The organism is Vibrio sp. V38_P2S17PM301 (genome assembly GCF_009904845.1).
In the GTDB taxonomy this organism is placed as follows: Bacteria; Pseudomonadota; Gammaproteobacteria; order Enterobacterales; family Vibrionaceae; genus Vibrio; species Vibrio proteolyticus.
On sequence record NZ_WXWO01000060.1, the window covers coordinates 1 to 57,671 of the forward strand.

55 protein-coding genes (1 of these 55 running past the window's edge) are annotated in these 57,671 nt (G+C 51.0%); 40 read left to right on the plus strand and 15 right to left on the minus strand.

What is annotated here, in order from left to right; all coding sequences use genetic code 11:
* Positions 1-229 precede the first annotated feature (229 nt).
* The 3 genes from CAG64_RS13995 to CAG64_RS14005 form a co-directional block, all read right to left on the minus strand.
* On the minus strand, positions 230-604 hold the full coding sequence (locus CAG64_RS13995; protein WP_161454772.1) for a VOC family protein: 375 nt from the start codon (positions 602-604) through the stop codon (positions 230-232).
* A 143-nt stretch (positions 605-747) separates the two neighbouring features.
* Positions 748-2,850, minus strand: a complete 2,103-nt coding sequence (locus tag CAG64_RS14000; protein WP_272924792.1) for a TonB-dependent receptor — start codon at positions 2,848-2,850, stop codon at positions 748-750.
* A 321-nt stretch (positions 2,851-3,171) separates the two neighbouring features.
* The gene (locus CAG64_RS14005) at positions 3,172-3,555 is read right to left on the minus strand and encodes an STAS/SEC14 domain-containing protein (RefSeq protein WP_021706160.1); all 384 of its coding nucleotides are present in this window, start codon (positions 3,553-3,555) and stop codon (positions 3,172-3,174) included.
* 264 nt (positions 3,556-3,819) lie between these two features.
* On the opposite strand from CAG64_RS14005, the gene CAG64_RS14010 reads away from it, so the two are divergent.
* The 3 genes from CAG64_RS14010 to CAG64_RS14020 are packed head-to-tail and all read left to right on the plus strand — an operon-like array spanning position 3,820 to position 6,796.
* Positions 3,820-4,770 carry an HlyD family secretion protein gene (locus CAG64_RS14010; protein WP_161447616.1) on the plus strand — a complete coding sequence of 317 codons (951 nt, stop codon included), beginning with the start codon at positions 3,820-3,822 and terminating at the stop codon, positions 4,768-4,770.
* Between the two features lie 2 nt (positions 4,771-4,772).
* Positions 4,773-5,699, plus strand: a complete 927-nt coding sequence (locus CAG64_RS14015) for an ABC transporter ATP-binding protein (RefSeq protein WP_161447615.1) — start codon at positions 4,773-4,775, stop codon at positions 5,697-5,699.
* On the plus strand, positions 5,696-6,796 hold the full coding sequence (locus tag CAG64_RS14020; protein WP_161447614.1) for an ABC transporter permease: 1,101 nt from the start codon (positions 5,696-5,698) through the stop codon (positions 6,794-6,796). Before CAG64_RS14015 ends, CAG64_RS14020 begins: the two co-directional genes overlap by 4 nt.
* Positions 6,797-6,843: 47 nt before the next feature.
* On the opposite strand, the gene CAG64_RS14025 is transcribed toward CAG64_RS14020, so the two are convergent.
* Positions 6,844-7,572: a hypothetical protein gene (locus CAG64_RS14025; RefSeq protein ID WP_161447613.1), complete on the minus strand. Its 729-nt coding sequence runs from the start codon at positions 7,570-7,572 to the stop codon at positions 6,844-6,846.
* 345 nt (positions 7,573-7,917) lie between these two features.
* Here CAG64_RS14025 and ribA point away from each other — a divergent pair, with 345 nt between their 5' ends.
* Entirely contained in the window at positions 7,918-8,970 is a 1,053-nt protein-coding gene (ribA, locus tag CAG64_RS14030; protein ID WP_161447612.1) for a GTP cyclohydrolase II, read from the plus strand.
* Positions 8,971-9,009: 39 nt separating this feature from the next.
* Here the strand turns inward: ribA and CAG64_RS14035 are convergent, their stop codons facing one another.
* Positions 9,010-9,768 (minus strand): substrate-binding periplasmic protein, encoded by a 759-nt coding sequence (locus tag CAG64_RS14035; RefSeq protein ID WP_021706154.1) that lies wholly within the window; start codon positions 9,766-9,768, stop codon positions 9,010-9,012.
* Between the two features lie 103 nt (positions 9,769-9,871).
* Between CAG64_RS14035 and CAG64_RS14040 the strand changes: the two genes are divergently transcribed.
* On the plus strand, positions 9,872-11,821 hold the full coding sequence (locus CAG64_RS14040; RefSeq protein ID WP_161457252.1) for an ATP-binding protein: 1,950 nt from the start codon (positions 9,872-9,874) through the stop codon (positions 11,819-11,821).
* Between the two features lie 57 nt (positions 11,822-11,878).
* Here the strand turns inward: CAG64_RS14040 and CAG64_RS14045 are convergent, their stop codons facing one another.
* The 4 genes from CAG64_RS14045 to CAG64_RS14060 all read right to left on the minus strand — a co-directional run bounded on the left by CAG64_RS14045 (position 11,879) and on the right by CAG64_RS14060 (position 14,566).
* Positions 11,879-12,538, minus strand: coding sequence for a hypothetical protein (locus CAG64_RS14045; RefSeq protein WP_161457253.1), 660 nt, complete (start codon positions 12,536-12,538; stop codon positions 11,879-11,881).
* Between the two features lie 135 nt (positions 12,539-12,673).
* Entirely contained in the window at positions 12,674-13,357 is a 684-nt protein-coding gene (locus CAG64_RS14050) for a ParA family protein (RefSeq protein ID WP_237668122.1), read from the minus strand.
* Positions 13,358-13,448: 91 nt separating this feature from the next.
* Complete coding sequence (locus CAG64_RS14055) at positions 13,449-13,790, minus strand: DUF6559 family protein (protein WP_237668123.1); 342 nt, start codon at positions 13,788-13,790, stop codon at positions 13,449-13,451.
* A gap of 59 nt (positions 13,791-13,849) precedes the next feature.
* Positions 13,850-14,566 carry a UTRA domain-containing protein gene (locus CAG64_RS14060; RefSeq protein WP_021706149.1) on the minus strand — a complete coding sequence of 239 codons (717 nt, stop codon included), beginning with the start codon at positions 14,564-14,566 and terminating at the stop codon, positions 13,850-13,852.
* A gap of 210 nt (positions 14,567-14,776) precedes the next feature.
* Between CAG64_RS14060 and CAG64_RS14065 the strand changes: the two genes are divergently transcribed.
* Genes CAG64_RS14065 through CAG64_RS14090 form a run of 6 tightly spaced genes read left to right on the plus strand, consistent with a single transcriptional unit; the run spans position 14,777 to position 20,028 of the window.
* Positions 14,777-15,844 (plus strand): ABC transporter substrate-binding protein, encoded by a 1,068-nt coding sequence (locus CAG64_RS14065; RefSeq protein ID WP_161453872.1) that lies wholly within the window; start codon positions 14,777-14,779, stop codon positions 15,842-15,844.
* Positions 15,845-15,853: 9 nt separating this feature from the next.
* Positions 15,854-16,660: an alkaline phosphatase family protein gene (locus CAG64_RS14070; protein ID WP_161453874.1), complete on the plus strand. Its 807-nt coding sequence runs from the start codon at positions 15,854-15,856 to the stop codon at positions 16,658-16,660.
* Positions 16,657-17,547: an ABC transporter permease gene (locus CAG64_RS14075; protein WP_161457254.1), complete on the plus strand. Its 891-nt coding sequence runs from the start codon at positions 16,657-16,659 to the stop codon at positions 17,545-17,547. The genes CAG64_RS14070 and CAG64_RS14075 overlap by 4 nt, the downstream gene beginning before the upstream one ends.
* Positions 17,547-18,332 carry an ABC transporter permease gene (locus CAG64_RS14080; RefSeq protein WP_161457255.1) on the plus strand — a complete coding sequence of 262 codons (786 nt, stop codon included), beginning with the start codon at positions 17,547-17,549 and terminating at the stop codon, positions 18,330-18,332. Before CAG64_RS14075 ends, CAG64_RS14080 begins: the two co-directional genes overlap by 1 nt.
* Before the next feature lie 14 nt (positions 18,333-18,346).
* Positions 18,347-19,366, plus strand: a complete 1,020-nt coding sequence (locus CAG64_RS14085; RefSeq protein ID WP_161453880.1) for an ABC transporter ATP-binding protein — start codon at positions 18,347-18,349, stop codon at positions 19,364-19,366.
* Between the two features lie 2 nt (positions 19,367-19,368).
* Complete coding sequence (locus tag CAG64_RS14090) at positions 19,369-20,028, plus strand: HAD family hydrolase (protein WP_161457256.1); 660 nt, start codon at positions 19,369-19,371, stop codon at positions 20,026-20,028.
* A gap of 557 nt (positions 20,029-20,585) precedes the next feature.
* Here CAG64_RS14090 and CAG64_RS14095 read toward each other — a convergent pair.
* The gene (locus CAG64_RS14095; protein ID WP_161457257.1) at positions 20,586-21,203 is read right to left on the minus strand and encodes an NUDIX hydrolase; all 618 of its coding nucleotides are present in this window, start codon (positions 21,201-21,203) and stop codon (positions 20,586-20,588) included.
* A gap of 152 nt (positions 21,204-21,355) precedes the next feature.
* Here CAG64_RS14095 and dmeF point away from each other — a divergent pair, with 152 nt between their 5' ends.
* Complete coding sequence (dmeF, locus tag CAG64_RS14100; RefSeq protein ID WP_237668124.1) at positions 21,356-22,270, plus strand: CDF family Co(II)/Ni(II) efflux transporter DmeF; 915 nt, start codon at positions 21,356-21,358, stop codon at positions 22,268-22,270.
* A 1-nt stretch (position 22,271) separates the two neighbouring features.
* The gene (locus CAG64_RS14105) at positions 22,272-22,688 is read left to right on the plus strand and encodes a MarR family winged helix-turn-helix transcriptional regulator (RefSeq protein WP_161454117.1); all 417 of its coding nucleotides are present in this window, start codon (positions 22,272-22,274) and stop codon (positions 22,686-22,688) included.
* Here the strand turns inward: CAG64_RS14105 and CAG64_RS14110 are convergent.
* Positions 22,672-24,273, minus strand: coding sequence for an ABC-F family ATP-binding cassette domain-containing protein (locus tag CAG64_RS14110; RefSeq protein ID WP_161457258.1), 1,602 nt, complete (start codon positions 24,271-24,273; stop codon positions 22,672-22,674). The two genes, CAG64_RS14105 and CAG64_RS14110, sit on opposite strands and share 17 nt — an antisense overlap.
* A 309-nt stretch (positions 24,274-24,582) precedes the next feature.
* Here CAG64_RS14110 and CAG64_RS14115 point away from each other — a divergent pair, with 309 nt between their 5' ends.
* From CAG64_RS14115 to CAG64_RS14130, 4 genes are all read left to right on the plus strand, one after another.
* Entirely contained in the window at positions 24,583-25,455 is an 873-nt protein-coding gene (locus CAG64_RS14115; RefSeq protein WP_161457259.1) for a LysR family transcriptional regulator, read from the plus strand.
* 93 nt (positions 25,456-25,548) lie between these two features.
* On the plus strand, positions 25,549-26,565 hold the full coding sequence (dgcN, locus tag CAG64_RS14120) for an N-acetyltransferase DgcN (RefSeq protein ID WP_161457260.1): 1,017 nt from the start codon (positions 25,549-25,551) through the stop codon (positions 26,563-26,565).
* Positions 26,566-26,572: 7 nt separating this feature from the next.
* Positions 26,573-27,538 (plus strand): L-Ala-D/L-Glu epimerase, encoded by a 966-nt coding sequence (gene ycjG, locus CAG64_RS14125; RefSeq protein WP_161457266.1) that lies wholly within the window; start codon positions 26,573-26,575, stop codon positions 27,536-27,538.
* A gap of 338 nt (positions 27,539-27,876) precedes the next feature.
* Complete coding sequence (locus CAG64_RS14130; protein WP_052035761.1) at positions 27,877-29,631, plus strand: hypothetical protein; 1,755 nt, start codon at positions 27,877-27,879, stop codon at positions 29,629-29,631.
* A 40-nt stretch (positions 29,632-29,671) separates the two neighbouring features.
* On the opposite strand, the gene CAG64_RS14135 is transcribed toward CAG64_RS14130, so the two are convergent.
* Positions 29,672-31,483 carry a cytotoxic necrotizing factor Rho-activating domain-containing protein gene (locus tag CAG64_RS14135; RefSeq protein WP_161457261.1) on the minus strand — a complete coding sequence of 604 codons (1,812 nt, stop codon included), beginning with the start codon at positions 31,481-31,483 and terminating at the stop codon, positions 29,672-29,674.
* A gap of 300 nt (positions 31,484-31,783) precedes the next feature.
* Between CAG64_RS14135 and CAG64_RS14140 the strand changes: the two genes are divergently transcribed.
* The 17 genes from CAG64_RS14140 (at position 31,784) to CAG64_RS14215 (ending at position 50,830) form a co-directional block, all read left to right on the plus strand.
* Positions 31,784-32,398 carry a thermostable hemolysin gene (locus CAG64_RS14140; protein WP_021706133.1) on the plus strand — a complete coding sequence of 205 codons (615 nt, stop codon included), beginning with the start codon at positions 31,784-31,786 and terminating at the stop codon, positions 32,396-32,398.
* 1 nt (position 32,399) lies between these two features.
* Positions 32,400-33,881 carry an AMP-binding protein gene (locus tag CAG64_RS14145; protein ID WP_161457262.1) on the plus strand — a complete coding sequence of 494 codons (1,482 nt, stop codon included), beginning with the start codon at positions 32,400-32,402 and terminating at the stop codon, positions 33,879-33,881.
* A complete protein-coding gene (locus tag CAG64_RS14150) occupies positions 33,878-34,561 on the plus strand; it encodes a TenA family transcriptional regulator (RefSeq protein WP_161489325.1) in 684 nt (227 codons plus the stop codon). The genes CAG64_RS14145 and CAG64_RS14150 overlap by 4 nt, the downstream gene beginning before the upstream one ends.
* 10 nt (positions 34,562-34,571) lie before the next feature.
* On the plus strand, positions 34,572-35,381 hold the full coding sequence (locus tag CAG64_RS14155) for an SDR family oxidoreductase (RefSeq protein ID WP_161457263.1): 810 nt from the start codon (positions 34,572-34,574) through the stop codon (positions 35,379-35,381).
* A gap of 9 nt (positions 35,382-35,390) precedes the next feature.
* Positions 35,391-36,023: a tetratricopeptide repeat protein gene (locus CAG64_RS14160; protein ID WP_021706129.1), complete on the plus strand. Its 633-nt coding sequence runs from the start codon at positions 35,391-35,393 to the stop codon at positions 36,021-36,023.
* Positions 36,024-36,025: 2 nt separating this feature from the next.
* On the plus strand, positions 36,026-36,682 hold the full coding sequence (locus CAG64_RS14165; protein ID WP_161452662.1) for a response regulator: 657 nt from the start codon (positions 36,026-36,028) through the stop codon (positions 36,680-36,682).
* Complete coding sequence (locus CAG64_RS14170; protein ID WP_161452664.1) at positions 36,672-38,072, plus strand: ATP-binding protein; 1,401 nt, start codon at positions 36,672-36,674, stop codon at positions 38,070-38,072. Before CAG64_RS14165 ends, CAG64_RS14170 begins: the two co-directional genes overlap by 11 nt.
* 157 nt (positions 38,073-38,229) lie before the next feature.
* Positions 38,230-39,426: an MFS transporter gene (locus CAG64_RS14175; protein WP_161448704.1), complete on the plus strand. Its 1,197-nt coding sequence runs from the start codon at positions 38,230-38,232 to the stop codon at positions 39,424-39,426.
* Positions 39,427-39,680: 254 nt separating this feature from the next.
* Complete coding sequence (locus CAG64_RS14180) at positions 39,681-41,339, plus strand: ABC transporter substrate-binding protein (RefSeq protein ID WP_161448700.1); 1,659 nt, start codon at positions 39,681-39,683, stop codon at positions 41,337-41,339.
* 271 nt (positions 41,340-41,610) lie between these two features.
* A complete protein-coding gene (ectA, locus tag CAG64_RS14185; protein ID WP_021706124.1) occupies positions 41,611-42,162 on the plus strand; it encodes a diaminobutyrate acetyltransferase in 552 nt (183 codons plus the stop codon).
* Between the two features lie 28 nt (positions 42,163-42,190).
* Positions 42,191-43,456: a diaminobutyrate--2-oxoglutarate transaminase gene (gene ectB, locus CAG64_RS14190; protein WP_161452666.1), complete on the plus strand. Its 1,266-nt coding sequence runs from the start codon at positions 42,191-42,193 to the stop codon at positions 43,454-43,456.
* A gap of 10 nt (positions 43,457-43,466) precedes the next feature.
* Positions 43,467-43,853, plus strand: coding sequence for an ectoine synthase (locus CAG64_RS14195; protein WP_161488547.1), 387 nt, complete (start codon positions 43,467-43,469; stop codon positions 43,851-43,853).
* A gap of 66 nt (positions 43,854-43,919) precedes the next feature.
* On the plus strand, positions 43,920-45,338 hold the full coding sequence (locus CAG64_RS14200; RefSeq protein WP_021706121.1) for an aspartate kinase: 1,419 nt from the start codon (positions 43,920-43,922) through the stop codon (positions 45,336-45,338).
* A 259-nt stretch (positions 45,339-45,597) separates the two neighbouring features.
* Positions 45,598-47,067, plus strand: coding sequence for a multiheme c-type cytochrome (locus CAG64_RS14205; protein ID WP_161488546.1), 1,470 nt, complete (start codon positions 45,598-45,600; stop codon positions 47,065-47,067).
* 47 nt (positions 47,068-47,114) lie between these two features.
* Positions 47,115-47,693 (plus strand): NapC/NirT family cytochrome c, encoded by a 579-nt coding sequence (locus tag CAG64_RS14210; protein WP_161488545.1) that lies wholly within the window; start codon positions 47,115-47,117, stop codon positions 47,691-47,693.
* A 210-nt stretch (positions 47,694-47,903) separates the two neighbouring features.
* Positions 47,904-49,289, plus strand: a complete 1,386-nt coding sequence (locus CAG64_RS23645; RefSeq protein ID WP_202600943.1) for a hypothetical protein — start codon at positions 47,904-47,906, stop codon at positions 49,287-49,289.
* Between the two features lie 62 nt (positions 49,290-49,351).
* Positions 49,352-50,830, plus strand: a complete 1,479-nt coding sequence (locus CAG64_RS14215; protein ID WP_161488544.1) for a hypothetical protein — start codon at positions 49,352-49,354, stop codon at positions 50,828-50,830.
* Positions 50,831-50,904: 74 nt separating this feature from the next.
* Here CAG64_RS14215 and CAG64_RS14220 read toward each other — a convergent pair whose 3' ends face one another.
* Positions 50,905-51,261, minus strand: coding sequence for a hypothetical protein (locus tag CAG64_RS14220; protein WP_021706116.1), 357 nt, complete (start codon positions 51,259-51,261; stop codon positions 50,905-50,907).
* Between the two features lie 251 nt (positions 51,262-51,512).
* On the opposite strand from CAG64_RS14220, the gene CAG64_RS14225 reads away from it, so the two are divergent.
* Both CAG64_RS14225 and CAG64_RS14230 read left to right on the plus strand, forming a co-directional pair.
* Entirely contained in the window at positions 51,513-52,406 is an 894-nt protein-coding gene (locus CAG64_RS14225) for a DMT family transporter (protein WP_161488543.1), read from the plus strand.
* 101 nt (positions 52,407-52,507) lie between these two features.
* Positions 52,508-53,026, plus strand: coding sequence for a DUF2799 domain-containing protein (locus CAG64_RS14230; RefSeq protein WP_161452677.1), 519 nt, complete (start codon positions 52,508-52,510; stop codon positions 53,024-53,026).
* Here the strand turns inward: CAG64_RS14230 and CAG64_RS14235 are convergent.
* Positions 53,023-53,763, minus strand: a complete 741-nt coding sequence (locus CAG64_RS14235; protein ID WP_161488542.1) for a DeoR family transcriptional regulator — start codon at positions 53,761-53,763, stop codon at positions 53,023-53,025. The genes CAG64_RS14230 and CAG64_RS14235 overlap by 4 nt on opposite strands.
* Before the next feature lie 178 nt (positions 53,764-53,941).
* Between CAG64_RS14235 and CAG64_RS14240 the strand changes: the two genes are divergently transcribed.
* Genes CAG64_RS14240 through CAG64_RS14250 form a run of 3 tightly spaced genes read left to right on the plus strand, consistent with a single transcriptional unit; the run spans position 53,942 to position 56,761 of the window.
* Positions 53,942-54,910 (plus strand): hypothetical protein, encoded by a 969-nt coding sequence (locus CAG64_RS14240; RefSeq protein WP_161488541.1) that lies wholly within the window; start codon positions 53,942-53,944, stop codon positions 54,908-54,910.
* Positions 54,911-54,921: 11 nt separating this feature from the next.
* Complete coding sequence (locus CAG64_RS14245) at positions 54,922-55,251, plus strand: hypothetical protein (RefSeq protein WP_161488540.1); 330 nt, start codon at positions 54,922-54,924, stop codon at positions 55,249-55,251.
* Positions 55,252-55,279: 28 nt separating this feature from the next.
* The gene (locus tag CAG64_RS14250; protein ID WP_161488539.1) at positions 55,280-56,761 is read left to right on the plus strand and encodes an alkaline phosphatase D family protein; all 1,482 of its coding nucleotides are present in this window, start codon (positions 55,280-55,282) and stop codon (positions 56,759-56,761) included.
* A gap of 46 nt (positions 56,762-56,807) precedes the next feature.
* On the opposite strand, the gene CAG64_RS14255 is transcribed toward CAG64_RS14250, so the two are convergent.
* On the minus strand, positions 56,808-57,290 hold the full coding sequence (locus CAG64_RS14255; protein WP_021706109.1) for a MarR family winged helix-turn-helix transcriptional regulator: 483 nt from the start codon (positions 57,288-57,290) through the stop codon (positions 56,808-56,810).
* 130 nt (positions 57,291-57,420) lie between these two features.
* Here CAG64_RS14255 and CAG64_RS14260 point away from each other — a divergent pair, with 130 nt between their 5' ends.
* Positions 57,421-57,671, plus strand: the start of a protein-coding gene (locus CAG64_RS14260; protein WP_161448948.1) for an EamA family transporter. The gene runs 655 nt beyond the window's last position; the window shows 251 of its 906 coding nt (coding positions 1-251); it begins with the start codon at positions 57,421-57,423; its stop codon lies off the right edge, out of view.

Here is a 57,671-nt window from a genome sequence, read left to right on the forward strand (position 1 = left end):
ACATGATATTTACAATTCCATCGCGTGTGCGCTAAGCTCTTTTCGTCCCCCATTGGGACCCCCTTTCAATTCTTAATTAACTCTTGCAGTTGCCAGACCACAAGACGTTTTTATCAAATTGAAAGGGGTTATATAACTAACTTATAGCTGTAAGCTTTACGGAACCCCCAGCCTAGCTGGGGGTTTTCTCTATACAAAAAAGAGGCCCGCAAAGCGGGCCTCTCATGATTTAAACGGTACGGATGTGCTCGGCAATGCGCCACAGCACACCACTTGGATCCGTCATGCAAAATTCAAGCATGCCCCATGGCTGCTGCTGTAATTCGGTCAACGTGGTACCGAATTCCGTCTCCACACCGGATTGCGCCACGTGCTGATGCCAACTGCGTGCGTCTTCAACCAACAGATGCATCATGTAGTTTTCGCAATGCACCGGTTCGTAAAAATCCTGCAGCAAAAACGCACATTCGCCTTTGCTCAGGTAAGCGACTTCACCAAACACGGAACCTACCGCAAACCCCAGTGACTGGTAAAAGCTGATCGACAACTCAAAGTCTCTGGCGGGTACGAAGGCTTTAATTTCGCGGGTTGCCAGATTCGCCATACGTTCTTCACCTCTGTTAATCCGGGCGCGCCAAGGTCGACACCCGGATACTCTGTTCCTTTATGAAAAGGCCGCCCCAGGACGGGACGGCACTGCTGTGTAAACGGGGGTTTTTCTGCCCGTTGTAACCTTATGAATGGCTATCAGAATCTTACTTGATAGTTTAGCGTATAAGTGCGGCCTCGGCCCTTATAATCATACGCACCCGGTGCATAATGAGTTGAATAGAGAATCTGCGCTCGCTGACCCCAAAGCGTAGTGTAGTCGTTATTCAGCAGGTTTTGGATACCAAAGCCCAAGGTTCCGACTGGCAGTTGATAATTCCCAACCAGATCAAACAGAGTAAAGCCGTCGAGTTTATTGTCTTGATCATCGGAATAATGAAACATAGTCTGGCTTTGCAGCTTCAGTGTCAGTTCATCATCATACCAAACCGCCCAAGCGCTGGCTTTAGAGGCACTGGCTTCGCCCGCCGACATCTTATTCCAGTCGCCATCTTGTTTCACTTCCGACATCACCAAGTGACCGGATGCCCCGAATTGAAGCTGCGTGTTAAACCAATACGTCAACTGCGCTTCTGTTCCGTATACGCGTCGTTTGTCGTCAACACTTTCGATCAGCATGGTCTGTTTATTGTAGCTGACCGATTTGTCCGATTGAGAATAGTAGGTGGCCGCCTGCACACTCAGATCGGCGTTATCGAAGCGATACCCCACTTCAACACTGTTGGTTTTGATGCCCGACATGCGTGAGCCATCAACGTTGATACTGTTTAGCAGGGCGTAGTGACCGTTCGCGTCCATATCAGCGTACTCACCCTGGCCGTAATACTTGGCCGGATCCGCCAGATCAAAGCCCTGGGAGAAGTTAGCCCAGAGCTGCGATGCCGGCGTCAGTGAGTAGATGGTTCCGAGGTTGAATAAACCAACATGATAGTCAGTTTCACCACCCGGCACCGCATCGGCTGACACCCCGTTCCCCGCCGCAATCTTCTTCTGGATGCTATATGCTACAAAATCATCTATTTCATTGTTCAAGTACTGATAGCGAGCGCCGCCCTGAATATGCCATTTCGGCGTCAGGGCATAGTCGGCTTGCACAAAGGCGGCAACAGAGCTGACTTTAGTCCCCGGATACCGGCCCACTCGCGCATAAGTGTCATTATTTAGGTTACCAGACGCCGTCGCAACAGCCGGGTCAAACAGTGCCTGATTGCTGTCAAAGCTGTCGCGGTATGCATCCACGCCATACACTAAGTTGAGACGAGAGAACTGCTTGGCCAGAGCGGTTTTTAGCGCGAATACATCAGTTTTCTGCTCCGACGCACTCTGATAATAGGGTGAGAATGTCTGCTGCTCTGAGCGATAGGAAGCCTCGGCGATCAGTTGATGGCCTAAAAACGCGCTGTCGCTGTACCTCATACCTAGCATCACGCGCTCGGTACCATGCTGACGGTCAGATTCAAACCCTTTACGTACGTCAACGAACTCACCGTTCACTATGTAAAGACCGTAAGGTGAGTCCTGCTGACTGTCGTAATACTGCGCGAGCAAATCCAGTTGCTTGGTTTCGGACAACTCAATGCCGACCGTACTGAGCACATCCAGTGTTTTGTTGTATTGCAGCGATCCCTGAGAGATATCCGGTGTGACGATGTCACCATCAGCATCATAAAAGCCTTGCGTTTCGGTGTAGACCGCGGCTAACCGTGCACTTACTTTGTCACTGCCACCAGCAATGGACTGACCCAGTTTGTAATCCGCATCATCACTGGTTTGAAAGCCACTTGATCCCCCCAGGTAACTCTCAAACTGAAGTGCGTCATCGTTGGCTTTTTTGGTCACAATGTTGATCACGCCGCCCGTCGCACCAGCGCCGTATACTGATGTAGCGCCAGACAACACTTCAATTCGGGCAATATTAAACGGGTCAATCGAGTCCAGCGCACGGCTGATAGGACGCGACGACTGCAACGACACCCCATCAATCATGACCAGCATTTTACGCCCGCGCAGGTTTTGGCCGTAATTGGTCCGTGCGCCACTGCCAACGTCCAGCGACGGAATCGTAGCCGCCAGAATGTCACCCAGTGTTTTGCCACCACGATACTCCAGCGCGATTTGCTCTTCATCGATAAACCAGACCGTGCCTGGAATATCACTGATGGCTTTTGGTGTGCGGCTCGAGACCACCACCATTTTGTCCTGTTTCTCCGTTACGGCCAGAGCAGGTGCGCTGAATGCCATTCCTACGCTCGCCACTGCGATTGCCACCACCGTCACGTGGCCGGGTCCATGTCTCATTCTAATTCTCTTATTATTTCTGTTAATACAATTTATAAAAAAGAGAATGATATTGATTGTTATTTGCATAATCAATAAGAACAGATTATTCAGTCTGCATTTCCAGTGGATTCGCGGTACGGGGAAGTAAAGAAAATCGGGTCTGCGCAAGGATTCGCGCATGGGTTAATAGAATCCAATCTCTCGCAGCAAGGTCTGCGAGATTGGCCTTACACCTGGCTTGGAATACCGGCGTGATGCATCACGCCGGTTGAGGAGTAGTGTTTAGTTTTGCTGTAGCCAGTCAAGTGCCTCAGTACGGTTGTCAAAAAACGCCACCTCGCCAGACAGAAACCAGCTGCCCACTTTAGCTGCCATCTCCTGCCAGCCTGGCTTGCCATACAAAGCAACTTTGTCGAACTCTGCACCGTGTTTCAGCCCCAGCTTAAAGTCATCCCAGGCCGCCCGCAACTCCCAGCCTTCCAACTCTGTCGCATCGACGAGCGCTTTTACTCTCGGCCCCTGAACTTTGGCCAGCGCGCCATCGAGGATCGGAGTGATGAATGCGTAGTCTTCATGGGTCAGTTTGCCTACCGCAGTGATCGCCAGATAAAACTCGCTGCCAACGCGATCAATGCCCACAGAGATTCCGTGTCTTTCGCTGAACATATTGCCTCCCTAATTTGTTATCCCGCTCATAGATTATGCAACTTTAAGGTTATCTCCTTTTTGCAATGCTGCACAATATTCGGCCAACAACCGGACACAGATCGAATCATCAGTGACCCATTAATTCATCAGTTGATGAATTAGCGGGTAATTAATCGCCTTTTCCTATAGTTAGATAAAAATAATACTTATCGTATCAATGTGATTCTATCTGTTCAGTGTTAGCGCCTCCGACCGTTCAGACTGACCTTACGAGGAAACCTCATGAAGCCATATTTGTTCAGCACTCTGCTTATCACTTTGCTGACAGCCTGTAGCCCAGGCGATTCTCAACAGGCACTCGGGACGCTTGAACGTGACCGGGTGACCTTTACCGCTACCGCCAACGAAATCATCCGTGCCTTGCCCGTCATCGAAGGCAGCCCGGTTAAAGAAGGTCAGGTACTGGTTCAACTCGACAGCAAAAATCAGGAAGCCGTTCTGGCAAATGCGGTTGCCAATGAAGCCAAGGCCGCCGCCTATCTGCTCAAGCTGACCAACGGAGAACGGCCGGAAGACATCGCTTCAGCCCAGGCCAGAGTAGCTCGCGCCGAAGCCCAGTTGGTTGAAGCGCAGAAGACCTATCGCCGCAAAGCTGAGTTGGTGGCCAAACGGCTGGTCAGCCAGTCGGAGAAAGACACCGCTCTGGCCGCACGCGACTCCGCACGAGCTGAGCTGGATTCAGCGACCGAAGAGTTCAGCAAATTGACAGCAGGGGCTCGGGTCGAAGATATCGAGCAGGCCAAAGCGGAACTGGCCGCCAGCAAAGCGCAAGTCGCGCTGCAAAAGCAAAAACTGGCAGAACTGACCATCGTTGCAACCCGTGATGGTATTCTGGACACCCTTCCCTATAACCTCGGCGAGCGAGTTCCGGTGAATGGCGTAGTCGCCGTCATTCAGGCCAGTCGCATCCCGTATGCACGTGTGTACGTACCAGCGGATCATCGGGTGAGTTTTGTTCCCGGCAAAGAAGTGACGGTTCATGTAGACGGGGTAACGCAAGGTCTGAGCGGGACAGTGCGCTGGGTCGCCACTGAACCGTCTTTCACACCGTATTACGCGCTGACCGAAGACGAGCGTTCACGCCTGATGTACCTAGCGGAAGTCGACCTGGAACCCAGTGCTGCTGAGCTGCCTTCCGGAGTTCCGGCGCAGGTTGAACTGTCAGGAGAGTAAGCATGACCGAATACGCCATTCAGGCCAGCAACGTCAGCAAACAGTTCGGCGATTTCACCGCCATTGAAGGGATCAATCTGAACGTCCCTAAAGGCAGTATTTACGGTTTTCTCGGCCCGAATGGCTGCGGTAAATCCACGACGATCCGCGTGCTGACAGGCCTGCTCAGCCCAAGCATGGGCGAAGTCGATGTCCTTGGGTTACAGATTCCTCGCCAGTCTGAGGCTCTACGACTCAAAATCGGCTACATGACCCAAAAGTTTTCACTCTATGACGACCTCAGCGTTGAAGAGAACCTGCAGTTTATTGGCCAGATCTTCGGTATGAGTCGCAAAGCCCTCAACGAGCGGATCAATCAACAATTGTGTACTTACGGTCTGGATCAGCGCCGCAAACAACGGGTCGGCGGCATGAGTGGCGGCCAGAAACAGCGCTTGTCTCTGGCCGCCGCCACCATGCACAAACCCGAACTGTTGTTTCTGGATGAACCCACTTCCGCGGTAGATCCGGAAAACCGGCGCGAGTTCTGGGAGCAATTGTTTGATTTGTCCGATCAAGGCACCACCATTCTGGTGACGACCCACTACATGGACGAAGCGGAGCGCTGTCACCGTCTGGCGATTATGGAATCCGGTCAGATCCGCGCCGATGGACCGCCTGAAATGCTGATGGAGCAAATGGGCGTGAACATCGTTGAAGTGAAGACATCCGGCCTGCGAGCGCTCAAAGAACAATTGTTGCAGCGTGAAGAAGTTCGCTCCGCTGCTCAATTGGGGGTCCGCTTACGAGTGTTAGTAAACCGGAAAACAGAGAAACCGATCGATTGGCTGAGACAAACGTTTCCTCACCTGCAACAGGCAGAGATGAATCTGGCCCGACCCAGCCTTGAAGATGTGTTTGTTACCGTCACCGGGGAGGGACGCCAATGATCCAGTCGCTCAATCGAATGAAAGCGGTCATGTACAAAGAGATCCGCCAGCTTTCCCGTGATCGTATTACCTTCGCCATGGTGGTTATGATCCCCCTGATCCAGTTGCTGTTGTTTGGCTACGCCATCAACACCGACATTCGCAACATCCCGGTGGCCGTGGTCGATCAAAGCGGGAGCACCGCCGGAAGAATCATCACCGAATCGGTCAAAGTCACTCAGGTGGTAAGCGTCGTGCAACGGTTTGAAACCCCGCAACAAGCTGAGCAAGCAATTCAGGGTGGCTTGGTGCGCGCGGCATTGATTCTGCCACCGGATCTCACGCAGCGTATGATGCAAAATCGTCCATTGGGGCAATGGTTAGTCGATGGATCCGACACCATGATCAGTTCTGCGATTCTTGGCTTGCAGACCATGCCGCTGACCGATTTTGACTTTGAAATTCGCCCCCAAACGGTTAAAACCTTTGACGTCGCGCTCTTTTACAACCCGAGCCGACGTTCAGCGGTGAACATTGTACCGGGGCTACTGGGCGTCATACTGACCATGACCATGATCCTGTTCACCAGTGCCGCAATTGTGCGTGAACGCGAACGAGGTAACCTTGAACTGCTGATCACGACCCCCATTCATTCGATCGAGTTGATGGTAGCCAAAATCGTTCCGTATATCTTTGTCGGGCTAGTACAGGTGTTCATCATACTTGGGCTCGGCCACTTGATCTTTGATGTCCCGATCAACGGTTCGCTGGCGCAGATTTTATTTGGCACCTTGCTGTTTATTTCCGCCAGCCTGACACTGGGCCTGATGATTTCCACCATCGCCACCACCCAACTTCAGGCGATGCAAATGACTGTGTTTATTCTGTTGCCTTCTATACTGTTGTCTGGGTTTATGTTTCCCTACGAGGGAATGCCCGTTATCGCCCAGTGGATTTCAGAAGTGTTACCGGCCACCCACTTTATGCGTTTGATTCGGGGCATTGTGCTGCGTGGGGCGGATTTGGCCGATTTGTGGCGAGATACACTCTGGCTCGCTGCGTTTACGGTACTCGGTCTCGTGGTGGCTTCGATGCGCTTTAAGAAATCGCTCGACTGACAACAACAAGGCTGGCCTGACAGGCCAGCCTTGTTGTCATTCTGGGGTCAAGCGGAGAGCTGAACCTCTTGGCGCTGCGGGAAATCAACACGCTGCAATAAGCGCTCAAACATGATCACCTGTTTGGATAAACGATTGTTGCGCACCAGCAACACCGTGTGTGCAATCCAAACCAGACGTTTTAAGCGGCAAGCCACCCGATACAACTCGTCGGTATTGGCGGGTTCACTTTGCTGCAACCACAGATTGAGTGCGTCTAACCGAGTTTTTTGGCTGACACGAGACAAACGGTAGGAGTCCAGCAGGAACAGCGCCATATCTCGTACCCGCAGGCGTGCCGAATCCGACAAGCGAGACTCTTCCAAATCCAGTAGCGTGACTTCCCCTTGCTGATTGACCACGATATCTCGCATCGCCGGGCGACCGTGAATAAATTCCTCACGATGCAACTGTTGCAAACAGCCCATCGCCTTGGTAAACAAAAGCTTGGGTGAGTGTTGCCGGGCACGCACAATCGGCTCGCCGGCACTCTCCGTGACAAACCAGGAGCGACCAATGTAGAGCAACTTAGGGACAGGCAGATCACAGGAGATAGCATATTCCAACGCTGCCACTTCATGCTCGAAGCGTTGTTTGGGTGTATAGGCACTGAACAGCGTTAAGTGCGCGAAGCGTTTACTCTTTCGAAACAAGCGGTTAAGGGAGCGGTTTAACACGGTGCGTTTGTCTTCACCACACTTCTTTAGCCAAACACAATACTCACCGCGTTCGAGCATAAAAACATACTTTTGCCGTTGCTTTTTCAATGTAAAACCCCTGTCGACGCCAAATAGAGAGGAATCAAGGCCGACGCAAATGATACTTGGTTAACAGAATATCAAACACTGTTCAAAACCTGTATCAATTAAACGTTAGTTTTCATTTAAGAAGCATTTTTAAGGCATAGTTATAACAACTCGTGATGTTTCGTTAACGTCAAATCACCCAAACAGTGTAAAAAGATGCATGCTACATCACCCATAAGTTTGACCAGCTTCTATTCACTAACTAGTTTATAAATGTAAGGGCAAAGCCCCTAAGTTCCCGTCAGTACTCCTTTCTTTCACGCCAGGAGCAATATTATGGACGATAAAATTCTCTTTTATGAACCGTTCGACCCGAATGGATTCCTGTCGAACTTCTACCCCAGTGACATCCATATTTCCGGAGTCGTCTGGCCGACCAGCGAACATTATTATCAGGCGCAGAAATTTGCCTCTGAGACATTACAAAAGGAGATTCAGCAAGCCACTTGCCCAGACAAGGCATTTGAACTCAGCCGGGAATATCAGGAAATGGTACGGCCCGACTGGATGGACATCCGCGTGGAAGTGATGCGTTATGTCGTACGCGAAAAATTTCTTCAGAACCCGCAGTTGGCCCATTTTCTGGTCAATACTGGTCAGCGAGAACTGACGGAACACTCGCATAAGGATCCCTTCTGGGGAGATGGCGGCAATGGAAAAGGCCGGAATGAACTGGGTAAAATTCTGATGGAGGTTCGACACGAACTGGAAGACAGTGCACCTTACAATCTGGTGCAGTTTATCGACAAGGCACGCCTGCCAACTCAATTTGGCGAATTTCAGATGCATGCGTTTATCGAACGAGCCAGCGGCAAGGAGCATCTGGCGTTGGTATACGGCGACCTGACTGATGTCACGGCCCCACTGATTCGGCTGCATTCCGAATGCCTGACAGGAGATGCGCTGTTTAGTAACCGCTGCGATTGCGGCTATCAATTAGCTCGAGCACTGGCCAATATCGTTGAAGAAGGCTGTGGCGTATTACTGTATTTACGTCAGGAAGGGCGTGGTATTGGCCTGATCAACAAAGTACGTGCCTACCATTTGCAAGACGAAGGTGCCGATACCGTCGAAGCCAATGAGCGTTTGGGGTTTAAAGCCGATATGCGCGACTACACATTTTGTCAGGGTATGCTGGGCTATCTGGGCATCCAGGCTGTGCGTCTGATGACCAACAACCCACGCAAACTCCGGGCGCTACAACAGGCCAATATTAATGTGGTCGAACGGGTGCCGTTGCAGGAAGGCAATAATCCGCACAACAAACACTATTTACGAACCAAAGCCTCGAAACTGGGACACATTTTTGATGCGACGTTCATCGAGTAACGGTTGACATACAAAGGCCAGATACTCATCTGGCCTTAATCAAATATAGTTGGCAATGATGGCATCCAGCTCCCCAGATACTCGCATTTGTTCAAGACGCTGATTGATGAAATCCTGTATTTCAGGTTCCATCTGATGCGAAAACGCCAGGTAGATGGAATAATCCGGAATGACGGTACTGAACGGTTGCGTAATGAAATCCTGTGGATTCAGACCCAGTTTTTTCATGTTGTATTTTACGCGGGACGCCATCTCTACAAATGCGGTATCACCCGGGGTGCGCTGCACAACACGAAAGGCGGCCTGATAATCTTTGACCCTTATATCTTCAACCGTGCCGTTCTCAATATACGGCAGTAGATCTGGATAGTCGAAACCAAGCAACAGCACCACCCCTTTGCCTTTCATGGATTCCATTCCATTGAACTCAAAAGCATTCCTCTTACTGGTCACCAAGGTGTGCTTGACGGTATAGATCGGCTTGTCAGACAAGTTTTCCGCTTGTACTTTCCCCCAGTTCGGGCTGCCGAATGTAATCCAGTTTGGTTCGCCGCCGGCTTCCAATGTCGCAATCATGCGATTAAACGGGTAGGTATGATAAACAATCTCGTAGTCGCTATTCTCAAATACTTTCCTGACGATATCTGTCACCATGCCGGATTGTTTTTCGCCATTTTCCTCAATCTGAAACGGCTGAGCCTGATTCGCAATCACATAATAATTGATCGTTTTAGCGCTCAATGAGGCACTGAGCAGACAACTTACTATAACGCTTAAAAGAGTAGCAATGATTCTCATTCTACCTCCATGTATTTGAGAGTATTGGGATAAGAATAGTTTACTAATGTATTTTTACGACTATCTTTAGAGTATACATTCATTGAATACACATTGATTGCATATGGGGCAGAAATTGCGCCGGCCAAGGCGTTTAGGCATTGATAAACAACTTGTGTTCGTCACTATCCTTGTGAGTTGTATTTTTGCTCTGTTTAACGCCAGCGCCAGCTTTTACCTCGACTACAAACATGAGTTAAAAGAACTCAGCCAAAACATGGCACTGATCAAAGACAGCTACTTGTCGAGTATCAGCAGTAGCTTGTGGGTGGAAGATCGTGATCAGTTAGCCACGCAAGCGCAAGGTATTCTCCAGCATCCGGACGTCGCGTATATCGAAGTGAATGACAGTTTTGGAACGACCATCACATTTGGTGAAAGAGTCACCGGAAGAAAGATAGAGAACTCTTGGCCCATCACCCACAACTTGGGCAAAAACACCTACGACCTCGGTACTTTGCTGGTGCAGATAGACATGACTTCGGTCTATGCGTCTCTGGTTCGTAAATTTTGGATCCAGACCCTGATCACCGTACTGGAAACCTTCTCCTTGGTTGCCGCTCTGCTGTTCATTATTCTAAAACTGATCATTCATCCGATCTCAGAGCTGACACAAGCCATGGGCGATTTCCGCGGCGGCCCGACTCCAAGCGCCATTCCCCCTCCCAAACGCCTGTTTAAAGATGAACTGACCACACTGACTGAGAAATACAACGTATGTGTTGAGCGACTTGAGTCCAACTACAATGATCTGATTCTGGCGAAACAGAAAGCCGAAGTCGCCAACCAGAAAAAAAGCGAATTCCTTGCCAATATGAGCCATGAGATCCGCACCCCGATGAATGGCATCGTCGGTATATCGGCCTTATTACAAGAATTGGACGCCACCTCCAAGCAAAAAGAGTATCTGGAGGTGCTAAACACCTCATCCAACAACCTGCTGGATGTGATTAATGACATTCTCGACTTTTCTAAAATCGAAGCCGGGCGACTGGAGCTGGAACACATTCCGATTGCCCTGCATGAGCTGATCCGCAAACAAGCGGGCGTCTTCAAAGTCAAAGCTCAGGAGAAAAACCTGCTGTTTGAATGCATTATCGACCCGACGATTCCCACCTTCATCATTGGTGACCCGACCCGGCTGAAACAAGTCCTCAATAACCTATTGGGGAATGCGATTAAATTTACCCACAACGGGTACGTTCAGTTTGAAGCTCGTTTACTGTACACAGACGAGCAGCAAGAGCGGCTCCGGTTTGAAGTCCGAGATACAGGTATCGGGATCGATAAAAACAACATCGACGTGATCTTCGACAAGTTCCAGCAAGCCGATGGCAGTACCACCCGTCAGTATGGGGGGACTGGACTGGGTCTGGCGATCAGTCGCAACATTGTTTCGAAGATGGGCGGCGAGCTGAGCGTGGTGAGTGAACTTGGACTCGGCAGCTGTTTCTATTTTGAAATACCGCTCCAACGCGCCTCTGAGATGAACGCGCCAGAAGAACCCAATGCAGGACAGGTCTTTACCTTTCCACGCAACAGCATGTTGAACTCAGCAGAAGCCAGCGCGGAAGTGACGATCTCTCCAATCAGGATGCTGGTGGTGGAAGACACGCAGGTAAACCAGAAAGTGGTAAAAATCATGCTCAACAACATGGGCATCTCAGTCGACGTTGCTGAGAACGGTCAAATCGCGCTCGAACGTTGTCATGATCAACTTTATGATGCGATTCTCATGGACTGTCAGATGCCGGTGATGGATGGTTATGAAGCGACACAGAGAATTCGCGCGGAGTGCGAATGGGCTGAGCACATTCCGATTATTGCCCTGACCGCGAATATCATTCATGAGGACAAGCAACGCTGCTTTGACGTCGGAATGAACGATTTCCTGTCGAAACCCGTGACACCCGCCAAGCTCAAATCATTGCTGATCAAACACGTTCCTTCGCTGGAAAACCTCGTCGAAGCCGATAAGCCAGACGATCGGGCTCAGCGTTCTGACCGCAGTTGAGCGCCTGAAACAAAAACACCGCCCTTAGGGCGGTGTTTTTGCGATATCAACGCTTGTCTACTTGGTCTTAAAACCCAGTAACGCTTTAACCGAAGCAAAGGCAATCAGAGAGTAACACAGCAGTTCAGCGCCCTCTTCTGCGATGCTTTTCACCATGCGAACGTAATCTTCTCCCATGACGGCTTGCCAGAAAGAACCGGTCCCAAACAGACGTGAAAACACCACTAACAGCACAATGCCTGATACCACTAAGTTGACGCCATGCGATGTTGCCATCACGGCCATTTGATTCACAATACGCTCTTTGGCGGAATAGGCATAACTGATTGCCAGTCCAGCAGCGACCAGTGCCGGATATTTCCAGAACCCATGTGTGATAGTATCAAGCGTATTATCCATTTCGCGGATGAACATAACGGCAAATAAACCACAAGCTAAAGCCGCCACGTGTTTCAAATCCGGGCGATGATGCGCGATCCGGGCAAAACAGCCGAAGGCAATGGTCAGACAAACTAACTGACTCACCTCAGTGAATGAGAATTCTGGCATACTGTTGCCAAAATAATAGACATCCAATCGAAGCATCAGATTCACAGCAATGGCAATCACCGCCATCACTGCCACGTTAGAAAAGACGTTTAAAAAAGCGCGTTTCGCGTTGATAACTTTTGTCGATGACGGTGCGCTGCTCACCGGATCAAATGAATCTGTTTTCATTGGGATACTCCCGACAATTTAGACGCAGATATACTAAATGTGATCTAGCTCAAATTGTCAGAGGAGTGTCAAAAGAAACACCGTGCAATTAATCAAAACCCATAGCGGGACTGCTCTGGTGGAAGATCCCGAACTCTATTCCAGCCATTTCAAGACGTTGTGCCAAAGTACACTGTCGATAGCCTCCGCCTCCACTAAGTGTTTGTGGTGAAACGGTTCCTGATACTGATGAGATTCACTCATGATCCCTAAGGTTTTGAACTGACGAAAGAGTTTCAGCAGAGACAACACTCGGGTCAAACGAGCATCCTCCTGAAAACACCGATTGATAACAAAGCCCAGCTGAATTTTCTTTCGCTTATAGATGTGCTGTTCAATCAAGGTACTGATGAACGGCAGAGAGGCATGCAAATCAATGGGCGACGGTTGCATCGGGATCACGATGTAATCTACGTAGCGTAAATAACGCAGCAACTCCCCTTCCGAGAAATTAGCCGGAGAATCGATCACCACAAAATCAGAATCGGTACTGACCTGCAAGGTGAGAGCAATACTGGACAGACTGCGCAGCGCCGGATTGTATGACTGGCAAGGCACCTCTTCGATGGGCTCTGCCCAGTGATAAGTAGATTGCTGGCGGTCAAAGTCCACCAGCTCCACCTTAAACTGGTGGGCGATCAATTTGCTGATCAGGCTCGCAGTAAAGGTAGACTTGCCCACCCCACCTTTCAGATTGAGGACAATGATCTTCTTGGCTTTGGCATAAGCAATGCTGATCTGTTTGTTTTTGCGCTGTACTTGCAATGGGAAACCGCTCAATTATCCATCGATAAAGACAGCATAGTATGTCATGTCGACACCAGCTATTGACGCCCAGGTCAATAAATCAGAAATTTCTGCCGTTCTCGAATCAGAAGCGGCTGTTCATGCCGTGCCAGTGTGCGGTGTCATCCTGCATCTTTCCTCCCCCCCAGCGACCACTCTGTCCCAGAGCCAATACGTCTTTGGCGCAGTACGCATGCCCACCAAACAACAGTGCTCGAATGCGCGCCCTATCAGCATCGTCCACGTTTTCGGTATACAGAGCCTCCGCCCAGCGTTTCTGACGCGGCGACAAGCGGACTTGCGACGCACTTTGCTCAACCTGACCGGCCGAAAAATAGTCCCGACTTCCGTAGCCTTTGCGCAGAACGGGATTCATTAATTTAACAATGGTCAGTAAGCCGCGACGGCGAAAATAATCAAACAACAAGCACATACTCCAAGTCAGGAAAGCTTTGAGTCAGTATACCGTCGTGTATGTATCCTCTGTCAATTTTCACTGTCAATCCGAATCATAACGGCATCCGGCCGCCAGTATTCAAGCTCACAGTCCATGAGTACGCCATCCTGTTTATAATTAACCCGGCAAATCTTCAGCACAGGCTGACCTTCGGCCAGATTCAGCGCTTTGGCCACACGAGCCGGCGCCGACGTGGGAATAACGTCAAAGCGCGAGCGGTGCGTCTGATAGCCATATCGGGTGTGAAACAGACCCGTCAGTGAACCGGTCAGATTTTCTGTCAGAATATCGGGAAACAGCTCGGCCTTGAGACAGTTTTCGACAAATAGCACGGGCCGGCCATCAATATGACGCAGACGTTCAACGACGTGAATCGGCGTGATGCGGCTAATTTCCAGCGCCGTGGCATATTCCCCCTGCGCCATTTCGCTGCGCACACCGATCAGGCGCGTCTCGGCAATGCGATTCTGCTCACGCACCATCTGATGGAAGTGGGCACGAGACAAAGGATTATACCGTACGCGTTCTGGCGACACATACCAGCCACGTCGCTCTTCTCGGTAAATCAGTCCCTCGGTCTCCAGCGAAATCAGGGCATCTTTCAGTGTGATGCGTGTGGTGGCAAACAGCTCGCTCAGTTCGCGTTCAGAAGGCAATTTCTGCCCTTTCGCCATAATGCCACCACGGATCTGCTCGCGCAGGCTGGCCTTAATTCTTCCAAGTTGAGTATGGGGTTGTGTTGACATGCTGACCTAGTCCAGATGGTTGTTCGCGCTCAACCATACGGCAGGCAGATAACAGATTCATGACAACCACTGATGCCTGCATTTAGCATCAACACCCATTAACTGACATATAAATTAATAAAAACTGTAAAAAATCCGCCCCTAAAGCGTCACATTGTCTCCATAGGATACAAAACGAACTTACTGACCTAGTCCAGAAGGATAGAGACAATGAAAACGTTGCGAAACCGCACTTTACTGACCAGCACAACGCTGCTTGCGGCAACCCTTTCCACAAGCGTATTGGCACAGGACCCAGATGTTGCAGCACTGGCCAACGCCGCGAAGCAAGAAGGCGCCGTCTACAGCGTCGGCATGCCGGACAGCTGGGCCAACTGGAAAGACACTTGGCAGGATCTTGAAAAAACGTATGGCCTGAAACATCAGGACACCGACATGAGCTCGGCTCAGGAAATTGCGAAATTTGAAGCAGAGAAGAAGAACGCCACGGCGGACATCGGCGATGTAGGCTTTGCATTTGCTCGGGTCGCCGTTAAAAAAGGCGTAACACAGCCCTATAAACCGACCACGTGGAATGATATTCCGGACTGGGCCAAAGACAAAGACGGTCACTGGGCACTGGCTTACACGGGTACGATTGCATTTATCACCAACAACCATCTGGTCAAAAGCGCGCCGACAAGCTGGCAGGATCTGCTCAAAGGTGATTACAAAGTGACGGTGGGTGACGTAGGTGTCGCGGCGCAAGCCAACAATGCGGTACTGGCAGCGGCCTTTGCCAACGGTGGCGATGAGTCGAACCTCAAACCAGCGCTGGAGTTTTTCTCTAAACTGGCGAAACAAAACCGCCTGTCATTCACTGATCCAAGTATTGCCAATCTGGAGAAAGGGGAAGTGGAGGTGGCCATTTTGTGGGATTTCAACGCGCTGAACTATCGCGACAAAATCGATCGCAGCCGTTTTACCGTAACCATTCCACAGGACGGCTCCGTCATTTCTGGCTACACCACCATCATCAACAAGTACGCCAAAAACCCAAGTGCTGCCAAGCTGGCGCGTGAGTACATCTTCAGCGATCAGGGGCAAATCAACCTGGCGCAAGGTTATGCCCGCCCGATCCGCACCAACGTGACGCTGCCTCAGTCGGTACAAGACAAACTGCTGCCAAACGATCAATACGGCAATGTTCACCCGGTAACGGATTTCAAAGCCTGGGAAAGGTCGGCTCGTAAGCTGCCTCGTCAATGGCAGGAATCCGTGCTGATTCACCAACAATAAGAGGTCTGTATGAGCAATAAGGTGATCCTTGTTGTGCTTGATGGACTGAACTATCAGGTCGCCCGTGACTGCATGGGCTACCTTAACGGTTTAATCGAGCAACAACGCGCGACATTATACCCTTTGCAGTGTGAACTGCCTTCCATGTCCCGCCCGCTGTACGAATGCATTCTGACCGGTGTCAAACCGGTGGAAAGCGGGATAGTCAATAATCAGATAGTTCGTCTGTCGCATCAGGATTCTATTTTCAGCCTTGCACGCCGCGAGGGGAAAACCACGGCAGCCGCGGCGTATCATTGGGTCAGTGAACTCTACAACCGCGCCCCCTTTGATCCTATACGCGATCGCTTTACCCATGATGCAACACTGAATATCCAACACGGCTGCTTTTATCACTGGGATCACTATCCGGACGAAGCGCTGTTTTTAGACGCCGATTATCTGCGCCGCACTTACAACCCGGATTTTCTGCTGATCCATCCGATGAACATTGACGACAACGGCCATCAATTCGGTCTGGATTCTCCCCAGTACCGTAACAGTGCCCGCGGTGCGGATATTTGTCTGTCAAACTACATCGAAAACTGGCTGGCGGATGGGTATCAGGTGATGGTAACCAGCGATCACGGTATGAATAATGATCGCTCACATGGTGGGATCCTGGCCGACGAGCGCGATGTGCCCTTGTTTGTTATCGGTGACCAATTTACCCATCAAGATTGTCAGGTTAAACAAACCGAGTTGTGCGGCGTTGTCTGCCAACTGATGAACCTGGACCACGCCAAACCCTACTCGCAGGCATTGTTAGCATTATGAGCAGTTCCGTTATGACGCAGGCCACTCCCGCGTCTGCCTTCTCAGCTACCCGCCAGTGGAAAAAGCTCAAGCCCGCTTTGTGGCTTGTGCCTTTCGCGCTGGTGTTTTATCTGTTTCAGCTCGCTCCCATGGTGTGGGTACTGATCAACAGTTTTCTCTACGACGGCGACTGGTCGTTGGCTAATTACCAAGAGATTTTCGACTCCGCCTTTATGCTCCAGGGCTTTAGCAACAGCCTGTGGCTTGCGCTGTGGTCAAGCCTTGCCGGGCTGATGATCGCTGCGCTGTTGGTCGCCTCATTGCGACGCGTGGATTCTCGCTTGCGTGATGGCGTGATCGCGTTTACCAATATGAGCAGCAACTTTGCTGGTGTACCACTGGCCTTCGCTTTCATTATCATTCTCGGCGTGAACGGCGCCCTGACCCTGCTACTGAAACAAGCCGGGCTGATTGACGAGTTCAATCTGTACGGCAAATGGGGTTTGTTGATGATCTACATTTATTTCCAGATCCCACTGGCAGTCTTGCTGCTCTATCCAGCCTTTGATGCGCTGCGTGATGACTGGCAGGAAGCTGCGGCCCTGCTGGGCGCCAACACCCGGCAATACTGGTTCAAAGTCGCCCTGCCAGTGCTCTCGCCCGCTCTGCTCGGCACTTTCATTATTCTGCTGGCCAACGCCATCGGCGCGTACGCCAGTGTCTACGCGTTGACATCAGGCAATTACAACGTCATTACCGTGCGCATCGCCAGTCTGGTTTCCGGCGATCTGTTCCTGGAGCCTAACCTGGCGGCTGCCATCTCCGTCATTCTGATTGCCCTGCTGGCTTTTATTACCCTGATTAATCAATGGTTGGTCGGCAAAAGTAAGACGGGAGGGAAATACTGATGCGACACCATTCAAACACGTACCATAAAGCCGTGGTGTACACGATCGTCGGTGTAATGCTGATCCCGATCCTAGCGACACTGATTTACTCCTTGTCATCGCGCTGGGGAGCGACAATCCTGCCGGATGGCCTTACGCTCGACTGGTACATGCGCCTGCTGACCGACGAGCGCTTTCTGGCGGCTTTTGGTCGTTCCCTGATGATTTGTCTCGCCGCACTGGGGCTCAGTGTAGGATTGATTCTACCCGCGATGTTTGTGGTTTTTTATTATTTCCCTAAGCTGGACAAACTCATGAATGTCCTGATCCTGTTGCCGTTTGCTGTTCCGCCGGTGGTTTCTTCCGTCGGTTTGCTGCAACTATATGCCGACAGCACGATTCCACTGGTCGGAACGCCTTGGATACTGATAGGCACTTATTTCACCATCGCCTTACCATTTATGTACCGCGCCATCGCCAACAGCTTCGCCGCCATCAATCTGCACGATTTGATGGATGCAGCGCACCTGCTCGGTGCCAGTACCCGTCAGGCATTTTTTCTGATCGTGATCCCCAATTTGAAAAAGGGGCTGCTTGCGTCACTGTTTCTGTCATTTTCCTTCTTGTTGGGCGAATTTGTCTTCGCCAATATCCTGGTCGGAACCCGTTTTGAAACTTTGCAGATATACCTCTACAACATGCGTCAGACCAGCGGACACTTTACCTCAGCGCTGGTCATGACCTATTTCCTGTTTATTTTCCTATTCACATGGCTGGCCAGCCGCTTTTCCAAACCATCGCGCTGAGTCGGGAGTTTTTTATGAGTTATGTCGTGGTCGAGCAACTGACCAAACGCTTCGGTGACAACACCGTTTTTGACAACATCGCTTTTACCATTGAACAGGGCGAATTTGTGACACTACTAGGCCCGAGTGGCTGTGGTAAGTCGACCCTGCTGCGCAGTCTTGCCGGGCTAAACCCGGTCGATGGAGGCAACATTTGTGTGGATGGGGAAGACATCACTCACCAGGTTCCTCAGCAACGCGGGATCGGCATGGTGTTCCAGTCTTACGCACTTTTCCCTAATATGACGGTGGCAGACAACATCGCTTTCGGGCTCAAGATGCACAAACACACGCCCGAACACATTCAACGTGAAACCGCCAAAGTCATCGCACTGGTCGAGTTAAACGGCAAAGAAAAGCAGTATCCGCATCAGTTATCCGGTGGCCAGCGTCAACGTGTCGCGCTGGCTCGCGCTCTGGTGGTCAAGCCAAGAATTTTACTGCTGGACGAGCCGCTTTCTGCTCTGGATGCCAAAATCCGCAAGCATTTGCGCCAACAAATCCGCGATATCCAGAAAGAACTCAACCTGACAACAATTTTCGTTACCCATGATCAGGAAGAAGCCATGCTTCTGTCAGATCGGATCTTTTTGATGAACCAAGGCGAGATTGTACAAGCGGGTTCACCGGAACAGATCTACACTCAGCCCGCCAATGAATTCGTCGCCGGTTTTATGGGTCATTACAATCTGGTGGATGCCCGGCAGGCCAAACAGCTGTTCAATCTGGATACTCAATCGAACGTTGCGATTCGTCCGGAGTCCATTTACGTGCGAGAAGCGGGGCGACATTATGGAAGCCACATCTCAGCCCCGCAACGCGCCACTGTTAAACGCCATCAGTTATTGGGTAATGTCATTCGGTATCAGGTCAACGTCGGTGACTGCGAACTCACGGTCGATCTGCTCAACCGTTCTTCTGAACGACTGCTGGCCAACGGCAGCGAAATGGAGTTGTTGTTTAACCTGAATGAAATTCAACCAGTGAGAGCGTAAGCATGTCCAGACCACTCTATGTTTTTGATATGGATGAAACACTGATCAACGCTGACTGTGCGATGTTGTGGAATGCATTTCTGGTTGAAAAAGGGATTGCCACCGCGCCAGATTTCCTTACCGACGATCAGCGGCTGATGGCCTTGTACGCGAAAGGAAAAATGCGGATGGAAGATTACCTGCAATTTTCCATGGCCCCCTTGTTGGAGATGCCTAAAGCGGAAGTGCTGGCCTTAGTCGACGAGTGTGTGGACACTCACATTCTGCCCAGACAATTCCCTCAATCCAAAACCCTGATAGCCGAATTGAATCGGGATGGCATCGACATGGTGATCATTTCAGCATCAGTTACCTTTCTGGTAGAAGCGGTCGCTCGACGCATCGGAATACGTCACGCACTGGGGATTGATTTGGTGGAACACAATCAGAAGCTGACCAGCCAGATCCTCGGTATTCCCAGCTATCGGGAAGGCAAAGTCACCCGCTTACAGCAATGGCTGGCTGACAGCATTGACAACTACAGCGAAGTGCATTTCTTCACCGATTCGATCAACGATCTACCCCTGTGTCAACACGCGGATTTTGCTTATCTGGTCAACCCATGCGAGCAACTGGTGCGCCATGCGGATCACCCCAACTGGCAGGTGCTGCACTGGGGATAACCTATCTGAGTCAAAGTGGTCGTGTGCACTTGAACATGGTTTAGGCAAAAAATCACGGTCCTGACCACTTTGACTCACCTTGTTGCACCTAAACATTCAAAGTGATTGAAACAATTAACAAATAATAAAGTCAACGGGACCTGATCCCATTTCCCATCGTGCATTTTCCCCGCAGCGCCAGATCAACGGTTCTACTGCCCAAATACACTAACAGAAGACAAGAATGATTCTCGATATTGTCTACAAATTTATTCTATTTAATAAAGAGTTAGAGTAGATGTCGAGGCATTATTTCGCACACCATCAACATACCCCAAAAGTATGGTTAACAAATATGAAAACTATGATTCCCAAATTAACGTTTTATCAACAATGTTAATTGATGTTAATTTTCTTGGCATTGGCAGATAAATCATCGGAAACGCGCTCATCCCTCGAGGTGTTCCGTCGTCAACGGAATGGCCTTTATCTCCAATTTGTAACTAACCATTTTATGGTGCCCTTTTTAATCCGCGCATCGGCTTGATGCGCGGTATTTTTTCGTCACCACCTCTGGTTTAGTCAACGTATATCCGCTGATCAGGATGCGCGCTATATTCAAACAGCATAGCGATGTCATCAGCGCTCACCCGCCCCAACGACAACGGCGGCAATGCATCCGGCGCAAAGAAGCCAATTTCAGATATCTCAAGGTTGTCCTGCGCTTTCCCGCCGACCCAGTCACACAAGAAAAACAGCTTATAGATGTGAAACGGATATTTGGGTAGATAGGGATGCTTATCTCGATCTTTCACCGCAACCAGCCTCGGGTTCGCCACCACGTAACCGGATTCTTCCAGCACTTCCCGAATCACGCCCTCCGACGGCGATTCACACACATCAGCCCAGCCACCAGGTAGTGTCCAGAGCCCATCTTCGCGCTCACGCACCAGTAAGATCTGACCGTCTCTAATCACGCCAGCCCGTAGATCTATTTTCGGCGTTGGGTAGCCGGTTTCCGGTAGAAACAGTTCTGTCACCTGCTCGACCGGCGCACTACTCAGATGAGCAAACATATCCGCAGCAATGGCTTCCAACTGCACAAAACGTTCAATATCAAATTTGTCTTTGGAGTAAGTCAGCCCAGCCTGACTGATGGCCCGGATCTGCTTAACCCAGTCAATCCAACGATTCATACCACGCTCCTGAGGAATATTGATGGCCCAGACTAGCAAACTCAGCAACGGAAAAGTTAGTGTATCGTCAAGCTGTTAGATAAAATTGGTTTGACACATATTGTTTGATGATCAAATATTACTTTTATCAGATACTTTGAAAATCAAACAATATGTCAAATTCTCGCTGTTCAATGCATCAACACACTGCACATCCCGCTCAGCATGCCGGAGAAAGCCGTACCAAGTATGTTCTGGCGCTGACACTGATTACGATGATCGTGGAGATCGCCGCAGGCACCCTTTATGGCTCCATGGCATTACTGGCGGATGGCTGGCACATGGGAACCCATGCCGCCGCATTCTGTATTACGTTGTTCGCCTATCGCTATGCCCGTCAGCACGCTGGCGACAGCCGTTTTTCCTTTGGTACTGGCAAAGTCAGTGTCTTGGGGGGCTACACCAGCGCAATTGCACTGGGCATCGTTGCTCTAATCATGTTTGTTGAATCGCTTCTGCGTCTGTTTAACCCACATACGATTCAGTTCAATGAGGCGATCGCCGTCGCCGTGATCGGCCTGGTAGTAAACCTTGCCAGCATGCTGCTGCTGGGTGACCATCACAGTCACGATCATCACGCTCACGAGCATGGTTCAAACCACACTCATCATCATGACCATAACCTGCGCGCGGCTTATATGCATGTTCTCGCCGACGCTCTGACCTCCTTGCTCGCTATCATGGCGCTGATCGTCGGTAAATACCTTGGCTGGATCTGGCTCGATGCACTGATGGGGATGGTCGGGGCGCTGGTGATCGCCAAATGGACACTGGGTTTGATGAAACAAACCAGTCCGATACTGCTGGATGAGAGTATTGATGACGACTACAAGCGGCAGGTACAACAAGAATTGGAAAAAGACGCGACCGTGACCGACTTGCATGTGTGGAAAGTCAGTGCCGATCATTACGCAGCGGCGATCAGCCTGACCTCCCGTTGCAAAAAAACAACCGATGAATACAGGCAACAACTGGAACAATTTGATAAGATTCACCACCTTACCTTAGAAGTTACCACCGGACACTAACATGCCATCGCTAGAGACTCTCAACCACCTACTGATTGAATTTTACGACAAGCTCTCTTCGTGGGAACAGTCTGTGGTGAAAGGCACCGGGTATTCTCTGGCGCAAATTCACACCATCGAGGTACTGGGCAACCACGGTCCACTGCGCATGAAAGAGCTGGCGGACCGGCTGGGCATCACCACCGGCACATTAACCGTTCAGGTGGACAAGTTGGTGAGGGCTGAGCTGATTGAGCGTTGCCCTCATCCGGATGATCGTCGTTCGATTGTCGTCCAGTTAACCCCCAGCGGAGATGCCTTACATCGCCATCACAATCAACTTCATTTAGCTCTGGTGGAAGATCTCACCCGTCATGTTGATCAACAAGAACGCGACGTGTTAATTCGTTGTTTGGGCAAAATCAATCGCGAGTTCTGATTAACGTCAGCTGTTGCTGTACCCCGGCTTGCTGAGCGAATTCCTGGTCGTGCGTGACCACGACAAATGCCCCCTGATACTCGGCCAGTGCCTGCGCCAATTCGTGCCGAGAAGGCAAATCCAAATGGTTGTCCGGCTCATCCAGCAGTAACAGCGGAAAGCCCGGTTGATGACTCACTACCAACATGGCGAGTTTCATTTTCTCACCGCCACTGAGCACAGAGACTTGGAGAAATACCGTGTCCCGACGAAAGCCAATACCCGCCAAAAGGGTGCGAGCCTGTGATTCTGCCAGCCCCCGGCAGAGTGACATCAGACACTCCAACATAGTAAGTTCGTTAGTGAGAAAGGAGAAATGCTGATCCAGATAACACACTGATGTGTTGATATGTCGCTCTCCGGAACGCGGAAAACACTCCCCGCTGATGATTTTCAACAACGTCGATTTCCCACTGCCATTGTCACCACTGAGCAGCAAGCGATGTCGCGCGGTTAATCTGAGATTGATCGGTGTGTCGTTACCAAATGGCAAAATAAGGTCACGCAGCGTCACCAGTGTGGCTGCCGAACCTTGCGTCACCGGCAGGTAGATCTTAGGTTTCACCGCCGGATCGAGTTTGTCCTGAACCGCTTCACGCTTGCGATGCAGTTCACTCTGCCGCTGCTGCCCGGCGCGAATCCGTCCGGACGCACTGGCCGATGCATCGCTGCGGCGCTGATTTAACACGATCTTCGGTACGCCTCCCTGACGACGTAACTGCCTGCCCTGGGCAGAACGCTGTTCAGCCTTCTCCTGATTACGCTGTATCTGACGCGCGAGCTGCTTGTGTTCTTTATCCAGCCGCTGGCACTGGCGTGTCAACGCGGTTTGCTCTGCATGTTTCTGCGCCACGTAGTGGTCGTAGTTTCCGCCGTACTGGGTCAAACCCAGTGAACCAAGTTCCCAGATTTGAGCCATTTCCCGCAGCAGAATCCGGTCGTGGCTGACGAGCAATATAGAACCAGAAAATTCACGCATTTGAGCCACCAGCCATTGTCGCGCGGTTTCGTCCAGGTGATTCGACGGTTCATCCAGAATCAAAAGCTCAGCGGTTGATTGAAACAACTGCCACAATTGCAGACGCGAAAGCTGCCCACCGCTTAATGCCCGGCATGGTAAGTGCACATTGTCCGGCAGACCAAGCGAGAGCATCAGCTTTGCCAATTCGTCACGCAGAGTCCAGCGCTCACCCACACGTTCGAAGAGTTCCGGGTCGCAGTGGCCATTTTCTATCTGTTGCAGCGCGTCCAGTATCGGCCATACGCCGAGAAATTCAGCCACGCTCAACTCAGAGTTCAGCAGGTGAGACGGTTGCTGACTGTAAGTACGCAGCGTGACTGAACATTGCACACTGCCGCCGGTGGGCGTCAATTCGCCACTGAGCAGTGACGCCAGTACCGACTTACCAACGCCATTGCGACCGACTAAGCCAGTGCGCTTATCGGTTAGCGAGCCGTTGATTTCACTTAGTAAGGTATGACCATTATCAAAGGTGTAGCTCAGGCGAGTCGCCTGAATCATAGGTAAAGAAGATTGAGTTGGCATTGAGCCTCCTGTAGACAGGGGCACAGACGCAGCTAACGCGTGATCAGAGTCGAATCGATTGTGTAAAGTCAGGTATGACGAAGCTACGCCCACTAACCCTGCATATCCAAAAAAGAAAAAATGTTGGTTTGGATGACAGGTGTTAGATATCCATTGTGGCGCAGTCTCCTGAAGAAGTGATGGTCAGATTCTAGTCATAAGCATGATGGGTGATCAAGAATAAAATTGCGCGGCGTGATCAGGACTGACACTTTTCTTCGCTAAGGGATTGAATTACATTGACCGTATCGTTACCTACCGGGAAGCACCATGAATCTGCGCCAGTTGGAAGTGTTCTACGCCATCATGCAAACCGGTACAGTCTCTGGGGCCGCCAAGAATCTGCATGTATCTCAGCCCAATGTCACCCGGGTTCTGGCACACACCGAACAGCAACTGGGGTTTGCCCTGTTCGAACGAGTGAAAGGACGGCTTATCCCTACTCCGGAGGCGCAAACTCTGCTCCCAGAAGCGGAGCGGGTATATCAACAGCTCGGCCAGTTTCGCGCATTAACCAACAAAGTTAAAAAAGGCAGCCAGCATATTCGCATCGGCGCGCCACCGGTCCTGGCCACCAAGTTACTCCCCGAAGCGATTGCCCATCTTCGTCGCAATGACGCGATCTCATTTGAACTCGCGACCGCGAACCGCGATGAACTGTGCCATGCTCTGCTGTGCCATGAACTGGACGTCGCAGTTTGCTTTGGAGAGGACACCCCGACCGGCGTTGCTCAACTTCCTCTACTGAAGGAAACAATGGTGGCTCTGCTGCCCTACTCGCTCAGCCGGACAGACTTGCCATCCCCTTTGAACATGGCATCGTTGCTGACTCAAACTCTGCCCGTTATCGGACTGGATCCGCGAGATCCTCTCGGTATGCAGTTGCATCAGGTGATTCACGCCATTGACCCGAACTATTACCACCCGATTACCGTTCGCAGTTATGCAGCAGCGGCTGAACTGGCGTTACACGGCGCCGGTATCGCGATTGTCGACCCATGGACCGCACGTCATTATGCCACCCGACTTGATGTCTGTGCGCTGGCCCCCACCATCCCGATTGCGGTATCGGTGCTCTACGCCGAGCACTCGCCGTTATCCATCTCCACCAGACTGTTCATTGAGACACTCAACACCCTATAACCGCACGTTATAGGGGAGCAACAAATAAGCATTCGGCACGCGCAAGGCTCAGCCTTAGAGTGAGGAGACAAGACCAAACTCAAAGGAATGCTGATGAACATCACCCAACCCTACCTGCTTTTTCTCGGTGACGTAACCGATCCCATTGCTGCGAAAACCGCGCGCGGTATCCATCAATGGCGTCCCGACAGTTGCCTCGGTCAAATTCGTCTGACAACGGATACCGTCTCCCTTGGCCTGCCAGATCTCAGCCTGACACAGGCAAAACACCAAGGCGCCCGTACTCTGGTTATCGGCACCGCCAACGCCGGAGGAGTGATCCCGGCAAACTGGCAAGCCACACTGATTGCCGCCGCGGAACAAGGGTTTGATATTGCTTCGGGCATGCATCAGCGACTTGACGACATTGGCGCACTGCGGCATTTGGCACAGGCAGGAAAAACTCGCCTCTTCGATGTGCGTCATTATGATTTGCCACTGAGTGTTGGCAACGGCAAAAAGCGCGCCGGTAAGCGAGTGCTCACCGTTGGTACCGACTGCTCAGTAGGAAAAATGTATTCTGCGTTGGCACTGGAGCACGCGCTGAACAAACAGGGGGTCAAGGCCCGCTTTCAGGCCACCGGACAGACTGGCATTTTAATCGAAGGACGCGGCATCGCGGTTGACGCGGTGATCGCTGACTTTATTTCCGGCGCTGTTGAAGCCATTAGCCCGGCATTTTCGGATCACGAGTGGGATATTATCGAAGGCCAGGGGTCGTTGTTTAACCCATCATTTGCCGGCGTAAGTATGGGCTTACTTCACGGAGCACAGCCAGATGCACTGGTAGTGTGTCATGAGATAGGCCGTGCGCACATTCGCCATTTGCCCCACGCGGCATTGCCCACCATAGAACAAACCATCACGGCCAATCTAACGGCAGCGCGGGTGACCAATCCCAATGTCCGCCTGGCCGGAATGTGTCTCAATACCAGCGCAATAGATAGTCAACAAGCCGCAACCTTGTGCGCACAATGGAGCGAGCACTATCAGGTACCGGTCACGGATCCGGTACGCTTTGGTATCCAATCGATTGCGGACACGATCCGCACCTGGCCATCGGAGGATTAGACGCATGATAAGTATTCAATCTCAGGCTCATTCTATTGAAATGGCGCGCGCGTTTCGTATTGCACGAGGCGCTCGTACCCATTGTGATGTGGTCCGGGTGACTCTGGATTATCACGGCCTGCAAAGTGAAGCAGAGTGCACCCCCTATCCCCGCTATGGCGAGTCGGTCACTTCAGTGCAGGAGCAGATCCGTCAGTTCAGCCGCACTATCCAACACTTGACGCCCAATGTGGCCAGACAAGATCTGCAACAACAACCCGCCGGCGCGGCACGCAATGCGCTCGATTGTGCGTTGTGGCGCCTCGAAGCAGCGCTGGCGGACAGCCACTTTCCGGCGCCGTATTTCGCGATTTCGCCCAACATAGAAACGGCCATGACGGTGTCCGTGGATACGCCATCCGCAATGGCTGAACAAGCCAGTGAGTATGTTGCAAGCGGCGCCTCATTACTAAAAATCAAGCTCGATGAACAGCAGATTATTGAACGTTTACAAGCGGTACGAGCTTCGGTACCGAGCACCAAAATCATTGTGGACGCGAATGAAGCCTGGACGCACCTCGATTTGGCAGATCTGTTTGTCAGGTTAGCCGAGCTGGACATCGCCATGATTGAGCAACCTGTGATGAAAGGTGAAGACGAGAGATTGAGGAATATCGCCCATCCGGTAGCTTTGTGCGCCGACGAAAGCTGCCACACGCGTGACGATTTGCCAGGGCTGACCGGCTGTTACGAAATGATCAACATTAAACTGGATAAGAGCGGTGGCCTGACTGAGGCTCTGGCGCTTGAGCAAGCAGCACGCGGTCTTGGTATGAGCATCATGGTGGGTTGTATGCTAGGGACGTCGATGGCAATGAAGGCCGTACTGCCACTGGCCACACGCGCCGAGATCGTTGATCTCGACGGGCCTGTGCTGCTTGGTCAGGATTGTGCTGACGGTCTGCAATACCATCGTGGACGGCTATGGATATAGTCAATATGACAGGGGGAAGCGCTCTATCTCCCCCGTTTCGACCTTATCTCTGGTTATAATGCCGAGAAAGGCCAGCGAGAAATTCGGTTGCCTCCAAGCACAAGAAGACACCCATCACACTTAAAGTCAGATTTACTGCGATTAGAATCAATAACAGCATCCATGTTCTGAATAGGACACTCATTTCCAATCAACCAACACATTTATTTCGAATAAAAATCAACCAGTTACCGTTTGACTGGCAATTCAGCCAAATCACCTAGAGGTTTAGGCAACATTAAACGCGTGCTTCCGCTAAAATCCTCAAACCAAATTGTGTGTCCGTCTTTCACTCTTATATGAAGCAACCAAAGTACGTTCCAGCTGGCTATAAACCTGTTCAGGAAGCGCCTCGCGCTCCATCATCCGGAGTCAGAATCGTCAATGAAAAACCTGCGCCCACACCGCAATATGAGTGCAACCTGAAAGTCTTATGTACCCCAGATGAACTGACCCCGCTTCAAGTAGGCACTTGGTCATTAGCCCGGACTGCTAACGAACCTGCCATCACCAAGTGGACTAAGACCGCAGACACTGACGGACACGCGCTGTTAACGGCGCGCTGCTTTGTACAAGAGCCAAAAACCCTCTATCACGAACAGTTTCAGAACGCGGGTCAGGCCGAACAGTACACCTTGCAACCTAACGGACAAAGTGCGGGTGTGAACAACGCGCAATTTTTGCCCGTCAAACTGGCCGTGCAGGTCGACGACTATTTGTGCTGGGTAACAAAGGGCTATTTTTATCACTTCATTGATGGCCACCTGAACAAAGAATACCGCCTGATGGGCGATGGGCGGTGGACGTTTCAAATCACCCGCTCCGACGCTCATCAGTTGAGCGATGAACTCCAGTCACCTCATCAGTTAGCCACGCTGCTGTTGCCTTACAAAGTGGAATCATCACCGGCCGTTCCGCAGCACTTGCTCTACCGTGGCACCAAACTAAACGCAGACACTCTTGCTACCATCGACACAAACTGGCTGGATACTCACGCAACCCGACTTGATATGGACAACGTTGCGGCCGTGCGTCAACACCGCTGCAAAAAGCGGGCGCGACCACAAAGTGACCAGTCAGTGAAAGCTGTCATCACTGAATATCAGGTTGGCTCGGCGTACCCATTTGGCGATATCTGGGGGCAGTACAGCAACCGCCAGGCTGCGGACAACGCCTTACATATCATGTACGCCTCGGTACCCGACAACTTGCCTGTGATTAACGTGGCCAAAATCGACGCAGTCCACTCCAACCGAATCCTGGCGGGTGATGAACGGACCATTGCGAACGCTCGGCCGCCTCAGATGATGAAAAAAGACACGCTGGAAGCAACAGGTTCGCCTGTCAAACCCGACGCTCTGCTCAAGGGTAATTTCGGCCAACAACCGGTCAGTTGTGATTTGCTCAACCGACAACTCAATACTCTGCACGCCAGTACCCGTCAGGATATTCAGGATGGCGGACAGCTGGTCTTTACCGGATTACAATTCAGCCACAATCACGGCACGCTCGGCGCATTGAAAATCGTCGATACGGCAGCCGGAGAAATACCAGACAACAACACATCGCAACTGGCCTACTGGGTTGCCCAAGGTAAGTTCCTGGATGTGCCTAAGCATCCGAATCCGCATCGGGACCCCCAATACATTTTCACGCCAAGTTTTAGCGGATGCTCCTTTGTTGTCGACGAGTGGGATGACAACACACTGCGGGTGTATCACGTTGAAGGCGGGAAAGAAAACACCCAATACAACAACCTGGCTGAGCATGGTAACGGTTTGCTGAACTACATGAGTTACCGAGACTATGGCTACTACCAGCATGGTGACAGCACCATTGAGAACATCACCGCATTTGCGTTCATGAAGTACAACGCCTCGGCACGAAAATGGGAAATCCATTATCAGCGGCAGGAACACGCTCCGGCAATACAGAATTATCAGATTCGCCCGAGAGTACTGAGATCAGAACAGCACTGGGCGCAAGTGCAGGCTGCGCCGGCTTCTCGAGTCGTCAGCACTGGCATCACAACGATAGAACGCGTGGCAAACTGATGTGACCCTGCGCGGACGCTCCGCGCAGGGTAGTTTGCACTCAAAGTAATACTTTCACCCGAGTGTCACGCGCCTCATAAACAAAATTAGAAACACTCTTATTCTCTGCAGAACTGTCCTGACTGATCTCGCCCAGTTCGGTTAACGTCTCAACACTGACGTTACCGTGGCGGTCCTTTTTGATCAGTGAGAACGAGCAACAAACACTGTAGAGAATTTCCGGCCGATAATAATTAAAACAACGCGCGTCCGCACGCTGCATTTTGGCTTCCGGCTTTCCGCTGTAGGCCATGGTTGCCTTAGAAAAACAATCCAGTAATGCTGGCATACCATCATTATCCCACTCAGGCGGTGCCGTCAGATCGTTCTCAGGCATCATCAATTTAAGCAGTGCATAATTGTCGCGCACTCCGTGCTGACCTGTTTTCCACTCATTGGGAGAGATCGCTGTCCCGGCATGCAAGGCGTAAAACTGCCGCCCTTTGACACCCGTGACCATGGTGCAGCCACTCAATGTTCCACCCGTCACAAGTATTTGCTGGCCCGGATCCAGTTCATCCAGGTCAATGCGTACGCCTGCCGCTCCGGTATAACCATTGTGCAACACAAGCACATCCAGCTCTTCGGGCAGTGGATTGTCATCCCAGAAATGAGTCACCCAAGCGTTCATTGATTTGTTGAACGACGTCATCTGTGTGCCATCACTGCACTCCAGTACATCCCGTTGGTCGCTGTCACTGAGACGCTCAGAGGCTTTTTCCGCGCTAAACTCTGCCCTTTGATCAATCCGCGAAAACCAAAACTTCGCTCGTGGTGCGCGTGGCGTTTTGAGGTAAAACGGCCCTCGTCCGGTCAATTGTGTCATCGAAACCTGCTCACCGGTGCTGTACCCCTCTCCGTCCCATTCTCCCACCATCACGACAGGCATACGTTGGTTCACAGAAGAATCCGTCTGAATGTGCACCAGCTCAGGAGCCAATTTCGGATGGCGATATTGGCCCCAGATATCCCCAAACGGATACACATGGCCAACTCGCAAGTGACCACTTGACGGAATATCTTCTTGTCGAACTTCTGTCGTCAACGGGCCATTGAACGCGGCAATGACAGCGTCCATATTCAGGCGAAGTCCATGCTGAGCCAACCATGAAGATGAGAGGCTGGCCCACTCTTCAGTGGAAAGTCGTTCACGGCGATACAGTAAATACTGCTCACCCGGCGAATGGTTCTCGATTCGATAGGGCAGCAAAAAATGCGAAAGATGGCGCTCGAACAGCGGACGCTCATCCAGCCCGCGTTCGTCCGAACAGAGCAACTGATAGCTCCAGCGACCTTCGCCTGCAATCTGGCATTCAGCCTGCAGCGCTCCATCAATAAAATGATAGAAGTAGCCTTGCGTTGGCCAGCCTGCGACACCGTCACGAAGCAAAGCCAGTTTAACGGGAACAAACTGTGCATTGATGTCAGACGAGCCTTTGGGGCGGGTCATGACCTCATACTGTTTGCCATAACCCGCCCCTCGAATCCACTCATACACTAACCTGCGACTGGCTTCTTTATGGCAAGACGCGGTCAGTAACGTGGTCCCGTCGTCTTGTGAGCTCACTTCCCAGTTGGCCAAAGGCGCAACCCCTTTTGTATTCGTCAGCAGTTTCCACTGACCTCGCCCTACACTGTACTGACTCAGTTCATCCTCAGCGGTATAGATTCTCAGTACGCACTGAAAGCGAGCACTCGGCTGAGGTTTTTCTCTGACCGTCTCCCTGGTTGGCAGACATTTAGACTGGGGTGTCTCTACCGGCGGATAATAAGCCGCGACAAATCGGGCTGCTGTTTTTTTGGTATTTGGCATCATTGACTCTCTACGTACGATGTTTTTTTCGCTCATCGTAATCAAGTAATGCCAACAGGGATGCTCAACAAAACGCATAAATACATAATTTCATTTCTTTTTAGTTATTTTTTGTCGACCGCCCATGCGCTACGCCCTTCCCGGTCTGAGGATAACCACCCTATCCATTCCAGTCTCATATTAAATTTATCTTTATTTTCAGTCAGATAAATTAATTTGGCATTTAAATTCTGTTCCTTAAGTCTTTCTTAAGTTTCGCCCGTTAACTTGATATTACTCACCAAATACGAGGGCACACGAATGAGAGACGACTGTTCCGCTTCATCACTCAATCTGGAAATCGTGGATCACCATCATGCGCTGTGGCCAGAGGTCACACAGCAAATCACTCGTCGTTATCAGCAAGCCTTTGATGCCAGACTGTGCTCATTTATGCCGGCTTTCATGGCACTGATGATGGACAACGAAATTAAATCTCTGTGCGGCTTTCGCATGGCACACAATGAGCCGCTGTTTCTGGAACAATATCTGGATGAACAGGCTGATGTGCTGTTGAGCCACACCTTTAACACCCATATCCAAAGGACACAGTTGATTGAGTTTGGTCAGTTGGCGTCGTTTACCAATGGCATTTCGCCACTGCACTTTTTGCTGATGACAGAAACCTTAGTCGAGCTAGGGTTTGAATGGTGCATTTTCACCGCTACCGACCCATTGCACGCGCTGATGCGGCGCTTAGGTTTGCGTCCGCAAGTGATAGCCGAAGCCGACCCAAGCCGCATTCCACAAGCAGGAACCATATGGGGAACCTATTACCAGCATCAACCACGCATTCTGGCGGGCAACCTGCAACAAGGGTTAACGCTACTGCGCGCCCAGCGTCAGGGTTTGACCAACAAAGTCATCGGAGGCTGATATGAACGCTATTCTCAATGCGCTGGCTCATCATGCCCGTCAGACTCCAGAAAAACTGGCCTTTTTTGGCCACGACGCACAGCAGAACCCGCACTCTCTGACTTACCAACAGCTGGCTGAGCAAGTCGATTGGGTAGCCGAACAACTGCGTCGTTTGGCACCTCAGTGCATCGCGCTACGCGCTGAAAACAGCCTTGACTGGGTCGTGGTGGATCTGGCAGCCATGCAAGCGGGTATTGCCATCGTGCCCGTACCGACGTTTTTCTCCGACACGCAAACCCAGCATACCTTACTGGCATCCGGTGCTGACCTGCTGATTGGTGACTGGCCAGGTCAGGGAGACGAGATTGAGGAACTCAGTCATCTGTCGGTGCGGCGTAATCCGTTCGCAGTTCACGCCGAACGCCTCGCCGGCACCAGCAAAATCACGTTTACTTCCGGCTCCACCGGCGCTCCTAAAGGGGTGTGCCTGAGCAATACTAACCTGACAAACGTCACGACAGCGCTGGCCGCAAAAAAGATGGACGCGCACCACAAAACACACTTGGTGCTACTGCCCCTTTCCACCTTGTTGGAAAACATCACTGGCATATACGTGCCTCTGCTTGCTGGCGTGACCAGTACGATTTTCTGTGGTCCTCATGTGGGACTGACCGGTTCCAGTCAGTTCGATGCCACTGCCCTGGCGTCAGCGCTGGCTAGGTACCAGCCGGCCAGCTTAGTGTTAACGCCCGCACTGCTGATGGCGCTGATCCATATCATTCAGGCACAACCTGTTCTGGCTAAGCCACTACGATTTGTGGCGGTCGGCGGAGCCCGGGTGGCCCCTGAACTGATGCAAACTGCGCATCAATTGTCCATTCCGGCCTATGAAGGTTATGGCCTGTCGGAATGCGCATCTGTTGTCAGCCTCAATACCCCGCATGCATTTCGACCCGGCAGTTGCGGTCAGGTACTGGAGCATGTCGAGATCCGTGTTGATAAGAGCGGAGAGCTGCTGGTACGAGGCAATATCGCACTCGGATACCTTGGCGAGCCCTTTCAGCAGACCTGGCTACCGACCGGCGATTTAGCCGCCATTGATACCGACGGCTTTGTACATCTGATGGGCCGAAAGAAAAATCAAATCATCACCAGTTACGGACGCAACATTTCTCCGGAATGGATTGAATCCCAGGCTCAGATCTTCCTTCCCGGCAGCACCTTGATTGTCACCGGCGATGCCGAAGCAAGTTTGACCGCGGTGACTACTCGACAGCCGTCACTGGAAGAGAAAATCGTTCAGCTGAATGCCACATTGCCAGATTATGCCCGCATTGGACGTCTGATCGTGGTCAATGACCTGCGCCAGCGGCCAGATTGGTTTACTGACAACGGACGCCCGAAACGACAACACATTGAAGCCTGGGTGAAACAACTGGCGCCGGTAACCCCTCAACCAAATATTGAAATCCGTACACTCGCTAACAGGAGCAGAAAATGAGTTCATTCTTTCAGACCTTAAAACTGGAAACCCAACCGGCACAACAGACCATGCTTCAGGCGCCCGTATTTGAAGCGTGTGCCCGCGGAGAAATAAGCCGTGAGATGTACATCGCGTTTCTGACTCAGGCGTTCCATCACGTCAAACATACCGTGCCTCTGTTAATGGCATGCGGAGGACAGCTGGACGCTCAGCACGAATGGGTACGTGAAGCATTAGCGGAGTACATCGATGAAGAGAAAGGCCATCACGAATGGATCCTGAATGACATCCGAGCCTGTGGCGGGGACGCCGAGGGCGTGCGACAAAGTCGCAGCGAGGGCAAAGCGGGAACCGCCATTGAGCTGATGGTCGCCTACCTCTACCACCAGATTGACCGCCACAACCCGATGGCACTGTTTGGCATGGTATGGGTATTGGAAGGCACCAGTGTCGGGGTCGGCGGACAGATGGCCTCGCTGGTAAGAGCCACGCTCAATCTGCCCGACGAGGCGATGAGTTACCTGACGTCACACAGCGAATTGGATCAAGGCCACATCCGCTTTTTCGAAACACTCATGGATAACGTCACGGATCCAGCGGACCAACAGGCCATCATCGACTCCGCTAATATGGTCTTTCACCTCTACGGCCAGATGCTGCGTGACTTGTCAGCCACGACCGTTCAGCAAGCCGCATGAGGAGTTGCACATGCAGATAGACAACAGCCACATCCTGCTCACCGGGGCATCAGGCGGCATTGGTCGTGCGATCGCGCATAAGCTGGCCACCAAAGGCGCTCATTTGCTACTGGTCGCCCGCAACGCGGAAAAACTGGCTCAGTTGCAGGCAGAATTGCCTCATCCAGAGCGACACGACTGCCTCAGCGCTGATCTGGCGAGTGCAGAAGGCTTGGAGACGCTGCGTCAAAGAGCGCAACAAGATCTTCAGGACAACCAACGTATCAGCGCCGTGATCAACAATGCCGGCAGCAATCAGTTTCGCTTTCTGGCTCAGCGCAGCAGCGACTCCATCGAGCAGGAAATCCGCCTCAATCTGCTTACCCCGATATGGATAACGCAGAGCGCTTTGGCTTGGCTGAGCCGCCCCGGCATTATTCTAAACATCGGTTCGACGTTCGGATCGATTGGCTATCCAGGTTACGCCAGCTACTGTGCAGCCAAAGCCGGGGTGCATCGCTTCAGCGAAGCCATGGACAGAGAGCTGGACGGAGCTGGCGTCCGGGTTCTCTATCTGGCTCCCCGGGCAACCAACACCGAATTGAACAGTGTCGTGGTCAATCAGATGAATCAGCAGTTGGGTAACCACAGTGACGCACCGGAGGTGGTAGCTTCACATGTCATCGCCATGCTTGAAAAAGAGCATACGGCCAAGTGGATCGGCTGGCCGGAAAAATTGTTTGCTCGCATCAATCAAGTGTTGCCCGGCATCGTGACCAACGCGATTCGCAAGCAACAATCCACCATTCACCATTACATCAATCAAATCAGCAAACAGTGAGGGAACAACATGAAAACATGGTTAATGATCAGCGGCGTACTGAGTGTCCCCGCCCTGAGCAACAACGCCTTTGCGTCCGACAACGCTCTGAACAACATTCAACAGGAATGGGCACATTGCCAATATGAAGTGCAAGACAGCGACAAACAGCAGACCTGTTTTGAGATCGCCATAATGCACACTTCTCAGGCACTCAACCTCAAGCCTAACAACCCTGACCTCACTGTATGGATGGCCATTAACAAAGCGTCGCTGGCCGGTGCTAAAGGTGGATTAGGGGCATTATCTTTGGCGAAAGAATCAAAACGCTTACTCGAACAAGTCATTGATACAGCGCCCAAAACACTCGATGGGTCTGCCTACACCAGCTTAGGTTCGCTATACTACAAAGTACCCGGCTGGCCAATCGGGTTTGGCGATGACGACAAAGCCGAGGCCATGCTGAAAAAAGCACTCGAAATTAACCCCGATGGTATCGATCCGAACTATTTCTATGGTGATTTTCTGGCTGAAGACGGGCGCAAACAGGAAGCAATCAAATACCTGACCAAAGCGCAGCGCGCTGCCCCACGTCCGGATCGTCCGTTAGCCGATCAGGGGCGTCAGCAAGAGATTACCGCACGACTGGAGAGTCTCAAATAAACATGCGTTTGTTACTGGTTGAAGATGATGCCCTGCTGGGGCAATCCATGGTGACGTCGCTCAGCCGCCATGGGTACACGGTGGACTGGGTTCAGCAAGGCAGCGGCGTCACTGTGACGCTGAAAATGGAGCAATTTACCGCAGTGATCCTTGATCTGACCCTACCGGATATCGACGGTCTGGAGGTACTGCGCCAGATACGTACTGCAGGATACGATCTTCCCGTGATGATCCTCACCGCCAGAGACGACATCAATGATCGGGTCAAAGGGCTCGACGGTGGCGCAGATGAATACATCGGCAAACCCTTCGCTCTGGAGGAGTTGCTCGCCCGATTGCGCGTCTTGATCCGTCGCCAGTCAGGCAGTGCCAACGAGGTGATTCAGGTCGGTCCGCTGACATTGTCGCTATCAGAGCAAACCATCAAAAGCGCAGACTCTCCCCTAAAACTGACACGCAACGAATACAAGATCCTCGCCAACCTGATGACCAACGCAGGCCGGGTGATGAGCAAAGAGCAACTGCAACAATCTCTGCACGGTTGGGATGAAGGCAGCAGTGACAACGCCATCGAAGTTCACATTCACAACGTACGTAAAAAGGTGCCGGACAAAATGATCAAAAACATCCGTGGCGTGGGGTACATCATTGAAAAATAAAGCTGTTTTTTCAATCAAACGTCGCCTGACCGGATCCGTGATCCTGCTGGCGCTGGCGTTGGTGATATTGTCGCTGTATTACAGCTTTCAGGCAGCCCGGCATGAAATCAAAGAAGTGTATGATGCGCGTTTGGGTCAAACGGCCAAACTGCTGTTACTCACCACCTCGGTCTCTGCCACGACTTTGACTGATGAGGCCCACCAGCATCAGTTTGATCAATGGATGAACAGTATCCGGCGTTTGTCCGCCGCCGACGATGACAAAGACACGACTTACGGTCACCCCTACGAACAAAATATTCTGTTTCAGTTTTATCAGCACGATCGGTTGCTGTGGAGCTCTAACAAGCAAGTCGGCCCACTTAGCCCAGCACCGACGTTTGCCGGCTTTGGCAACCGGGATATCGAAGGTGAGCAGTGGCGCTTCTTTCAGTTGCACGCAACCGCGGATGAGTATGTGGTTGTTGCGGAGAAACACAGCATTCGTCAGGAGATGATTGATGAAATCGCTTTGTCCACCGCTCTGCCTCAGTTGATTCTGATCCCGGCCTTGATGGCGCTGCTGATATTTTTGATCGACAAAAACTTTCGACCGATTTCTGAGCTGCGGTCAGCCATCGCCCAACGCAGTGCCCACAAACTTGACCGAATCTACGTGGCAAACCAGACCCTGGAGTTGTCACCCTTGGTGGATACCTTAAACGAGTTGTTGGAGCAATTGGAACAGGCGTGGCAACGGGAGAAACGCTTTACCCGCATGGCCGCCCATGAACTCAAAACCCCGTTAACCATTCTAAGGTTGAACGCAGAAAATGCCATCAACAGTGAAACTCGCCATCAGTTAGAGCAGGATTTGGATAACATTCTCAAAGGGATTGATCGTACTGACCGGATGCTGCATCAGTTGCTGACGCTGGCGAAAGTGGAAAGCATCACCAATGTACACAAACAGCCCTGTGAGCTGAAAACGCTGCTGCAAAGCGTGGTCGCCGATTTAGCTCCTCTGGCATTGCGTCATCACCAAACCCTCAGTCTGGAGGGCGACAACGTCACCATCGACGGGGACGAAGTGCTGCTGGGCATTTTGTTCCGCAATCTGGTCGACAACGCCATCCGCTATTCCGGTGATCACAGTGTGATTGATGTCGTGATTAAACAACACGCCGACGGTATTGATGTGACGGTGTCGGATAACGGGGCCAATCTAAGCGATGAAACCAGAGATAAGCTGTTTGACAACTTCTATCGCGCCAATACGGAAAAGGGCGATGGTGCCGGTCTCGGCATGTCGATTACTCGAGATATCGCGCAATTGCACAACGCCAGCATTACCCTGCTGCCGCGCACGCAAGACAAGAACACCTTTCGGATAAGATTCAGCCAGGCTTAAACATCCAATCCATTTCATAGGGAAGAGCTCTGACAATGCGCCGTCAGAGCACCTCGACATCACACAGCGTGTCTTCAAGGAGAAAAAAGGCTTTACCTCAAGTTAACTTTAGGTATTAAAGTATCTGCCGACCTCAAATACTCTACGGAGAATAACAATGAAAGACAAAACCCTTCCCTATCTTTGTGGGCGGTTCTTCGACGGCATCAGTTCTGGCTTATTCATGATGGCCCTCCCCTGGATCATGCTCAAACAACCCAATATGGGGGCGTTTGTTGCCCTCACTGCTCTCGCCTGTACTGCGGTCTCGTTTGTCCTTACGCCTTTTTTCTCCACTCTGACTGACCGCCATTCACGTAAAAACCTGCTGATTATGGTTCAGATTATTCAGTCTTCCACCGCATTTACCGTACTCGTGGCCTACTGGTTTGACGCAGGCAGTATCTGGCTACTGGCGGCCGCACAGTTATTGTTTTGGGTCAGCAGTAATATGGCCTGGAATGCCAACAATGCCTTCACTCAAGAAAACTACGCCAAACACGAGTACGCGCGCATTTCCGGCTATCAGGAAATTGTCTTGCAGGGCACCACGTTGGGCGCGGGCGCGATTGGGGTCATTCTACTGGAAATGTGGGGCGTGGTGGAATTTGCTCTGTTTGCCGCCGTGGCTTCCACCATTTCCGCCATCAGTTACGTGCTCACGCCCTATCACCGTCAACTGCGAGAGTCGACCAAAACACCGTTCATGGCCCAACTGGCCGAAAGCAAAATGATTTTCCGCCGCCAGCCGACATTCTACGCTTTTTTGCTGGTTTCGTGCCTCTCGTATCCGGTTCTGACTTACCTTGGTAAGCTGGTGCCGATCTGGTTTGCAGAACAGAATGTCTCCGGCAGTTGGGTGGCCGGGTATAACATTGCGTTTGGTCTTGGCTCACTCATGACCGGTCTGCTGGTCTCCCGTATCCTGACGCTGTTCCCACATCAGAAAATTATGCAATATTCTATGGTTATTTTGGGGGTGTTACTGCTAGCGATGAGCGGTTTCATGCAGCCTGTCTACATCATCATGCTGACGCTCGGGTTTGGCTTCTTTAACGCCCTCAACCGGATCGCACGGACCAACTGGATGCACCACACCATCTCTATCCAGCAGCGCGGCCGGGTTGATGGTGGCCTGGCGATGTTTGCCACTTCGGTGCAAAGTCTGAGCTACATTTTGATTGCTTTCCTTGCCGATGTAGGTGCCACCGATCTTGGCTTTGTGATCATTGGTGCTATCGTACTCACGGCCAGCCTTTACATGCTGCTCATCGGGCATCGGCTGGAAAAACAGCTCCATTTGATCCCTGCCTGAGCCACGATTTCGCCAGGCTTCGGCCTGGCAAAATCTCACTAAATTGAATACAGCCGCATAATTTGCGAAAAATAATGCAGTCCAAAGTTGTAAATATTCCTGTTTTTAGTTTTATAAATCATGCATCATATTGATGAATCTGTCCCAAGGATCCGTACAGATAAGGTTTATGGATGAACCCTTTATGACGAAGATGCGCATGACGCCATATCTTCGTCTATGATCCTGATAACACAATCTTTTCTGGAATTACGGTGAGCGAAGCAAACGTCAGAAGACTTCAACAACTCCTGGCCCGGTATGAGCCGGGCAAAGCGTATGATTTAGTTATTGAAGATCTTGAGGCCACGCTCTCAACGTCCCGCCGTAACATCTCCAACATCATGAAATCGCTCTCTGAGTTAGGTTGGGTCAACTGGAGCCCTTCTGTCGGCCGGGGAAAAACCAGCAAACTCACCGTTGTTCGTGACGTCAACGAAGCACTGATTGAGCTGATCACATCCGAACTGCAAAGTGGTCGTTTCACGCTGATCACTCGGCTGCTGGAAAGCTATGGCAGCATGGCGGTAACGGCGCTGTCGATCGCCACCGAATGCCAGAGCAACAAAAACCAGTCCGACGATCATCTGCTGATCGCACAATACCCCTGGGTTGATGTGCTCGACCCCGTCAGTACCTACAGGCTGGCGGAAATGCAGGTCATTAAAAGTATCTATGCAACCCTATTGCGGCAGGGTGACGACGGCGAAATTTATTCCTGCATTGCACATACCTGGGAGATGACCGGGAACACCATCACACTGTGGATTCGCCCCGACGTCATTTGCCACGACGGACAAAACCTCACTGCTGACGATGTGGTGTATTGCATTCAACGTTTGTGTCAGGTCGACGGACCGGTTCAGCACTTGTTTGAACAGGTCAAAGAGGCCAAAGTGAGTGGTTTACGCCAGGTCTCCCTGACGCTGGCGTACCCCAATCCCTTGTTTTTGTATGCTCTGTGCTCCAGCAATGCCTCCATCTATCGCAAACGCAGCGTCCACTTCTCCGCGAGCCACGCGGCTTTTGTCGGCAGCGGGCCTTTTGCGATTGCCAGCTGGGATAACGAGCAGCTGACACTGAAACGTCACCATCAGTTTTTCTGTCGCCGGGCGCTGCTGGAAAGCATCACGCTTTCCAGTAACGGCGATCTTGCTGAGCAATACCTGAGCTTCAATGATCATGAGGGCGAGAAAGAATCATTTGTCATCAATGCATTAAGTTATCTGACGGCCAACTACCGAGCCGGAGCGGATATCTCTCCAACAACTTTGTCTCAATTGATGGCCTTTATCGATCAGCAACGCCGTCATCACGATCCGGATAATGCCGTTATCGGGCTGAATTTTTCTCCGGCAATCACACCAGATACCCCCAGCGATATCCCTCAACTGAGTGGCAGACTGGTCTTAACTCAGCCTCCGCTGACGCTGCCCATCCTCAAGGAGATCGCTCAGTGGCTGCATCACACCATTCGTCTGACCGGTCTGACGCTGGAGATACTCGATCTGAACAACATCAGCGACCCCAGCACCGTCAGAGAACAGGCAGATATGCTGTTCATTGAAGAGATCATTGAACAACCTTATGAGTTCGGTTTGTATGAGTGGTTGCTGATTTCTTCCGGGCTGCGTTTCGCATACAGCGACGAGGAACGCCGGGATCACGAACGTCGGGTACAGCAGGCGCTGGCCAGTTCTTATCCACAAGCAGCGCTGGAAACAATTGAGCAAGATCTTTACCAGAGCTATCGTTTTTTGCCGCTGTTCAACGGCCGCGAAGAAGTCTACCGCACTGTGGAGGTTCAGGGTATCGATATCCGGAAAACCGGCTACAGCGAGTTCTTCAAATTGTGGATCGCTCATAACCGCTAAATTCCTCCATAACGAGGAAAGTACGGCGCCTTCCTCGTCACACATTTCTCCACTCAAATCCTCTCTCTTGCACCAAATTTGTGAAAACATGTCATTTTGATTACATGACTAATAATTACATGACAAATTAAATAAAATTTTAATATTCATTAAAAACAAATAGTTAATACAAAATTACCGCTTAAAGTCACTTTGACAACTTGATCAACTCAATCAGTTATGTATCCTTTAAATGCAAATTTAATTCGAACTCTAATGAATTTTAAACAATATGTGGTACACAATGATCACGTCAGCACCCTGGGTAATGTACCCAGAAATTAAAACCAAGGAAGAACCCACCTGGCTGTTTCGCATGCCAGACAAGCATGATGGAGAGAGAGTTCACCAGTTGATTGCGTCCTGCCCACCGCTGGATGTCAACTCAGCATATTGCAACTTCCTCCAGGCATCGCATTTCAGACGCACCTGTGTGGTGGCCGAGAAAGGTGGCGATATTGGCGGATTTGTTTCCGGCTATCTCAAGCCAGGAAACGACAAAGAATTATTTATCTGGCAGGTCGCTGTTTCGCCGCGTTATCGCGGACAGGGCCTGGCCTTAAGAATGCTAAACCAACTGCTGGAACGCGAATCAGTCGAGCAGGTTGAGGTGATAGAAACCACCATCACTGAAGACAACCAAAGCTCCTGGGGTCTGTTTAAGAAACTGGATCGGGCCAATGGCGATCAAGGTAAAGTCACGACTTTCCTTGATGAAGACGAACACTTTGCAGGCAAACACGATACTGAGTATCTGTATCGCATTCCACTGACAAACTCTTAACTCACTAAAGGAAAAGAAAAGGTCCACAATGGATATTTTTAATCAGCAAGAGTCAAATGTACGCTCATACGCTAACAGTTTTCCAACCGTATTTACCTCAGCGAAAGGCAGCTGGTTGTACAACAACCAAGGCCAGCGCTATCTTGATTTTCTGGCTGGCGCCGGTTCGCTGAACTATGGACACAATAACGCTATCCTCAAGCAGGTACTTCTGGACTACATCGACAGCGATGGTCTGACCCACGGTCTGGACATGCACTCTGCTGCCAAAGAGGAATTCCTTACTGCGTTTACCCAATACATCCTGAAGCCGCGTAACCTGGATTACAAGCTGCAGTTTACTGGCCCGACAGGTACTAATGCGGTCGAGGCCGCTTTGAAACTGGCGCGCAAGGTCACTCAGCGTACCAACGTTGTGACTTTCACTAACGGTTTCCACGGCTGTACCACGGGTGCTTTATCTGCTACCGGTAACCAACACCACCGTGGCGGTGCGGGCATGCCTCTGTCGGGCATGAGTCGTTTGCCTTTTGAAGGTTATGCCGGCATTGATGGTCTGCAACTGTTTGAAACCATGTTGAACGATAATTCAAGTGGTCTGGACAAACCGGCAGCAGTGCTGCTGGAAACCGTTCAGGGTGAAGGCGGCTTGAATGCAGCCTCGAACGAATGGCTTCAGCGCCTGAACAAACTCTGTAAAGAACACGACATTCTGATGATCGTCGATGACATTCAGGCAGGTTGTGGCCGAACGGGTACCTTCTTCAGCTTTGAGCCTGCGGACATCGAACCAGACATCGTCACGTTGTCGAAATCCATCAGTGGTTACGGCCTGCCGATGGCGCTGGTACTGCTGAAACCGGATTTGGATATCTGGCTACCCGGCGAGCACAACGGTACATTCCGTGGCAACAACCATGCATTTGTAACGGCGACGAAAACCATCGAAACGTACTGGACCAATGATGAGTTTGAAAAACACATCGCCGAGCGAGCATCGCAGGTTACCCGTGCATTGCAGCGCACACTGCGTAAATACCCGAGCTTGTTCAGCCGCCTGAAGGGTCGCGGCATGATGCAAGGAATCGAGTGTAGCCGTGGCGAAATCGCTTCCGCCATTGCGCGCGAGTGTTTCGAAAATGGCATGATCATTGAAACCGCCGGCCCAGACGACGAAGTCGTGAAGTTCTTCTGTCCGCTGACCATCAGCGAGTCAGAACTTGAACAGGGTCTGCATATTTTTGAGCAGGCGGTCGACACTATCGCCCCTCAACTCACCCGTAAAGCGTCTTAAGGAGTAAAAGATGATCGTAAGAACCCTGGAAGAATGTCAAAACAGTGAACGTCGCGTGGTAGCAGACAACTGGGAAAGTGTCCGCATGCTGCTGAAAGACGACAAAATGGGTTTCTCATTTCACATCACGACGATCTATGCGGGAACCAATACGCACATCCACTATAAAAACCACCTGGAGTCGGTGTACTGCATGTCCGGCAGTGGCGAAATAGAAGTGATTGGCGATAAAACCTATCCAATCGAACCGGGTACGCTCTACATTCTGGACAAGCATGATGAGCATTACCTCCGCGCATTTGACGGTGGTGACATGGTCATGGCTTGCGTCTTCAACCCGCCGATTACCGGTGCCGAAACACACGACGAAAACGGTGTATACCCACTAGTGGAATAACCTCTTATCAGGGGCGAAAGCCCCTTTTTATTTGAACGAGAACACAATACAACCAAGGACTCAATGATGACTATTACCGTAGAGAAAATCGGCGGTACCTCCATGTCTGCATTCGATGCAGTGATCGACAACATTATTCTGAAACCAGAATCTCCCTACAACCGCGTGTTCGTGGTTTCCGCCTACGGCGGCATTACCGACGGCCTGCTGGAGTGTAAGCGTTCCGGTAAACCTGGGGTTTACCAGATGATCGCCAAACGGGATGAGGACTGGCATCAGTCGATGGCCGATCTTGAGCAGCGTATGTTGATGATCAACGAGAACTTGTTTGCCGATCCCATGAATCGTATCCGCGCGGATAAATTCATCCGTGCTCGCATCAGCGAAGCGACCAACTGCGTCGAGAACATTCTCGATACTTGTCAGTATAGCCAGTTTACCTTGCGCCAGTACTTGCCCCAGATTCGTGAATTTCTGGCATCACTTGGCGAAGTTCACAGTGCCTATAACCTGGCACTGAAACTGAAAACACTTGGCATTAACGCCAAATTTGTGGATTTATCCGGTTGGGAAAATCAGTTCGAGGGCGATCTCGATGAAGTCATCGCTGACGCGATGAAAGACATCGACTGCACCAATCAGTTACCGATCGTTACGGGTTATGCGTATTGTAAAGCGGGCCTGATGAAAACCTATGATCGTGGCTACAGTGAAATGACGTTCAGCCGGATCGCGTGCCTGATGGACGCCGAGCAAGCAATCATTCACAAAGAATACCACCTGAGCAGTGCAGATCCGCGTATCGTCGGACCGGAAAATGTTCACCCAATGGGACAGACTAACTTTGACGTTGCTGACCAGCTGGCCAACCTGGGAATGGAGGCTATTCACCCGAATGCGGCCTCAGGATTGCGTCAGAAAGACATCCCGTTACGGGTTAAAAATACCTTTGAACCGGACCACCCGGGCACACTGATTTCGACCAAGTTTAAGCCAAATAGCGACAAGATCGAGATCATCGCCGGTAAAAGCAAAGTCTTTGCGCTGCATATCTTTGATCAGGGCATGGTGGGAGCAGTCGACAATGTCAGTTACGACATGATGGAGATGATCTCCGACGCTCGAGTAAAACTGGTGAGCAAAGAGATGAACGCGAACTCGATCACTTACTACCTGAGTGGTAACACCAAAAGTCTCAATGAGTTGCTCTATCAGGCAGAAAAACGCTTCCCACAAGCCGCTATCACCGGCTCTATGGTTGCGCTGATCGCCGTCATCGGTGCCTACATCAATACTAACGAGGTGCTGAGCAAAGGCGTCCTGGCTCTGACAGGCCAGAGTATTTCGCCAATTGCTGTCCACTCTTCTATGCGTAACGTCAGCGTTCAGTTTGTGGTGGATGACGACAAGTACGAAAGCAGTATTTGTGCCTTGCACGACACGTTCTGCGGCGAACATTACGAGCGCCAGACAAAAGTCGCATAGTCGACAAACCATTAAACAACAGGGCCGACTGGCCCTGTTGTCTTTTCCTCACCATCCCGCTTTTCTCTTATCTAACCGCCCGTTACACCTACCCCTTTAGGGTTATTTTTATTCCGAGAACGTTATCTTGGTTACACTTTAACCACACTATTTTTGTGGCTTATACATGCCACTTATAGAATAGAAACGGAAAGTAAAGCAGTCGCCATAGAAAACAACTTTGCAGCAACGTACTGCATCCCTGTGAACGAGGTTCATTATGGAATTTGAACGGTTGACTAACAGGCCCGGGACACTTTGGTTGGTGGTGGTTCTGGCAATGATTACACTGGTTTTATCTTCTCATGTGGCCGCGCAACCTAAAGCGCTGGTCATGAAACCTTTTGAGCAGCTCAGCGCCGAAAGCAAAGAATGCGCTGCATGTCATAAAGACGAAAACCCGTCTTTGTACGCGCAATGGGGCCGCTCGAAGCACTACGGTGCCAACGTAGGTTGCTACGAATGCCACCAAGCTTCACCGAAGGATCCTGACGCCATTAAGCACCAGGGGTTTGACATTGCTGTAATTGTCTCGCCTAAAGACTGCGGCAGTTGCCATACTCAGGAAGTCTCTGAGTTTTCCGCCAGTCACCATGCCAATGCAGGTAAAATCATCGGCTCACTGGATAATTTCCTTGCAGAAGTGGTTGAGGGATCGTTGAGCTTTAATGGTGCGTCTCCCGCAGCGGTCAATGGATGCTGGCAGTGCCATGGCTCAGAGGTCAAAGTACTTGAGAACGGCGATCTCGACCCGGCCACCTGGCCCAACACCGGGATCGGACGCATCAATCCAGACGGCTCCCTGGGTGCCTGTAGTGCCTGCCACCAGCGTCACGAATTCGACATGGTACAAGCACGCCGTCCGGAAGCGTGCGGAAAATGCCATTTGGGCCCAGATCATCCACAAAAAGAGATCTACGAAGAGTCCAAACACGGAATTAACTTCTTCGCGCATGTGGATCGCATGAACATGGACTCCGCCAAATGGATCGTCGGCGAAGATTACGACGCCGCACCAACCTGTGCCACCTGCCATATGTCCGCGACGCGAGAGCTGCCTGTGACACACGATGTCGGCAACCGGATTTCCTGGACACTGCGCCCGGCTGTGTCGGAAAAAATCGATGCAAAAGACAAAGCCATGGGTGTTGCAACGAAATCGTGGCAGGACCGCCGTGCCGATATGCAGAACGTTTGTGAGTCCTGCCATACCAAGTCGATGGTAGATAACTTCTATCAACAGTTCGATTCACTGGTCAATTTGTACAACGACAAATTCGCTAAGCCAGGGAAAGCCCTGATGGCCACATTGCAACAAGAAGGCATGCTGACAGAAACCGGATTTGACGAAGAAATTGAATGGACCTGGTTCTACCTTTGGCACCACGAAGGCCGTCGCGCACGCCATGGCGCAGCGATGCAGGCTCCGGACTACGTGCAATGGCATGGCCTGTATGAGGTCGCCGAGCGTTTCTACATCGAAATGGTGCCTCAGTACTTGGAAACCGTCGAGAAAGCCGAACACGCTGGTAATATCGAAGGCGCCAAACGAGCAAGAAAAGTGCTGGAAGAGATCCTGGAACGCCCGGAACACGCATGGTTCAGTGGCAAGGAGCCGGAATCAGTGAAGCGTGTCCGCAAAGAAGCGCAAGCGGCCTTTAAAGCCCGCTATCTGGATGAAAGCAACTAACAACTCCGGAACGGCAGGTAGACCTACCTGCCTCCTGAGGAGGAAGCATGGGAAACAACACCTCCCGTAATGATGCGTTGTCCAGAAAACAGCGATTATGGCGCTGGCTGAAGAAGCCATTGCTGCTCGGCATACCAGTGGGCATATTTGTTCTGCTGACCGGCTTAGCCGGTTTTCAGGGTGTGATGGTGGCATCAAACCAGAATACGTTTTGTTTCAGTTGTCACCTAAAAATGGACACCATCGTTCAGGAATATAAAGCCTCGCCACATTACATTGATGAGCAACACGTTCTGGCGACTTGCGCTGACTGTCATGTTCCACACGAGTTCGTCGATAAAATGAAAGTCAAAATCATGGCCACTGCAGATATCTACTACATGTTGGCTGGCACCATCACCAAGGAGAATTTTGAACAACAGCGCCCTCGACTGGCGCAAATGGTCTGGGATGACATGGTCGCGAACGACTCGGCAAACTGCCGACATTGTCACGTGGGCGACAACTTCGATCTGAGCCAGCAGCCTCAGCGAGCCAGACTGAATCATGAGTTGATGGAGAAACGTGGTGAAACCTGTATCGACTGCCATACGGGGATCGCCCACAAACGCATCACCATCGAATAGCCTTATTGCCCTCCCTCTGCCCTCTTTATTCCCTCACATGTAAAGAGGGCTTTTCATACCAAGTCATTAACAAGGTAGATACAAAATCACAAAACCATCACTAAAAACAGGCAAGAGCCGGCATCATCCCTTCGTGTTTTAATCCACATAAAATTTGTACGATCTGAGTTCTATAAAAAACACTGTTTAATAAAAAGTACAGGATTCAGAATGAACAAGACAATTACCTTATTAGCAATATCGAGCCTGGTGTTAAGTGGATGTGGCGGCGGTGGCGGCGGAAGCAGCAGTGACAGCAAACCCGCAGCACAAACTGGTGAAGTAAAGTACGACCTGTCCCAGGCCTTCAAAGACTACTACCAGGCCAGCGCTATCCTGAATCTGGGTCAAGTTGGCGAAAGCGTGATTCATCCTGCCAACTACCGTCTGTTAATGGACAGCCAGGATCAGGTCATTGACTACAGTTTGTCTGCCGAACCCAGCAACAGTGCATCGAAATGTCAGCTCGCACCGTTTACTCCGTCATTAAAAGCAAAAACAAACTACGCTGATGACAACGCGATGACTTTGGAGAAACTGGGGAATCAACCGCTTTTCTTAATGAACATTGAAGGTATCCCAGCCAAATACAGCGAATCCACGTGTCAGTACGTAGACGTCAACCGCAGCTCAAACGAAAGTACCTCGAAAAATGTACTGGCGCTTGCCAATCAGGCAGGCGTCGTGAAAGAACTGGACTTTACGATTGAAAAAATCCTCGCTCGCGGTGATCTGGCCAATAACCTTTCAGACTACACTCTGGCAATTTCAACCACAGGCGACGTGTATCAGCTTGGCCTGAACAGTGCCAACGGCGAACCCGAAGTGAAAAAAGTCGCATCGACAGGGAGCACACGCTGGCAGCAGGCAACATCCGATTATCTGGTCTCTGATGTCAAAGACTACAACATCAAACTGTACTCATTGAAAGACAACAAAGAGTATAACTTTGTCGCCAAAGAGAATGTCGAGAGGCTTGCCATTGCTAACTCAACTCTGGCAAACAGCGAATTTATCTACACCAAATACTACTCTAGCACGAAGCTGTTTATCTTGGAGCTCGACAGCAGTACCGACCAATTGATCAACACCCGTGAAGTGCCAGCAGCGCTGATTGACCCGATTATCACTACGGATTACTCGGTGAATGACAACACCTGTCAAGTCACGTTTGGCGGTACCACAGAAACCATCTACGATGATTCCGACGCCTCATACTTCAACGGAAACCTGGCAACGAAAGACATCGCTGATTTCTTTATCTGCCAGTCAGATAACCGTAAAACACTGGCAGTACGCCAGGTCAACAAATCAACGGGTGATTCAAAAAACTACAACCTGTTTACTTTTACTTCTGACAAAGTCATCACCTTTGATAAAGCACTTGTCGCGGCCAACAACGCAGTGTACGTCAGTGCTGGTGAAGGTTACTTAGGCGCCTCCAACTACGAAGCGTACAAACTGGATTCGGCCAACAACCAACCTGTGTTGCTATCCGACCTCAGCAACGTACCCAGCGGCATGGTCATTACCCACGTGGATTCTATCGTCAAGTAATCTACTGACCGGGAAGCCTGTCGTGGGCTTACCCGGTTTTCCATCGATGACAGGATAAAATAATGAATATTCAACACTTGATTCTTCTTTCTGTCTCTGCAAGCTTGGTAGCTTGTGGGGGCGGCGGTGGCGGGAACAACAACAGCACACCAGCCCTTTCCCCAACCACCCGCAGCGTATCCGGGACCGCAATCGACGGCTACATCAAAGGCGCCACGGCATTTTTGGACCTGAACTACAACGGCCAACTCGACAGCGGTGAACCGAGCAACATCACGGATACGGAAGGGAATTACCAGCTGGCTATCACTGGGGACAACGCAGACTGCGTCGACTACGCGCCGATCGTCGTCAATGTCCCTGTTGGCGCTATTGATGCCGACCATCCAGACACCCCAATCAGTGAGGCTTACCAGCTGGTGTACCCGCCGGTCAAAGCCATCAGTGATAACGCCACCATCAAGTCCACTACGCCATTAACCACGGTATTGTGGAACCAGATTCAACAAGACATTCACAAGCAGTCTCTCAACAGTTGTCAGGCGCTGAAACAGGCTATTAACAGCCAGAATCAAATTGTCCAAAATATCAAAGAGCAAGAGCTGCGTATTGCGCAGCGCTACAACATCGACGTCAGCGACTTGTATGGCGACTTTGTGAAAAGTCAGAGTGCCGAGCTGTATCAACTGGCGCAAAACCTGATGCCAGCCATCAAGCGCTCATACGAAGAAACCAAACAGCTGCAATTGGCCTACCCGACGGCACAACGGGCGTATGTGGATTACTATTGGGAATACTGGGACTACACGGCAAAACAAACCGTCGACAAATGGTATCGCAAAGAAACTGTTCTTTTTGCCAACAAGCTCAGCAGCATCACGCAGCAGGTGAGCGCTGATCTGAACAATCCATTGCAACTCAAGGAGCGAATTGAGCGCAATACCAAACAGGTCGATGGATTAACTTACAGCAAAGAAGCCTGGCTGTATCTGGGGACAACGTCCGGTACTTATCGTTGCCTGATTGATGAAACGTTTGCCCAGCAACCACAAGCCAATGCCCTGACCATTTATGGCATCGCCAACCGCTCATTCACCGACGCCACCGAAGACAGCTGGCAGGAGTGTGTGAACAACAATGTCGGCAACGATTACTCACAACAGCTTTACACTGCGACTTACGACAATGAACGAGATCAAATGTTGTTGAGTAAAGGAAACTACTACTACCAAAAGAACCCGAAATATCCGGATTTGGTGAACCTGCAAGATCGTTTGGATAGCTATCAGCGAGGCGATCTTGATGTGTTGAGTAACCTCTCAGCGGAACTGAGCAATACACAAGATCATGGCGCTGATAGCTGGTCTCGTGAAAAATATCAGTACATCAAGAACGGCACCAACGATTACACCGGGATACTGACTATGCGGTACTCCAGTGGTTTGTGGACGCAGGAGCATTTTTACCAAAACGGCACCCGAACTTACCAATGCTCCGATGATGGCAGTAGTTGGTCTGCAGAAAACTGTCCAAAAGAATAATAAGTCCCCTAACAATTAGCCACCTGACGGTGGCTTTTTTTCGTAGGCGATTGAGGATGCTCAATAAGGACGATTTAGGCCAGATTAAAAAACAACTCATCGTCAGTCATATAGCGGTGCTTCGATCCCATGTTTCGCAGATGCATAAACATAAAATCAGGGAAACCGGGCGCAATCATGTCGTTGGGTTCCCAACAAATACCACCAATGAAAATATAACGCCCCTGACACTCATCGGTGTGAAGCGGATTGTTGAGTGGTGTCGACAATTCCGCTCTGACGCCTTCCACCACACACACGATCTGCCCTTTGACCACGCCAACAACGCGTTTGACCAGGTTGGCTTTAATACCACAACGCCAAGCCTGACGAGTGGCCATTTCATAACCCTGTTTTCTCACCCCTTTCTGGATGTGCACTATCAGATTCATCCGGGAACTCCCGAGTTAACATCCCGTTACTATAACTTAACTAAGTGTACGTCGCAGAGCGAGATTTTTATCGTCACCATCATGGGTGTTAATGGCGAATTTACATTGTAAAGATTCGTTGGCATTAACCGACATTCGCCAGATCCGGAACTGCAACCCAGATTCCGATTGATAAATCGCTCGCCTTAGTTCACATTGAAATCAATACGATAACGTCGCAGTGAGCGCGCAAAAATGAGTCAAGGATAGGTATGTCTGTAGTCAGTTTTTTTCAACTTCTCGGCCTCGCGGCCATCTGGGGCGGTTCCTTTTTATTTATGCGTATTGCTGCTCACAGCTTTGGCCCGGCGTATCTGATTGAAGCTCGCGTCGGTTTTGCGGCGTTAAGTTTGCTACTCGCCGCGTTGTATTTACGTAAAGGCTTGCCCCCTCGCCAGCATATTCGCCATTTCATGGTTGTTGGCCTGATAAACAGTGCGATGCCATTCCTGTTGTTTGGTTACGCGGCGCAAACGCTGAACGTATCAACCTTATCAATATTAAACTCCACAGCCCCTATATGGGGGGCACTGATCGGCTATTTGTGGCACCGGGCACCACTGACCAAATCCGCAATTCTCGGAATGCTCATTGGTATTGCAGGCGTGTCCATTCTGGTTGGCTGGGATCTATCAGTCTCAGGTTACGACAAACTGATACCGATGATCGCCGCAACGTTGGCAGCCACCAGCTACGGACTGGCAACCAACTACACCAAAAATGCACCACAAGTGTCCTCATTCGACAACTCCCACGGCAGCATGTGGGCAGCCACCTTATGGGTTCTGCCACTCCTGCCCTTTGTGCCGATGCAACAGACCCCAACCGGTACAGAAATGCTGTCCGTGGTTGCGCTCGGTGTGGTTTGTACTGGCATGGCGTATCTGCTGTATTTTAATCTGGTGCGTGATATCGGCCCTACGTCCACTTTGACCGTCACCTTTCTGATCCCAATTTTTGGCATTTTCTGGGGCTACCTTATCCTTGATGAACCCGTTGGCTTTAACACCATTGCTGGCACCGCTCTGGTGCTTGGCGGCACCATGCTGGTTACCGGCTTTTCCCCGGTTAAATTCCTGAAACGTCAAAGGATTAGCCAAGTATAACCAGCACCTTATCAGCTAAAATATTTTTCTATAATGTCTTAACAATTAAACACTGTTCGATTATGCTGTGAGTCTATTATTCAACAGAGGAATGGATCAGCATGAAGACGTCGCTGATGGCTCTATTTGCGGTAAGCACGCTTGCCGGTTGTTCAAGTATTAGTGTGGAAGAGTGTCAGACAGCAGACTGGTATCAAACCGGATATCGGGACGGCCAGAACGGCAATAATCCAAACATCGTCAATGATTACGCCTCCGATTGTGCGGAAGCCAACATTGTGGTGGATAAAGTGGCATGGCAAAAGGGTTTCTCTCAGGGTACACGACTTTACTGCGCACCCAACAACGGTTACGTGGTCGGCTCTCAAGGGCGAACTTACTACGGCGTATGCGATAGCGACCAATTCCTGAAAAACTATCAGCTCGGCAAACTGGAATACCAGCGTCAGCAACGGCTGACTGAGCTGAATAACCAAATCGCCGATCTTGACCGTCAGATTTCCTCAGCAGATAAAGGCGATTCAAAGAAGCTGGAAAGGCTTCGTGCGCAGCGCAAAGATCTGGCGCGTGAACGCTCGTCACTGCTGACGCCAAACGTTAACTTTCGTTTCGACTTCTAGCCCAGAATAACCGAGACACCATTCTGGCTTAAATACTCGATGTCGCCCTCAGGGGCGGCATCGTCTGTCAACAGCACAGAGACGGCACTGGTTGGTCCGATGGCCGACGGATAGATCTGACCAAACTTGCTCGAATCGGTCAAAACAATATTGCGCCGTTTCTTGGCGATAATCGCCGCCGCAATATCGGCACGCATCATATCGCGACTGGTAAATCCGGTATCCTGATGATAGCCATCAATGCCCAGAAAGGCAGTGCTGAAATGGATATTTTCAATACATAACCTGGTCAACGGCCCCACCAGGCTTTCCCCCTGATGCTGATAAACACCACCGAGCAAAATAATATTGGCCGATGTACTGCGTATCAAATGCGCAATGTACGCTGACGGCGTAATAATGGTCACGTCGCCACGTTCTGCCAGAGTACGCGCCAGCAAAGCATTCGCACTTCCACCTTCAATCAGAACCGTTTCATTAGCCGCGACCAAATCCGCCGCTTTATTAGCCAACGCCTGCTTTATATCGAAACGAACAGTCAGACGGCTATCCATGTCATCACTTTGCAGTGCCATTGCGGCACCGTGTACCCGTTTTAAATAGCCCTGTTGCTCAAGAACATTCAAATCCTGCCTGATGGTTACTCCTGACACGCCGAGCAAGTCAGAAAGTTCCGTCACCTGCACGCGCTTGCGCTCATTCACGACCTGCAGGATTTCATTTTGCCTTGAGTTCACCGTCTTCTCCGTTACGTATTAACTTTCATATCTTACCGCACACAGGTTTCATTTGAAACATCGCCCCGCTCGCGAATGCATTCATAAAATGAGCACTTCTTAACCAGAGTCACATCATTAATATGCATTTATGGTCATACTTATTCTTTCCCATACGCATTGAAAGGATATCACGCAGATGACACCTCTTTTGCTCTTTCGCGGCGCACGCCTGGCTTGGCTGTTCATGGCGCTGGCGGTCAGCGCCTGCTCAACAACACCGACCGCCTATATTGCAGCCTACAGTAAAGATGCCACTCAGGTGACATCTCGGGTGCAAACACTTATCGATGATTACAACCACTCAGCACGCAACGAAGAGCTGGCGACTCTGACCACCAGCCCACACAGCGTCACCAAAGATGCTTTAGCCGGAGCGGCGCGATCTGGGTTGCCAGACATTAACGCGGTCGCCCTGTTTCAGGCCAATCAAGCACTGCACCAGTATGCGCAGTCTCTGTTCCATCTGAGTATGACAGCCAGCGATCAGGCGGTTGCTCTGGCTAGTGTGGAACTGATTGAATCGTTGAACACGCTGAACAAATCGTACGAAAAACTCCAGTCAGAAACGCTGCTGACCCAAGATCAAAGCGCGACCGGTGGACGGGTGATCGGCCAGATCAGCGCCACTTACCTGCAAAACAAACGTGCCGACGCCATCAAAGCCGTTGTCATGGACGCAGATCCGCTGGTGCAAGAACTGACCGAACGTCTGGCAGCGGATATCCTCCGTCAGGACTTTATTCGCCGGCTTGAAATCGCGCGTGATACGGAGCTGTCGCTCTACCTGACAGCGGTCAACAACACATCACGCAGTGATTTATTACGGCGGCATGAGGCGGTTGAGCAAAGCTATGACAAGTATTCAGCCATGATGGCTAGCCTGGCGTCGGTGGAAGCAACCGCCAGCGCGCTGCGCAAAATGGCCCGAGCACATCATGTCATCGCCACCGAAGTCGCCGCGGATCGTTTCACCTCTGATGCCCTGAAGAAATCGGTCAGCGAACTGCACGCCACTCACAAGATGTTCGCCTCCCTCGAAGAAATGATGCAAACCTGCCCGAATCAGATAGTGGTTGGAGCCCGCTCCGCCCGTTGTCCGGAATGAGGAATTGAACCATGGATAAAACCGAGCTAAGAAATGAATTGTACGAAACATTGCTTCAAATCAATCAGTTGATGGCCGTCATGACCATAGGAAGTCGGGAGTATGACGAACTGTGGCACAAACAGCGTACCTTGAGATTGCAGTACGATGATCTGGTTAGTGCCTCTCTGACAGACACCAGTCAGGTAGCTGACGTGATGCATTTGCTGAGCGAACTGCGTCGCCAGAGCCAGCAGGCTCGCGACGATCTGAATAACCAAATCGAGCAGTTTGAAAGCGTAGCAAAGGTACTTAATACGGTTTCTAAAGTCAGCTCAGTGATGGCAGACGTCATTCGTTGAATACAAGCAGAAAATAAAGGAAGTCAGTATGCATAAAAAGCTTGTTCTAGGCCCGATCCTGGGACTGGAATCAGACCACCATTATACGGTCGTGGTGGTTACCGACCAATCAGCAGGCTCGGTAAATGTCAGCTATCCGCATCATCAACCCGTACCAGCCCAGCTGATTGGGGAGATCGACAATGGCAAAGTATGGCGCATGGAGCTCAACATTGATTCTGCGGGCGAGGAAACCATTGACTATACACTGCAACAAGATGGCCTGACGCTACTCGATCAGCGTGGCAAGCAGCGCTGGTCGTTCTATGTTCCTGGCGACAAAGAGAAACCAAAGTTTGCGTACGCATCGTGTAACGGCTTCTCGGATTTAACCCTGATGAACAGCACCGAAGCACCTTTTCGGCTCTGGGAAACCATGGCACAGGAGCACCAGCGTGAACCATTCTCCCTACTCCTGATGGGGGGCGATCAGGTATACGCCGACTCGATCTGGACCAAAATCACCGCATTGAAACGCTGGAATGAACTCGATCGCAAAGACAAGGTAAAACGCCGGGCCACTAAGGATATGACTCGACAAATTGATCGCTTCTACAGTGAATTGTATGTCGACCGCTGGAACAAAGAACCCATCGCCAGCATGCTGGCTTCTATTCCGTCGATTATGATGTGGGACGACCACGATATCTTCGATGGCTGGGGCAGTTACCCAGAAGACATTCAGACATGTGACGTCTATCAGGCTATTTTCCGTTCCGCACGCAAACATTTCGAGTTACTACAAATCCGGGGCGTGCAGAACCAAAGCTTAATGTCAGCAAATAACCAGCCTCGCACGCACTATGGCGCCGCCCTAAGCTTTCACGGCTACGATATTTTGGTGCTGGACAATCGCTCTGAACGCACCTTGTCTCAAGTCATGGGATCCGCTCAGTGGCAGTCCGTCACGAAATATCTAAAGCACAACAACAACCAGACTCTGCTGGTCATGAGCGCCGTCCCGGTGGTGTACCGGGACTTTTCCTTTGCCGAAAATGCCGTGGATGCTACGCCATGGGAAGAGGAGCTGACCGACGACCTCAAAGATCACTGGCGAGCGAAAGAGCATGAAGGAGAACGTTCACGCCTGATCATGCATCTGCTGGACAGCGGCACACGGCGTCAGGGGCGCAGTGTGATTTTATCCGGCGATGTGCATGTTGGCGCGTTAGGAGTTATCCGCGATCTGCGCAGTGCTGACAATCGCGCAGTGCATCAGGTCGTGTCATCCGGCATCGTGCACCCGGCGCCAAGTTATATGCAATGGCTGGGGATCTGCGCAATTACCAATGACCGTACAGAATATCTGGATGAGAATCATCACATTGTCGCCGATATGCTAAGGCCATACGGTTCAGACAAATACATTCGCACACGTAACTTCGCGACGTTGCTGGAAGGTAGCGACCAGAAACTGTGGGTGAACTGGCTAACCGAAGGCAAAGACACCCCCGCCTTTCCGATACTCTGACCGTAAACTTGTTCGGGCCGACCGGCGCCATGGAGCGCCGGTTCGGTCATGATACATTGGCAACCAATACTTTTTTCAATAACATGGCCAACTGAGTTTTCTCGTCCTCTTCCAGCATGTCCAACATGGTATTCATGTTTTCTACATGCGACTCGAGTGCGGCATCAAGCGCGCGCTGGCCTTCTTCCGACAATCGTACTTTACAGCTACGGCGGTCGTTTTCACTGGCAATCCGCTCTATCAAACCACGTTGCACCAGCTTTTCAATCCGAGTACTCATCGCGCCGGACGATAACATCAGGGTTTGATACAACTCCGTTGGCGTCAGTGGCATTTGACTGCGTCTTAGCGTCGCGAGAATGTCGAACTCGATACTGCTCAACTGATGTGCCTCAAACACTGTTTCAAGCTGCTTTTGCCAACTTTGATTGACCCGGCGCAAGCGTCCGACAACTCCCATCGCAGAACAATCCAAATCAGGTCTGGCCTCACTCCACTGCCGCAAAATGCCGTCTACTGGGTCTTGCATACATCTTTTCTCCAAAAATATCTTTCAAAAAAGATACTTGATCGAAAGTTAAATCTCTATTATTTTTTAAAAAGTATCTTTCATAAAAGATACTTTTATAAGAGAAATATAGCCACACAGGAATATCAACATGCAACGGATTCAACTTCTGATGACATTGGCGCTGACCGCCATCGCCCCCATTGTGTGGGGCAGTACCTACATAGTGACGACGGAACTGCTACCGGCCAACAGCCCGCTTATCGCCTCAATGCTCAGAGCACTCCCGGCGGGTATTGTGCTGGTGATGCTCAGTCAGACTCTCCCTCAAGGCAAATGGTGGGCACGTCTGGCCATTTTGGGCTTCCTGAACATTGGATTTTTCTTCTACTGCCTATTCTT

Coding starts and splice junctions, on each gene's coding strand:
- CAG64_RS14020 (WP_161447614.1), top strand. CDS start 5,696: ATGATCCAGTCGCTCAATCGAATGAAAGCGGTCATGTACAAAGAGATC.
- CAG64_RS14165 (WP_161452662.1), top strand. CDS start 36,026: ATGCGTTTGTTACTGGTTGAAGATGATGCCCTGCTGGGGCAATCCATG.
- CAG64_RS14160 (WP_021706129.1), top strand. CDS start 35,391: ATGAAAACATGGTTAATGATCAGCGGCGTACTGAGTGTCCCCGCCCTG.
- CAG64_RS14005 (WP_021706160.1), bottom strand. CDS start 3,555: ATGTTCAGCGAAAGACACGGAATCTCTGTGGGCATTGATCGCGTTGGC.
- CAG64_RS14025 (WP_161447613.1), bottom strand. CDS start 7,572: ATGCTCGAACGCGGTGAGTATTGTGTTTGGCTAAAGAAGTGTGGTGAA.
- CAG64_RS14200 (WP_021706121.1), top strand. CDS start 43,920: ATGACTATTACCGTAGAGAAAATCGGCGGTACCTCCATGTCTGCATTC.
- CAG64_RS14080 (WP_161457255.1), top strand. CDS start 17,547: ATGCGACACCATTCAAACACGTACCATAAAGCCGTGGTGTACACGATC.
- ectA (WP_021706124.1), top strand. CDS start 41,611: ATGTGGTACACAATGATCACGTCAGCACCCTGGGTAATGTACCCAGAA.
- CAG64_RS14240 (WP_161488541.1), top strand. CDS start 53,942: ATGACACCTCTTTTGCTCTTTCGCGGCGCACGCCTGGCTTGGCTGTTC.
- CAG64_RS14130 (WP_052035761.1), top strand. CDS start 27,877: ATGAAGCAACCAAAGTACGTTCCAGCTGGCTATAAACCTGTTCAGGAA.
- CAG64_RS14230 (WP_161452677.1), top strand. CDS start 52,508: ATGAAGACGTCGCTGATGGCTCTATTTGCGGTAAGCACGCTTGCCGGT.
- CAG64_RS14155 (WP_161457263.1), top strand. CDS start 34,572: ATGCAGATAGACAACAGCCACATCCTGCTCACCGGGGCATCAGGCGGC.
- CAG64_RS14015 (WP_161447615.1), top strand. CDS start 4,773: ATGACCGAATACGCCATTCAGGCCAGCAACGTCAGCAAACAGTTCGGC.
- CAG64_RS14245 (WP_161488540.1), top strand. CDS start 54,922: ATGGATAAAACCGAGCTAAGAAATGAATTGTACGAAACATTGCTTCAA.
- CAG64_RS14045 (WP_161457253.1), bottom strand. CDS start 12,538: ATGAAAACAGATTCATTTGATCCGGTGAGCAGCGCACCGTCATCGACA.
- CAG64_RS14085 (WP_161453880.1), top strand. CDS start 18,347: ATGAGTTATGTCGTGGTCGAGCAACTGACCAAACGCTTCGGTGACAAC.
- CAG64_RS14215 (WP_161488544.1), top strand. CDS start 49,352: ATGAATATTCAACACTTGATTCTTCTTTCTGTCTCTGCAAGCTTGGTA.
- CAG64_RS23645 (WP_202600943.1), top strand. CDS start 47,904: ATGAACAAGACAATTACCTTATTAGCAATATCGAGCCTGGTGTTAAGT.
- CAG64_RS14110 (WP_161457258.1), bottom strand. CDS start 24,273: ATGCCAACTCAATCTTCTTTACCTATGATTCAGGCGACTCGCCTGAGC.
- CAG64_RS14205 (WP_161488546.1), top strand. CDS start 45,598: ATGGAATTTGAACGGTTGACTAACAGGCCCGGGACACTTTGGTTGGTG.
- dmeF (WP_237668124.1), top strand. CDS start 21,356: ATGTCAAATTCTCGCTGTTCAATGCATCAACACACTGCACATCCCGCT.
- CAG64_RS14225 (WP_161488543.1), top strand. CDS start 51,513: ATGTCTGTAGTCAGTTTTTTTCAACTTCTCGGCCTCGCGGCCATCTGG.
- CAG64_RS14060 (WP_021706149.1), bottom strand. CDS start 14,566: ATGTCAACACAACCCCATACTCAACTTGGAAGAATTAAGGCCAGCCTG.
- CAG64_RS14070 (WP_161453874.1), top strand. CDS start 15,854: ATGAGCAATAAGGTGATCCTTGTTGTGCTTGATGGACTGAACTATCAG.
- CAG64_RS14095 (WP_161457257.1), bottom strand. CDS start 21,203: ATGAATCGTTGGATTGACTGGGTTAAGCAGATCCGGGCCATCAGTCAG.
- CAG64_RS14210 (WP_161488545.1), top strand. CDS start 47,115: ATGGGAAACAACACCTCCCGTAATGATGCGTTGTCCAGAAAACAGCGA.
- dgcN (WP_161457260.1), top strand. CDS start 25,549: ATGAACATCACCCAACCCTACCTGCTTTTTCTCGGTGACGTAACCGAT.
- CAG64_RS14040 (WP_161457252.1), top strand. CDS start 9,872: ATGGGGCAGAAATTGCGCCGGCCAAGGCGTTTAGGCATTGATAAACAA.
- CAG64_RS14145 (WP_161457262.1), top strand. CDS start 32,400: ATGAACGCTATTCTCAATGCGCTGGCTCATCATGCCCGTCAGACTCCA.
- CAG64_RS14135 (WP_161457261.1), bottom strand. CDS start 31,483: ATGCCAAATACCAAAAAAACAGCAGCCCGATTTGTCGCGGCTTATTAT.
- CAG64_RS14220 (WP_021706116.1), bottom strand. CDS start 51,261: ATGAATCTGATAGTGCACATCCAGAAAGGGGTGAGAAAACAGGGTTAT.
- CAG64_RS14195 (WP_161488547.1), top strand. CDS start 43,467: ATGATCGTAAGAACCCTGGAAGAATGTCAAAACAGTGAACGTCGCGTG.
- CAG64_RS14105 (WP_161454117.1), top strand. CDS start 22,272: ATGCCATCGCTAGAGACTCTCAACCACCTACTGATTGAATTTTACGAC.
- CAG64_RS14000 (WP_272924792.1), bottom strand. CDS start 2,850: ATGGCATTCAGCGCACCTGCTCTGGCCGTAACGGAGAAACAGGACAAA.
- CAG64_RS14175 (WP_161448704.1), top strand. CDS start 38,230: ATGAAAGACAAAACCCTTCCCTATCTTTGTGGGCGGTTCTTCGACGGC.
- CAG64_RS14150 (WP_161489325.1), top strand. CDS start 33,878: ATGAGTTCATTCTTTCAGACCTTAAAACTGGAAACCCAACCGGCACAA.
- ectB (WP_161452666.1), top strand. CDS start 42,191: ATGGATATTTTTAATCAGCAAGAGTCAAATGTACGCTCATACGCTAAC.
- CAG64_RS14090 (WP_161457256.1), top strand. CDS start 19,369: ATGTCCAGACCACTCTATGTTTTTGATATGGATGAAACACTGATCAAC.
- CAG64_RS14255 (WP_021706109.1), bottom strand. CDS start 57,290: ATGCAAGACCCAGTAGACGGCATTTTGCGGCAGTGGAGTGAGGCCAGA.
- CAG64_RS14065 (WP_161453872.1), top strand. CDS start 14,777: ATGAAAACGTTGCGAAACCGCACTTTACTGACCAGCACAACGCTGCTT.
- CAG64_RS14115 (WP_161457259.1), top strand. CDS start 24,583: ATGAATCTGCGCCAGTTGGAAGTGTTCTACGCCATCATGCAAACCGGT.
- ribA (WP_161447612.1), top strand. CDS start 7,918: ATGGACGATAAAATTCTCTTTTATGAACCGTTCGACCCGAATGGATTC.
- CAG64_RS14075 (WP_161457254.1), top strand. CDS start 16,657: ATGAGCAGTTCCGTTATGACGCAGGCCACTCCCGCGTCTGCCTTCTCA.
- CAG64_RS14140 (WP_021706133.1), top strand. CDS start 31,784: ATGAGAGACGACTGTTCCGCTTCATCACTCAATCTGGAAATCGTGGAT.
- CAG64_RS14035 (WP_021706154.1), bottom strand. CDS start 9,768: ATGAGAATCATTGCTACTCTTTTAAGCGTTATAGTAAGTTGTCTGCTC.
- CAG64_RS13995 (WP_161454772.1), bottom strand. CDS start 604: ATGGCGAATCTGGCAACCCGCGAAATTAAAGCCTTCGTACCCGCCAGA.
- CAG64_RS14250 (WP_161488539.1), top strand. CDS start 55,280: ATGCATAAAAAGCTTGTTCTAGGCCCGATCCTGGGACTGGAATCAGAC.
- CAG64_RS14010 (WP_161447616.1), top strand. CDS start 3,820: ATGAAGCCATATTTGTTCAGCACTCTGCTTATCACTTTGCTGACAGCC.